The following is a 54,874-nucleotide window of genomic DNA, read 5'->3' on the forward strand; positions in this document are numbered from 1 at the left end:
CCAACCTGAGCATGCCGTTCGACAGCACCGCCGAGATGGCCGCCATGGCGGAGGACATGTTCGAGCCGTTCCCCGCCAACGAGTACCCGAACCTGGCCGAGTTCGTGGCCGAGCACGTGATGCAGCCGGGCTACGACCACGGAGGCGAGTTCACCTACGGTCTCGATCTGATTCTGGACGGGCTCGAGAAGGCACTGGCGGACGCCTGAGCCGGCGCCGAGCCGTCACCGCGAGGCAGGACGGGCGCCGTGGTTCCGGGCATCGGCGAGGACGTGGGCTCGGAAGAGCTCCGACGACGGAGCCAGCCGGCGCTTCGTCGACCAGCCGACGCTGATGATCCGATGCGCCCCTGCATCGGTGAGCGCCAGGTAGCGGATGCTCGGGCGTTCGGCGACGTCGGCGTGGTGAGACGGGACGATCGCGATGCCGAGACCGGCAGCCACCAGCCCGAGCATGGTGGCGATGTCCTCCCCCTCGAAGGCGACGGTCGGCTCGAAACCGGCCGCCCGGCAGAGCGCGTCGGTGATCTTGCGCAGCCGGTAGGCAGGCCGAAGGGTCACGAACTGCTCGGCGGCAGCCTGACTCAGCGCAACGGACGCTCCTTCGGCGAAAGGGTGCGTGCGGTGCGTCGCGAGGCGCAGCGGCTCGGGCATCAGCGGGCGCCAGGTGACGTCCTCGTGCTGTGCAGTGGTCGCGGTGATCAGGAGGTCGGCGTCGCCGGCCAACAGGAGCGGAGCCGCCACCTCGTCGCGGATCTGACGGAGGTCGAACCGGACGTCCGGGTGCGTCGCCCGGAACGAGGCGAGGAGGGCGGGAATCAGCCAGCTTCCGAGGGATCCCTGGAAGGCCACGACGACTGTGCCGGTATCCGGCGAGAGCTCCTCGCTGATCGCCGCCAGACCATCGTCGAGTTCATGCAGCATGGCGTCGACGTGCCGCTTGAAGACGGCGCCCGCCCGGGTCATCCGCAGGGTGCGCCCGGTTCGCTGCAGCAGCGGCGCACCCACGTCCCGCTCGAGCCGTGCCAGCGCCCTTGATACACCCGGCTGGGTGAGCCCCTCGGTCTCGCTCACCTCCGTGACGGTCGTGCCGTCCGCGACCTGTTGGAACCATCGCAACGCATCCGTATCCATTGCATGACTGTAGGTCATGGATGCCATGCAAACCACACATTGGACGCATGGAGTTTCGGTCGCGAGACTGAGTGAACACCGCAGATCCCACATAAGGGGAGTACGAAATGACCAAGATCTCAGCAATCCGCTCCACGCTCCGCGAGTCCATCGCCTCGAGGCGCACGGACCGCGCCGCGAACGCCGCGCTCGAGTCCGCCCTGCGCACCTACCGCTCCGCCGCCGAGCGCGCCGAGCTTGAGGCGATCCTGGGTCGCTACCCGGAGTCAGACACCCACCGCGTGTGGGAGAGCCTCTCCGCCCCCGCCGCAGCCTGGGGGCGCGCCTGATCCAGCGGTGATCAGGGACGCCGTCCCGCCGCTAGCTGCGTGGCCCTTCCCCTGAAGCAGGGTGCCCACGGCTTCAGAGCGGATCAGCGACGACGAGACCGCGCTCGAAGAAGACGATCAGCCGGTCGCCGCCTCGCAGCGGGCTCGGCAGCACGGCGTGCACACGCGCGATGCAGACGAACGGATTCGAGATCGTCTGGCCCCAGAGCGTTGCGAGCACCAGGCAGGCGGCGGCTCCCGCGATGAGCCGATCCGGCATCAGCCACCAACCCGACGTGCAGGTGATCCCTGATCCTGCGCCGCCCGTCCCTCGTCAAGCAGCACCCAGGGCGGCGCGCACGACGCTGACCGCCAGCAGCAGCACAATCGCCGTCCGCGCACGCAGGCCGGCGAACGAGCGGAGGGCGCCCGGACTGGGAAGGGCGTGGCTGGTCGCGGGCGCCAACGCTGCTGCCGCGACGCGGCCCGCCTGCTCCGCGGATCAGACGGTCGCCTTCGCCCATGGGCCGTCTGCGCAGGACCGACCGAAACCGCGAAGGGGATGCCGGCGGCAATGTCCTCACTGATGGGTGGGCGGCAACCGCCTGGTCTTGGGGTGCGACCCGCTGCCTCAGAGGCCCTGCGCGAGCCGGTGGTAGGCCGCGTTCCAGCGGACCCGGTCCTGGAAGCCGGCGAGCGTGGTGTCCTCGTCGATGACGAGCAGCTCGGTGCGGGACATGTCCGCGAAGTGGCGGAAGGCGTCGATTCCCACCGCGGTAGACATCACGGTGTGATGTGCCGCGCCGGCCGTGAGCCAGGCGGCCGCGCTCGTGCGGAAGTCGGGAGCCGGCTTCCAGACCGCGTGGCCGACCGGCAGGTGCGGCATCGGCTCGGGGAGGGCGACGTTCTCGACCACGTTGGCGACGAGGCGGAACCGGTCCCGCATGTCCGACATCGCGACGACGACGGCGGGGCCGGGGTCCGCGGTGAAGACGAGGCGGACCGGGTCCTGCTTGCCGCCGATGCCGAGCGGGTGGATCTCGAGGCTCGGTCGGGAGGTGGTCAGGGACGGGCTCACCTCAAGCATGTGGGCGCCCAGGATGAGCTCGTTGCCGGGCGCCAGGTGATAGGTGTAGTCCTCCATCAGGCTCGCACCGCCGGGAAGGCCCGCGCCCATCACGTTGGCCGCGCGGACGAGGATCGCCGTCTTCCAGTCGCCCTCCGCACCGAAGCCGTACCCCTCGGCCATCAGGCGCTGCACGGCGAGGCCCGGTAGCTGGGCGAGGGAGCCGAGGTCCTCGAAGCTCGTCGTGAAGGCGCCGAAGCCGCCAGCGGTGAGGAAGGAGCGCAGTCCGAGCTCGATGCGTGCACCGTCGCGGAGCGAGGAGTGCCGCTCGCCGCCGCTGCGCAGCTCGGCCACGACGTCGTAGAGGTCCTCGTACTCGGCGACCAGGGAGTCGACCTCGGAGTCGAGCGACGCGTCCACCGCGTCGGCGAGCTCGTTGACGCCCCAGGTGTTCACCTGGACTCCGAAGCGCAGCTCGGCTTCGGTCTTGTCGCCCTCGGTGACGGCGACGTAGCGCATGTTGTCACCGAACCGGGCGAGCTTGAGCGAGCGGGTGGCGGCGAAGCCGGCCGCCGCGCGGGCCCAGGTGTCGACGTCGCCGACCACCCTCGGGTCCGACACGTGGCCGACGACCGTCGCGCGGGGGATGCCGAGCCGTGCCTGGATGTAGCCGAACTCCCGGTCTCCGTGGGCAGCCTGGTTGAGGTTCATGAAGTCGAAGTCGATGCTCGACCAGGGCAGGTCCACGTTGGCCTGCGTGTGCAGGTGCAGCAGCGGCTTCCGCAAGGTGTCGAGGCCGGTGATCCACATCTTCGCCGGCGAAAACGTGTGCATCCAGGCGACGAGCCCGATCACCCGGTCGTCCGCGTTGGCCGCGAGAGCCGCGCGCCGGATCGCGTCGGGGTCAGTCAGGACCGGCTTCCACACGAGGGTCACCGGGAGGGACCCGCCCAGCTCGTCGGCGATTCGTCGGGACTGCTCGGCCACCTGGCGCAGGGTCTCCTCGCCGTACAGGCCCTGGCTTCCGGTGAGGAACCAGACCTGGAAGCTCGACAGGTCAGGGGTGGCGCTCGTCACATCAGGCATTCAATCTTCCTTCCGGTGCTCGGAGCGGGAGGGGGGCCGCGCTCAGAGCGCGGCCACCGCGGCCCGTTCGATCGAGAGCCCCGGCGAGGATGGGCGCCCCTTGCTCTCGATCCGATCCACGATCTTCGCCCAGGCTATGGCCCCAGCCCCTACTGCGCCGTGAACCGCGAAGTTAACCGGCAATTTCCCCCAGTTTGAGGAGATGCTCCCGGGAGATCTTCACAAAGACACCACTGATGTTCCCAAAGACGGCGATTGTGGCACGTCTGTGGACGACTTCTTCCATCTTCGACCAGGGGATGAGGGTGTTCCCCGCCCGCGGGGTCCCGCAGGGCCCACGACACCCGATGTCCCACGAGGTCAAGTCGGGTGGCGATCGGCTGGCTAGCGGGCGCGCGTGGCCGAACAAGCGGCTGAGGACCAAAAAGTGGCCGGCTTCCGATGAGGAAACCGGCCACTTGCCGTGTGCGCCCGGAGGGATTCGAACCCCCAACCTTCTGATCCGTAGTCAGATGCTCTATCCGTTGAGCTACGGGCGCAGGTCAGCCACCGCGGAATCCGCGGCTACAGCGGAGACGGTGGGATTTGAACCCACGGAGGGGTCAAACCCCTCTCCACCTTAGCAGGGTGGTGCACTCGACCGGACTATGCGACGTCTCCAGTGGTCTCAGCAAGCATAGCCGTTCGACGGGTGCGCTCCGGCACTCGGGACGCTGCGCCTACTGATCCTGCAGCGAGCGGCCGACGGTGCAGGTCTCCTGCGCCGAGGTCTGTCCGAGCACGTCCGCGGGCAGCTGCACGACGCCGTCCGGAGAGGTGGTGGCACCGGGTTCCGGCGTCGCCGATGGGTCCGTCCCGGTCGGAGCCGGCGTCTCCTCGGTGCCCGGAGCCGCGACCGAACCCTGGTTCTCGTCGGGGTTCGTCGTGAGGCCGATCGGCTTGTCTGCGAGGACAGCCTGCATCAGCGCGTCGGCCGACGCCTGATTGGTCTCCAGTCCTGAACCGTCGTAGCTGTCCACCGAGGGGTACTGCACGAAGACCATCTTGCCGAGATCGATCGGGGCGAGCGCCTTGGCGATCTGCACCATCGTGTCGATGTTGTTGAGCGAGTTCGAGAAGGTCATGTTGCGCACTGCGGCGCCCGCGAGACCGTAGAGCTTGCTGATATCGGTGAGCGTGTCCGCGCTCTTCACCTTGCGGACCAAGGAGGAGAGGAACACCTGCTGCGAGCTGATGCGGGTGATGTCGCTGCCATTGCCGACGCCGTAGCGGGTGCGCAGGAACTTGAGGGCGTCCATGCCCTTCAGGTCGTGCACGCCCGCGTCGAGGTAGAGCTGCGTGTGGTCGTCCTGGATCGGCTGGGCCACACAGACCGGCACGCCCCCGATCGCATTCGACATCTCGATGACGCCGTCGAAAGAGATCTCGGCCGCGAACGGGATGGTGAGGCCGGTGAGGCTCTCCACGGTGAGCACCACACAGGCGAGGCCTCCGTTGGCGGAGCCGCCGCCGGTGAGGAGCGCCGTGTTGATCTTCTCGGAGGTCATCGCCGACGTGGTGCCCCCGTTGCCGTCCGGACACTCCGGGATCGGGACGTACAGGTCCCGGGGGAAGCTGATCGCGACCGCGTTGGTGTGGTCCTCGGAGACGTGCAACAGGATGTTGACGTCGTTGAGCTCGCTTCCCGGGTCCTCGCCGTAGGAGTACTTGGCGTTGGCGCGGCTGTCGCTGCCCACGAGCAGGAGGTTGACACCGCCGTCGATCGCGCTGATCTCGGGGGTGTTGCCCGACCGATCCTCGCCGGCGAGGTGCACGGTCTTGATCTGCCGGTTGAGATCCCAGGCGGCGATGCCGGTGACGGCGAGGGCGCTGACGGCGATCACCGCCACGGCCACCCCGAAGAACTTGGCGATCGAGGCGAGGAGGCTCGGTTGGCGAAGCCGGCCGTGGCGGGCGATGGAGGTCAGCTTCTGCTGCCTCGCCCTCCGGCTGTTCCCGCTCATCCAGTTCCCTCCGAGACGCCCTCGCCAGGAGGCGCGGTCCGCCGTTGATCCCCGGAGACGGTTGGGTCGGGAGCGGCGATTTCTCGAGGGTACGTGATGATAGCTGGGATACCGGGAGAACCACGGGGTCCGCAGAAAGCACTCAGAGAACCGGCCGCGCCGGCATCAGGTGGGCTGCTCGTCGGGCCTGCTGGACGGCAGAAAGTGGGCCCCAGTGCAGGGACCCACTTCCGTCAAGGCTTCCTCACCAGTAGCGGACATTCTGCGAAGATCCGCAGCCCGCCGTCGTGCAGATGCGGAATTTGAAGCCGTCGTAGGCCAGGCGGTACGAGTCGCTCCAATAGAACACCTTCGTGGTGTTCGAGGAACAGTTGTAGGCGAGGTCGTTCCATCTGCCGTCGAGGGCCGCGATGGCGTAGGGCGCGTACTGGATCTTCACGCAGTAGCTGGTCGCTCTCACCTGGACCCGGCCCCAGGCGGAGCTTCCGCTGTGCCCGTCGATGATCGCCGATCCCGTTCCGCCGCCGTAGCTGGGCACCCCCGTCCATGTGTTCGATGCGGCCTGGGCCGCGGTGGGCGCCAGAAGCAGCATGGCCGCGAGCGCGAGCCCGAAGGCTCCGACCCGATAGATCGGGCCGCGGCGCGATGCGGAGGTGGGGCGGCCGGTGCGGGGAAGGGTGTCGGTGTTGCTCATGGTCGGGATCCTTTTTGTCGTGGATTGCGGTGACATGAGCATCCCGCCGCGTTCCCACCCGGTGTGTCCGCTTCCCGACGGAAGGGGTGTCGCCTTGCCGACGGATCAGAGCGATGCGACCTGGCAGGACCTGTCCTGGACATGGAAGAGGGGCCGCTGCTCCTACCCCTAGGAACCCGGCCCCAGACCTGCCGTACCCAACGGCTGGTCGAATCCAAGCCTGTGCGATCTCACAACCCGAAAGTGAGTTCCTGCACCGGCGTGAGTCCATTCTGACGACTCGCGCCCTCCTCCGCGTCCCCCATAGCGAGTGCCCGTCATTTGGAGGACACGCGACCCGGTCAGCGCTGCGCGGCCGCGACCTCGAGCGCGTTGCCCCAGGGGTCCGCGAAGACGAGGCTCGCCCCGTCGTGACCGGTCTCGATGCCGTGGTGCCGCAGTCGCCCGTCGAGCTCCGCGAGGTCGTCCGGCGTGGGCACATCGAGACGCACGAGCCCCAGGCCCAGGGTGGAGCGGCGCCGGCCGGCGTTGCGGCTGTTCCAGACGTTCATCGCCATGTGGTGGTGGTACCCGCCGGCACTCACGAAGACCGCGGAGCCCGGCATCTCCGCGACGACCTCGAACCCGAGCCGGTCGACATAGAAGGCGCGGGCGACTGCGGTGTCTCCTACTGAGAGGTGCACGTGTCCGACCTTCGCCGGCGCGGCCGTCCCGTCGCTGGCGGTCGACAGGTCGAGGTGCTCCTGCAGGTACCGGTTCGGATCGAGTGCAGCAGCCCCCATCTGCGGAAGCCCGTGCACCCAGCTCCATTCGGTTCGGGCGCGGTCCCAGTAGAGCTCGACGCCGTTGCCCTCCGGATCGTCGAAATAGAACGCCTTGCTGACGAGGTGGTCGGCGGAGCCGGTGAAAGTCCGTGGATAGCGGCTGGCCACGGAGTAGATCGCTGCCGCGAGGTCGCGCTCGCGATCGAAGAGGATCGCCGTGTGGTAGAGCCCTGCCTCGTGCGGCGCGGCGTGCCTCAGCTCGGGCGCGTGCTCGAGGATGACGATCGGCACGCCGAGGCGGCCCAGCACGACCCGGGCGCTCCGCCCGCCGATTCCCGGCTCCTCGTTCAGCACGGTGAGGAGCAGCCCATCCCGGTAGTAGGCGGTGAGCCCGTCGAGGTCGGCGACCCGGAGGGTCACCGCCCCCATGGCGGTGTCGACGGCCAGGAGTTCCGAGTCGGGCCGCACGCTCAGGCGGCGCGGGGTGGCGTCTTCACTAGCCATGGAGTTCTCCTTCGTCGGCGAGCAGGTTAGCGAATCACCGCGAACCCGCTCGTCCAGCTGACCTTCTCCGTCGCTGCGAGCACGAGTTGCGCGAAGCCGAGGGCCTCCAGCTCCCGCGCGCGCTTGAGGGAGCCGGCGTCGAGCGCGTCGACAGCACCTCCTGCGGCGATCGCCTGAGCGAGCGTCTGCTTGGCTTCCGCGTCGTCGCCGGCGATGAGGACCGTCGTGCGGTTCTCGCCCACCTTGCCGCTGGCGAGGGTGGCGGCGAAGTTGGTGTTGAACGCCTTGAGCACCGACGCGCCGGGCAGCGCCGCCGCGAGCTCGGCCGCCGCCGACGAGTCGGGGGCCACGGTCAGGCCGTCGAAGGTGGCGAAGTCCACGGGGTTGGTGATGTCGACCACGATCCTGCCGGTGAGCTCCGCGGGGAACCGAGCGGCAATCGTGGCCAGGGCGCCGTAGGGAACAGCGAGCACCACGATGTCGCCCGTGATGGCCGGCTCCTGGGTGGCGGTGTCGATGTGCTGCACGGAGTGCCCGCCGGCGGCGAAGACTGCGCCGATCGCGCTGCCCATGTTGCCGGTTCCGAAGATCGTGATGGTTGCCATGGTGGCCCTTTCGAAGACGCAACCCATTTTGGTTGTCGCGTCAACTATACATCAGACAGTTGACGCGACAAGTATCTGCGCGTCAGGCGGACGAGCCTGCTTCGTCGATCGCGTGCGCAGAAGCTGCTGGTCCGAAGCCGCGGTTGTTCGGATCGAGCACGGCGGTGATCTTCGCCCCGATTCCGGCGAGCGCCGTCAACTCCTCCCGGGTCAGCCGATCGATCACGAGCCGGCGCACGTGGTCGATGTGGCTGGACGTGGCGCGGACCACCGCCCGGCGCCCTGCGTCGGTGAGGTGCACATTGGTGGCCCGCTTGTCCCCCGGGCACGGGAGCCGCTCCACCACCCCGCGGTCCGCGAGGCGGGAGACCACGTGGGAGAGCCGCGGCAGAGTGGCGTTCGTGCTGGTGGCCAGCTCCTTCGCCTGCATCACTTGGCCCGGCGCGAACCGCAGCAGGCTCAAGACCATGAACTCGAAGTGCGTCAGCTGCGAGTCCTGCTGCAGCTGGGCGTCGAGGGAGGGAGGGAGGAGCTCGAGGATCGTCACGAGCTGGAGCCACGCGTCCGACTCCACCTCGTCCATCCGGGGGACAGTCCAGGCCATGCGCGGAATCTACCGCAGTGCTTGCAGGAACAACCAACAAGCAGGGCCGATGTTCGCTCGAGGTGGTCCGCGGCGAGCCCGCCGTGGGTTAATCATCCCGAGATCAGTCCCCATCCATCCGCGGAAGGAAGCACCGTGCTCAACCAGGTTGCGGAGGGCGTGCTGATCCACGAGAGCGAGTTCTGCCGGAGCAACGCGGTCGTCGTCGACGGCGCGGCCGGGGTGCTGCTCGTCGACGCCGGGATAGTGCGGGATGAGATGGTCTGCCTCGCCGACGACCTGCGCGCCATGGGCCGGAGCGTTGTGGCAGGGTTCTCGACCCATCCGCACTGGGATCACCTCCTCTGGGACGTCGGGTTCGGTCCTGCCCCGCGTTACGCCACGGCCCGCTGTGCGGACACCGTCCGAGCTCGACTGTCCGCCCCGGATTTCCTGGACCGCGTCGCCCAGATGATCCCCGCGGATATCGTCGACCGTGTGCCGCTCGGCCTGCTCGGTGTCCTCACCGGCCTGCCCGAGGGTGAGACGCAGATTCCGTGGGACGGCCCTCGGGTCCGAATCCTCGAACATGACGCCCATGCCCGGGGCCATGCTGCGCTGATGGTCGAGGCTCACGGCGCGCTCATCGCCGGCGACATGCTCTCCGACGTGCTGATCCCGATGCTCGACACGAACGCCGCCGACCCGATCGAGGACTATCTCGCCGCCCTCCGGCTGATCGAGGAGGTAGCGGGCGACGTCGAAGTCCTCATCCCCGGCCATGGTTCCGTCGGTGACGGGGAGGCGACACGGGAGAGGATCGATCGAGATCGCGCCTATGTGCACGCCGTGCGCGACGGCCGGCAGGTCAGCGATTCGCGGATCGGCCCATCGGCCGCCCTCGACTGGGTGGCGGACGTGCATGAACAGCAGCTCGAAACCCTCGCCCGGCAGGGACGGCGCGGCACCGCGGAATAGCCCGGATCAACCACCCTCTTCACTCCGACGAGGCGGCCCGCTCCATTCTCAGCAACACCACCCGAACGGAGAACGCCATGTCGTTCCAGGCATACATCGATGCGGTCGAGAAGAAGACCGGCAAGACCCCCGCTGAACTGCTCGGCGAGGCAGCCGAGCGCGGCTATGGTACCGACGCCAAGGCGGGTGTCGTCCTCGACTGGCTCAGCACGGAATATGGCGTCGGCCGGGGCCACGCCATGGCGTTCTTCGCCTTGATGAAGAACGGCACCGAAATCAGCGACAAGCACGTCGGCAGCGCCGGAGCGCACCGAGACGAATCGACCACGCTGCGCGTCGACGGGCTCGCCAACCGCGGTCGCCAGGCGGCGGACGGGTCCTGAGCGTCGGCTCCGGGGGGCAGCGCCTGCCGCGCCGGAGAGAGCGGCTCTGCAAGCTGAGTCGCATTGCCGGGGCGATCGGCGAGTGAGAGCTGACTCGACATGCCAGCGCACCTCGTGTTTGCTGACGAGCATGCATTCAGGAACTGAGTCCGACGGCGGCGATGCGGACACTCCCGAATCGGAGACCGAAACCGAACTGCGCGCGCTGACCGAGGACGAAGCTCGCGACCTGGATCGAAGACGTCGGGGCGAGGAGACCAAGAGGATATTGGTCGACGCCGATCGGCGCGACGATGAGGCGACGGCCAGGGACTCCCGCTCCGACGAGCGGGAGCGCCTCGCGGACCGTGACGCCTTCATGGACCCCAGCACGCCCTACCCCGGCCAGGCCGAGCGCCGGGCTGCGGCACTCGACCGTTCGCACTCGAAGAGCGACCGGGAATCATCGGCGGAAGATCGTGCTCACCTCACCGAGGACCAGGAAGGCGGCAGGACCGCCTAGAGCGGAGGGCGTGGGATTCGAACCCTGGCGCAAGCCTGCGCCAGGGGCCCACCACGCGAAAGCGGCCTCGTCCTACGACGTCCGCACGTGCGCCACCACCTGCGGCGGTGCCGCACGGTGCGGAGGGCGTGGGATTCGAACCCACGAGACATTTCTGCCCACCAGTTTTCAAGACTGGCTCCATCGGCCGCTCGGACAGCCCTCCCGATGAATCGGGGGCGAGTCTACTGGACCCTCATGGCCCTGTCTCCGGTCAGGAGATCGAGGCCAGAGCCCGCTGCAGGCCGTCCTCGCTGACCGGCGCCGTCACCTCGGACGCGGCGGCGACCACCTCGTGCGGCGCCTGGCCCATGGCCACGCCGCGCCCCAGGGAGGCCGCCCACTCGAGCATCTCGATATCGTTGCGGCCGTCACCCACCGCCACCACATGGGAGCGGGGGGCGCCGAGCGTCTCCCGGACACGCTCCAGAGCGGTGGCCTTGTTCACCCCATCGGGCGCGATGTCGAGCCAGGCGGTCCAGCCCACCGTGTAGCTGACGCGGTGCAGGCCCATCCGCTCGACCACGCCGAGGAACTCCTCCACAGCATGGTCGGGCGAGATCACCACCACGCGCGTCGCCCTCGCGCCGAGGAGTTTCTCGAACGGCACGTGCTCGCTGGAGAGTCCCAGCACACCGGCGGGGAACTCGCCGGTGTAGCGGTAGAAGCCGGTCTCATCCTCGACCGCGTAGCGGGCGTCGGTCAGGTGCGACCGCACTGTGGTGAGCACCGAGCTCGGATCGAAGGTCTCCACGTACTCGCGGCGATAGCCCATCGGGGCGGTGGGGTCCCGGCGGACGGTGATCGCGCCGTTCGAGCACACCACGTATTCGGGCGTGATGCCGAGCTGGTCGAGCACGGGAAGGGTCGAGGCCACCGAGCGCCCGGTGGCGAGCATCACCTCGTGGCCGAGCGAGACGAGGCGCTGCACCTCGTTCCGCACCGGTGCGCTGAGAGCTCCACTCTCGTTCACCACGGTGCCATCGATGTCGAGCGCCACGAGCATCCGGTGCTTCGGCCACGAGGCGCGGGTCATCGGGCGGCTCCCGGGCGGATGACCTCGAGGCCGCCAAGGTAGGGACGCAGCGCCTCCGGGATGAGCACCGAGCCGTCCTCCTGCTGATGCGTCTCGAGGATCGCGACGAGCCAGCGGGTGGTGGCCAGGGTGCCGTTGAGGGTCGCGACCGGCTCGGTGCCGTCCTCGCCGCGATGCCGGATGCCGAGGCGCCGCGCCTGGAAGGTCGTGCAGTTCGAGGTGGAGGTCAGCTCCCGGTATGCGCCCTGGGTGGGCACCCAGGCCTCGACGTCGAACTTGCGGGCGGCGCTCGTGCCCAGGTCGCCGGCCGCGACGTCGATCACCCGGTAGCTCAGGCCGAGGCTCTGCAGCATGCCCTCCTGCCACCCGAGCAGGCGCTGGTGCTCCGCCTCCGCCTGATCGGCGGTCGTGTAGACGTACATCTCGAGCTTGTTGAACTGGTGCACCCGGATGATGCCGCGGGTGTCCTTGCCGTACGAGCCTGCCTCGCGCCGATAGCAGGTGGACCAGCCGGCGTAGCGGATGGGCCCGGCCGAGACGTCGAGGATCTCGTCGGCATGGAGGCCCGCGAGCGGCACCTCGCTCGTGCCGACCAGGTAGAGGTCGTCCGCCTGGAGGTAGTAGATCTCGTCGGCGTGCTCCCCCAGGAAGCCGGTCCCCTCCATGATCTCGGGCTTGACGAGCGTCGGCGGGATGACGGGGGTGAAGCCGGCCGCCAGGGCTCGGTCGAGTCCGAGGTTCATCAGCGCGAGCTCGAGGCGAGCGCCGATCCCCTTCAGGAAGTAGAAGCGCGCGCCGGACACCTTCGCGCCGCGCGCCATGTCGATGGCGTCGAAGCCTTCGGCGAGCGCGAGATGATCCCGCGCCTCGAAGTCGAAGGTCGGCCGCTCGCCCACCTCGCGGAGCACGACGTAGTCGTTCTCCCCGCCGGGCGGGACGCCGTCGAGCACAACGTTGGGAACGGAGCGGATGGTGGTCGTGAAGCGGCGGTCGGCGTCCGTCGACACCTGTTGCGCGCTCTTCACCGCCGCGGCGAGCTGCTGCGCCTGCGCCACCAGAGCAGCCTTCTGGTCCTTCGGCGCGGCGGCGACCTGCTTGCCGAACGCGTTCTGCTCCGCGCGGAGGCGCTCGTATTCGGCGATGGCGGCGCGACGGGCGGTCTCGGCCTCGATCGCGTCCTCCACCACAGCGACGGACGCTCCACGGGACTCCTGCGAGCGGCGCACGATGTCGGGATTCTCACGCAGCAGCTGGGGGTCGATCACGCCGAACAGCCTAACGTCGCCGCCGCAACCCCTCCCCCGGAGCCCGCCTCCACAGGTGCGCCCCGGATAGATTGTGCGCATGACCGACACCCAGACCGTGCAGCAGACGGCCGCCGTCGTCTACAACCCGATCAAGGTGGACCTCGACGCCCTGCGCACCACGGTGGAGGCCGCCGCGAACGACGCAGGTTGGGGTGCCACCCGCTGGTACGAGACCAGCGAGGAGGACCCCGGCGAGGGGATGACCCGCCAGGCGCTCGACGAGGGCGCCGACGTCGTACTCGCCGCGGGCGGCGACGGCACGGTCCGAGCGGTCGCGCAGGGCCTCCGCGACTCCGGCGTGCCCCTCGCCCTGCTGCCATCCGGCACGGGCAACCTGCTTGCGCGCAACCTCAACCTCACGCTCGGCAACCTCGAGGACTCCGTGGCGACCGCCTTCGAGGGCACGAACCGGGAGATCGACCTCGGCATCGTCGAGGTGCGGCGGCCCGACAACACCCGGGACCGGCTCGTCTTCCTGGTGATGGCCGGCATCGGCCTCGACGCCCAGATGATCGAGAACACCGACTCGGAGCTCAAGAGGAAGGTCGGCTGGCTCGCGTACGTTGACGCCATCCGCAAGTCCCTGCGCGGCGACAACAACGTGCGGCTCCGCTTCCAGCTCGACGGCGCTCCGGCCCGGAATCTGCGCGTGCACACCCTGATGATCGGCAACTGCGGCTCGCTGCCGGCGAACATCCTGCTGCTGCCCGAGGCGGCGGTGGACGACGGGCTCTTCGACATCGTCGCCCTGCGCCCCCAGGGGCTGTTCGGCTGGGTGCAGATCTGGGTCAAGATCGTCTGGGAGAACGGGGTGCTGCGCCGCAGCACGGTGGGCCGCAAGCTGCTCACCGGCCTCAGCCGCGAGGTGCGCGCGCTCAGCTACCTGAAGGGCAAGGAGATCATCCTGCGCCCCGAGCATCCGACCATCTTCGAGCTGGACGGGGATACCTTCGGCGAGGCCACCGCGATCAAGGCGTTCGTCGACCCGCTCGCCCTCACCGTGAAGATCCCGCAGGCCGAGGCCGACCGGCTGCCCGCGGCGGAGCGCACCGAGATCGGCGCCACCGCCGCCGAGCAGGCCGAGCTGCCGCCGGAGAAGTCCTCGATCCCCCCGGCCGAGGCGGCACCGGAGGTGCCCATCGGCACTCCGGTCGGGGAGCCTGCCGGCGCCTGACCCGGTCCGGCCTCGACTCTTTCACCGAGCGCGCCTCGCAACGCCGAGCGCGCCCTGGGTACGCACCGCGCTCGGCGTCTCGAGGTGCGCTCGGCGACACGAGGCGCCCCGGTCGGGCCCAGGCGGGACTACTCCGGTTCGCCGGAGAGGATGCCGCGGAGCCAGTCGCGAGCCTCGATGAAGACCTCATCGTCGTAGCGGCTCACGTAGTCCACCGCCACCTTGTCCGCCCGGGCATAGGAGCCGAGGAAGATCACGCGCGGGCTGAAGCGACGCAGGCCGAGCAGCGCGTCGGCCACCCGCTCGTCGTGGATGTGCCCGTCGAGGTCGATGACGAACCGGTAGCGGCCGAGCGCATCCCCGATCGGCCGGGACTGCAGCAGGCTCAGATTGATCCCACGGGTGGAGAACTGCTCGAGCAGCTCCAGCAGCGCGCCCGAGCGGTCCTCGGGAAGCTCCGCGATGACACTCGTCTTGTCCGCCCCGGTGCGCGCCGGCAGCCGGGTGGTGCGGCTCACCAGCACGAAGCGGGTGACGGCGTTCGGGTTGTCGCCGATTCCGGAGGCGAGCACCGACAGCGGATGGTGGTCGACGATCGTCGGCGGCGCGATCGCGGCGTCCGCGAGCTGGCCGTCCTCGAGCAGGTCCGTCGCGGCCCGCACGTTGGAGCTCGACGGCACGTGCTCATGCTCGGGCAGCGTCCGCTCGAGCCACCTCCGGCACTGGGCATAGGCGACCGGATGCGCGGCGACGGTCCGCACGTCGGCCAGCGCGACGCCGGGCCGCGCGACGAGCACGAATGCGACCGGCACCAGGTACTCGCCGAGGATGCGGAGGTTCGGCACGCTGGCCAGCGCGTCCTGGGTTGCTGAGACGCCGCCCTCCACGGAGTTCTCGATGGCGATCATCGCCGCGACGCTGCGGCCGGTGACCACGTCGTCGAGCGCCTCGCCCACGTTGTTCACCGAGCGCCACTGCTTGCCCTGCGCCTCGGGGACCTGAGCCAGCGCCGCCTCCGTGAAGGTGCCGGCCGGGCCGAGGAAGCTGTAGCTCGAGGCGTCGTCAAGGGGCCCGGGCATGAGTAGAGGTTAGCGGCAGGCAAGCACCAGGATGGGGGCATGAGCGATCGCGCGGGCACTGCCGCCCAGGAATCCGACCTCGTCGACATCGACGCCCTGATCGGGGCCTACTTCGACCTGCACCCCGATGTGTCCATCCCGGCCCAGCGGGTCGTCTTCGGCACCTCAGGACATCGGGGCAGCTCCTTCGACGGCGCGTTCAACGAGGACCACATCGCGGCCACGACGCAGGCCATCGTGGACTACCGCACGGCGCAGGGGATCACCGGCCCCCTCTTCATCGGCCGCGACACCCACGCGCTCAGCAGGCCGGCGGAGACGACCGCCCTGCAGGTGCTCGTCGGCAACGGAGTTCGGGTGCTCTCCGACGCGGACGACGGCTACACCCCGACCCCGGCGGTCTCGCACGCGATCCTCACCTACAACCGGGCCGGGCACGACGACGAGGCGGACGGCATCGTCGTCACGCCGAGCCACAACCCGCCTCGTGACGGCGGCTTCAAGTACAACCCGCCGCACGGCGGCCCGGCCGACAGCGACGCCACATCGTGGATCGCCCGCCGCGCCAACGAGATCATCGAGGGCGGTCTGGTCGACGTGAAACGGGCCGAGCCCGGCGCCGTCGAGGGCTACGACTTCCTCGGCACCTACGTCGACGACCTGAAGAACATTATCGACATGGACGCCATCAAGCAGTCCGGCATCCGCATCGGCGCCGACCCGCTGGGCGGCGCCAGCCTCGCCTACTGGGAGGCGATCCGCGACCGCTACGGCCTCGACCTCACCGTGGTGAACCCGGCCATCGACCCCACCTGGCGCTTCATGACGCTGGACTGGGACGGCAAGATCCGCATGGATCCGTCCTCCGCCTCCGCGATGGCCTCCGTGGTCGCGCGCCGGCACGACTACGACATCCTCACCGGCAACGACGCAGACTCCGACCGCCACGGGATCGTCACGCCCGACGCCGGGCTGATGAACCCCAACCACTACCTCGCTGTCGCCATCCAGTACCTCTACTCGAACCGCCCCGGCTGGCGCAGCGATGCGGCGATCGGCAAGACGCTCGTCTCGTCCACGATGATCGACCGGGTCGCGGAGTCCCTCGGCCGGCGCCTCTGGGAGGTGCCGGTCGGCTTCAAGTGGTTCGTGCCGGGACTGGTCGACGGATCCGTCGCCTTCGGCGGCGAGGAGTCAGCCGGGGCGAGCTTCCTCCGCTTCGACGGGAGCGTGTGGACCACCGACAAGGACGGCATCATCCTGGCGCTGCTCGCCAGCGAGATCCTCGCGAAGACCGGCAAGACGCCGAGCGTGCTCTACACGGAGCTGACCGAGCGCTTCGGCTCACCCGCCTACGAGCGGGTCGACGCTGCAGCCACCAAGGACCAGAAGACGGCACTCGGCAAGCTGGACGGCGACGCGATCGCCGCGGACAAGGTCGCCGGCGAGCCGATCGTGGCCAAGCTGAGCGCTGCGCCCGGCAATGGGGCAGCGATCGGCGGCGTCAAGGTGGTCACGGCGAGCGCCTGGTTCGCGGCACGGCCGAGCGGCACCGAGGATGTCTACAAGATCTATGCGGAGTCGTTCAAGGGCGTCGAGCATCTGCGCGAGGTGCAGGCCGAGGCCAGGCGGATCGTCGACGCCGCGCTCTCCTAGACGCCCCTCGCCCCCGGGCACACCGGAGAGCGCGTCAGGAGAGGTGCCAGTAGTAGGCGGTGCCGCCCGGGTGGTCGACCATGATCGCCTCGTCCACGTCGCGGTAGTCCGAGTCGAGGGTGTGCCCCGCGAAGTAGATCTTGACGCCGTCGGCCGTGTGCTCAACGCGGGTCACGATGCCGGTGTGGTCCCGGTCGCCGCTGCCGTCCCAGTCGAACTGGGCGATGTCGCCCGGGACTACCTGGTCCCGCTGGGTGTCGTCGAGGGGGGTCGCGAGGTCCGGCCGGGTCCCGAGATACGCCATCAGGGCGGTGGAGCTGCGCCAGGCGTCGCTCGCCGACCACACTCCGCTCTCCCCGTAGTGCCACGCGTCATCTTGCGTCCAGCCGCGCTCGATCAGCGTCTGGCTGGTGAAGTTGACGCAGTCGTTGTCGCCGAGCGTCTCGTATTCGGCGGTGTTGTAGTCGCTCCAGTGCGCGAGCGCGTAGGTCAGCTGGCGGTCGACCGGCGTGGTCACCTCGTAGCTGAAGTCGGCCTGGTGCAGCTCCTCGCCCTGGGCGTCCTGCACCACGAGCGCCTCGGTGGAGGGGCTGTAGTCGACGGCGGCCGGAACGGTGAAGGTGGCCTTGCTGCCATCCGCCCCGACCTTCACCGGGATGGTCTCGCCGGCGAGGATCACGGACGCGACCTCGTCGAGGGAGGCCCCGGTGATGCTCACCGTCGTGCCGCCCGACACCGGCGCGGTCGCGGGGCTCACGCCGGAGATCGTGACGCGGCCCGCCTCGTCCGCTGCGGCGCTCTCGGGCGCGGAAGCCTCGGCCGTCGAGGAGGAGGACTCACCCGCCGAGCCGGTGGCGCAGCCGCTCAGGCCGGCGACGAGAAGGCCGGTCAGGACCAACGAGGGCACCAGGGGACGCGAAGACACGAGCAACAACCTTAACCGCAGACCCTAGGAGCACGCCCAGAACGCGCGAACGGGGGCGCGTCGGTCAGGGATAGTCGGGCGCGTGGGCGAGCCCGAAGAACTCCTCGAGGGTCGTGACTCCGGTCGCGTGGAGCTCCGCCGTCAGGTCCTCGCCGACGTACCGGTAGTGCCACGGCTCGAAGGCGAAGCCCGTCACCGCCACCTTGTCCGCCGGGTAGCGCAGCAGGAAGCCGAAGCGCCAGGCGTTCTCGGCCAGCCACTGTCCCTCGTCGGTGGCGGCGAAGCAGACGTCCAGCGAGCAGTCGCCGGATGCCGCACCGATATCCACCGCGAGCCCGGTCTGGTGCTCGCTGTTGCCGGGCCGCGCGGTGTTCGCGTCGGCATGCTCCTGACCGAAGTCGGACACATCGCCGTTGTAGACGCCCACCTGGGTGTCATAGGAGCGGTAGGCGCTGTTGGAGGCGAGCTCCAGTCCGGCCTCCTCGCGGGCCGCATCGAACATGCGGACGACGGCATCCGCCGCCTCTCGGCGCAGCAGCGGGTCCCAGGTATGGGCCACCGGCACATCCACCAGGTCGGCGGGCGAGTAGTCCTGGGGATCGAGCGGGCGCTGCTTGTCGACGACGACCCAGATGCTGTCCGGATCGTCGATCGACCGCGCCCCCATGTCGAAGGCGGGAGTCGGCGAGGGTGTCGGGACGAGCGGCGGGGCCGGGGCCGGAACCACGACCGGATTCGCCGCCGAAGCCGAGTCGGCCGTGGGTGGAGGAGCGGCAGGGGGTGCGCTGCAGCCCGCCAGCGCGCCCAGCGCCATGGCAAGGGCCAGGAACGGTGCGATGCGGCGGATCACGCGCACAGACTACGTCGCCGTTCGGCGGGCAGTCGGAAGCACCGCGGACGGCGCGCCCCGACACCTAGACTGCGAACCGGAGCGGAGGCAACGATGACGCACGAGTTCGCTCCCGCCGCGCCGACCCTCGAGCAGGTGGCGGCCCTCGCCGGCGTCTCGCGCTCCACCGTGAGCCGCGTGGTGAACAACTCTCCCCACGTGACGAACGAAGCCGCGAGCGCGGTGCTCGAGGCGATCGAGACTCTCGGCTACGTGCCGAACCGGGCCGCACGCTCTCTCGCGAGCCGCAAGACGCAGGTGATCGCCCTGGTCGTGCCCGAGAGCACCGCCCGGGTGTTCGCCGACCCGTTCTTCGCCTCGGTGGTCCAGGGCGTCGCCCTGCACCTGGCGCAGACGGAGTACACGCTCAACATGGTCATCGCATCCGAGACGAACCCGGACAAGACGCGGCGCTACCTGATGGGCGGCAACGTCGACGGTGCCCTGGTGGTCTCGCACCACCGCGGGGACCACTCCTATGCGCGTCTCAGTCAGACGCTGCCCACCGTGTTCGGCGGCCGGCCGATGAGCGCGGAGGAGCGCGACAGCTACTTCGTGGACACGGACAATGTGGCCGGCGCCGTGGAGGCGACTCGGCACCTGCTCGACCTCGGCTGTCGGTCACTGGCGACGATCGCCGGCCCGCAGGACATGCCGGCAGGCTTCGACCGACTCCTCGGCTGGCGCACCACGCTGATCGGCGCGGGACTCGACTCGTCGCTGGTGGAGGAGGGCGACTTCACCCCGGGCCAGGGTGCGGAGGCGATGCGCCGGCTCCTCGACCGCGGTGTCCCCTTCGACGGCCTGTTCGTGGCCAACGACCAGATGGCGGTCGGAGCCCTGTCGGTGCTCCGGGACTGCGGTATCGCGGTCCCGGACTCGCTCGCGGTGGTGGGCTTCGACGGCGACTACTTCGGTCAGTCCAGCGATCCGCCGCTCTCCACGGTCGCCCAGCCGTCCACGGCGATGGGCGCGAAGATGGCCGAGGTGCTCGTGGACCTGCTCGAGGGCCGGCCGGTCGAGCGGGTCACGATCATGCCCACCGAGCTGATTGTCAGGGGATCCACCCGTCGTTAGCAATGGGTCGCCTTCGCGGCGTGCTCCGCCTACCCTCGAAGGACGACGAACGAGGAGGTGCCTCCATGCCGGAGACCCTGCGGCACGAACCGGCGCTCTCGCGCTACCTGTTGGAGCGCGACGGCGAGGTGATCGGCCTCGCCGACTACCGGGTCAAGGACGACGCGGTGCAGGTGACCCACACCGAGGTGGACCCGTCGCTGCGCGGACAGGGTCTCGGCAGCGTCCTCGTCCGCGGGATGCTCGACGATCTCCGGGAGTCGACCGAGGCACGCGTCGTGCCCATCTGCCCGTTCGTGGACGACTGGATCGGCCTGCACCCGGACTACCAGGACCTGCTGACGCGCTGAGCGCCCGACTGGCTGCGCCCGCCCGCGGCGCGAGCCGGTCACGGGACTCGGGCGAGCCACTCCTTCGTGGCGAACTTGGTGCTCACGAGCTCCTCGGCTCTGGTGTGCTCCTCGGGACTGAGCTCTCCGGGGGTTGCCCCGTAGAGGCCGGTGAAGGTGGCCTTCATCCGGTCGATGATCTCGGCGCGCGGCAGACCGGTCTGGCTGCGCAGGGGGTCCACGCGCTTCGCGGCGCTCGTGGTGCCCTTGTCGCTCAGCTTCTCGCGGCCGATCCGCAGCACCTGGACCATCTTGGCCCCGTCCATGTCGTAGCTCATGGTCACGTGGTGGAGGACCGCGCCGCCGCCGAGCCGCTTCTGGGCGGCGCCGCCGATCTTGCCCTTGGCCGACGTGATGTCGTTGAGCGGCTGGTAGAACGCATCGATCCCGAGCGACTTGAGGGCCACGATCACCCACTCGTCGAGGTAGGCGTAGGACTCCGCGAAGGACATTCCGCGCACCAGATCGCCGGGCGCGTAGAGCGAGTAGGTGACAACCGAGCCCGCCTCCATGAACATCGCGCCGCCGCCGCTGATCCGTCGCACGACCTCCACCCCGTACCGCGCGGCCGCGTCGAGGTCGACCTCGTTGCGCAGGGACTGGAAGCTGCCGATGACCACGGCGGAGCGATCCCACTCCCAGATGCGCAGGGTGGGCGGGCGTCGACCGGCGCCGACCTCCTCGGTGAGCACCTCGTCGAGCGCCAGGTGCGTGGCCGGCGACATCGGTCCCGGGTGCACGATCTTCCAGTCGTAGTCCCGCCAGCTCTTCGCGTTGCCGAGGGAGCGCCGGATCGCGGTCGCGACCGCCTCGGGGGTGAAGCCGAGGAGCACGGCGTCCAGGGGCAGCGCGGAGCGGATCGCGGCGGCGATGTGCGCGGAGTCGGCGTCGACGGGGAGGCCGTTCACCGCATGGTCGATGGCCTCCAGCGCGGAGTCGGGCTCCAGGAAGAAGTCGCCCGCGAGGCGGAAGTTCGCGATGGCGCCGTCGGCCTCGTCGAGGTCCACCACCACCAGCTTGCCGCCGGGGACCTTGTACTCACCGTGCATGCGAGGAGCCTCTCGACCTTGCGCTCAGGACGCGGAGCGCGGCGCACCGACCCGGGCGTCGAGCCAGGCGAGGAGGTCGGCGACCACCTCGAGTCGGTTGATCTCATTGAACACCTCGTGGCGGGCGTCGTCGTACACGATCGCCTCCACATCGGTCAGGCCGGAGCGGCGCACGTAGCTCTCCGCCAGGCGCTCTGCGCTGCGGCCGCCGCCGAGCGGGTCGTCGCTGCCGACCAGGATGAGGAGCGGCAGGTCGGTCGGCAGGTTTCGTGCGGGCCGCCCGAGCAGGCGCAGGGAGTCCGGCACGCCAATGAGCTTCGCCGTGATGGCGGGGAAGTTGAGCGGATCCGCGACGAACGCGGCGGCGACCGCCTCGTCCCGGCTCAGCCATTCGGCGCCGGTGGTGCCGAGGTGGCGGTGCCTCCTGCTGAGGTCGCCGCCGTTCATGTAGCCGAGCGCGCGGTAGGCGGTGCCGGTGAGGACGACCGCGTCGTAGTCGCGCGGATGCGTGTTGAGCAGGATCTGGGCGATGAGCGAACCCCAGGAGTGCCCGATCAGCACCAGCGGCACGCCGGGGTTCCCCGCCCGCAGCATCCCGGAGAGCTGGGAGATGGCGGCGATCGTGGCGCGCAGACCGCCCGGCCCGAGCCGCCCCAGGCGCGTGCGGTCTCCCCCGTGCTGGGTCATGCCGGTCACGCCGTGCCCGCGATGATCGTCGGCGACCACCGAGTAGCCGGCCGCGTTCAGCTCCTGCGCGAGCGTCCCATACCGGAGGGCGTGCTCCCCGATGCCGTGCAGCAGCTGGACGACCGCGCGCGGCTCCTCGACGAGCCACTCGTGATAGGTGATGGCGACGCCGTAGTCGTCGGTGTACTCAGGCACGCTGGATTGTCTCACTCGGCGACGTCCCGTCGCGGTGGAGGCGCCTGTGCCGCAGACGTCGGAGGGGTCACGCCTCGCGCGTGATCTCCACCTTCACGAAGAGCTTCGACCGGAACGGGCCCGCATACACGCCGCGCAGGGGCGCGACGTCCCGGTAGTCGCGGCCGCGGCCCACCAGCACGTGGCGGTCGCCGATCGGAATCAGGTTGGTCGGATCCCAGCCGTGCCACTGCCCGCAGAACCACTCCACCCAGGCGTGCGACTCTCCCGTCACCGTCTCGCCGATGGCCGCGTCGGCCTTGGGGTGCAGGTAGCCGGACACGTAGCGCGCCGGGATGCCGGCCGCGCGGATCGCGCCCAGGGCGATGTGCGTGATGTCCTGGCACACGCCGCGGCGGTCCGCCCACGCCTCGCGAGCGGTCGAGCCGACGCCGGTGACTCCCTGCATGTACTCGACGCTCTCGCCCACCATCCGGCAGATCGCCGCCGCCGCCGAGCAGGGGTCGGACGAGTCGGCGGCGATGCTCGTCGCGAGCTGGAGCACGTCGTCGGCGGGATCCGTCAGCGGCGTCTGTCCCGCCTGCTCCACGTACTCCACCTCGCGGCGGACAGCGTCGGGAAGCTCCTCCCAGGACAGCCCGACCCCGCCGTGGTGGCGGTCACGCACCTCGACGAGGCTCGTGGCGGTCAGCGACAGCTCCCGGTGCGGGGTGAGGATCTCGAAGGAGCTCACCCGGGTGCCCCAGTAGTCGACGTAGCCGTGCTGCGACGAGATGGGCGAGATGTCGAGGTGCGACGACAGCACGAACTGCCCCTCGGCGCTCGAGGGCAGCATCCGCGCCTCGTTGTAGGACGTCGTCACCTCGCCCTCGTAGTGGTAGCCCGTCTCGTGCCGGACTCGCAGTCGCTTCATCAGGTCTCCCCCGTCCACGATGGGGCGGCGTTCGTCGGGAAGTAGCGCTGCCGGATCGCCTCGGATGCCACGCTCGTCACGTCCTGCACCGCGTCCATCTGGCGGGGCAGGTCGTCGAGGATCTCGGTGACCGGGCGGTACTCGAGCTGGCTCCGGATCTGGCCGAGCAGGCGCTGGGCCTGGTCCGTCACCCCCACGCGGCCGCTGCGCGGCTCCAGCTGGCGCAGGCACTCCTCGGCCCGGCTCACCGAGAAGAGGATCGAGCGCGGGAACAGGCGGTCGAGAAGCAGGAACTCCGCCGCGTTCCGAGCCGACGGGACGCCGCGATAGGTGCGGAGGTAGGCCTCGTAGGCGCCGCAGGAGCGGAGGATCGTGGTCCAGCTCGGCCCGCTCGCCTCGGTGAGGGACCGGGTGGCGAGCAGGCGGGCCGTCATGTCCGCGCGCTCGATGCTGCGGCCGAGGGTGAAGAACTGCCAGGCCTCGTCGCGGCTGGTGGACGACTCGATGATGCCCACGGCGAGCGCGGCACGTTCCCGGATCCAGCCGAAGAACTCGTGCACCTTCTCACTCGACACGCGCCGGGGCATCCGCGCTCGGGTCGTGTTGAGGCACTCCCACAGCTCGGTGGACACGATCTCGCGCGCCCGGCGGGCGTTCTCCCGCGCCGCCCCGAGGGAGTAGGCGATCGAGGCGGGGTGCGTGCGGTCCACCGCGAGGATCGCGAGCACATCCTCCCGGGTGAGCGCCCGGTCGTCGTCCACGGAGCTGCCCATCACCGAGAGCAGGGCGCGGCAGGCCAGGTTCTCCTCGATCCACGGGTCCTCGAGCAGCAGCTGCAGGTGCACGTCGAGGATGCGGGCGGTCCCGTCGCTCCGCTCGATGTAGCGCCCGATCCAGAAGAGGCTCTCGGCGATCCGGCTCAGCACGGCTCCCCCTCCTGCTCCTGGCCAGGTGCCCGTTCCGGCGCGGAGTGACCGCAAGGAGGGGCACTTGGCGCCGCAACGGGCACCTGGGCGCGGGACTGCTGCTGCTGCTGGTCCTGCTCGCCGTGGTCGTGAGGCTTGTCCTGCGGGGAGTGGTCGGGGGCGTGCTCGCGGATCACCGGGATCGAGGTGGTCGGCGAAGCCTGGCCTGCCACGAGGCCCTGGATGCTGCGCCTGCCCCCGCCGTTCGGGATCGGGTCACGACCGACCACCCAGGTGTCCTTCGACCCACCGCCCTGGCTGGAGTTGACGACGAGCTGCCCCTCGGGCAGAGCCACCCGGGTGAGACCCCCCGGCAGAACCCACACGTCTCGGCCGTCGTTCACCGCGAAGGGGCGCAGGTCGGCATGGCGGGGGCGGATCCCGTCCTCCACGAGCGTCGGGATGGTGGACAGCTGCACGACCGGCTGAGCGATCCAGCCACGTGGGTCGCGGATCAGGCGGCGACGCAGCTCCTCGAGCTCCGCCGCGGACGCCGCGGGCCCCACGACCAGTCCCTTGCCACCGGAGCTGTCGACCGGCTTCACGACGAGCTCGTCGAGCCGGTCGAGCACCTCCTCGAGCGCCCCCGGATCCTCCAGCCGCCAGGTGCTCACGTTGGGGATGATGGCGTCCTCCCCCAGGTAGTAGCGGATGAGGTCGGGGAGATAGGTGTAGACGAGCTTGTCGTCGGCGACGCCGTTGCCGACCGCGTTGGCGATCGTCACGTTGCCGAGTCGGGCGGCGAGCATGAGGCCGGGTGAGCCCAGCATCGAGTCGGCACGGAACTGCAGCGGATCGAGGAACTCGTCGTCGACCCTCCGGTAGATCACGTCGACCCGGGTGGGGCCTTCGGTGGTGCGCATCCACACCTTGCCGCCCGAGCAGAAGAGGTCGCGGCCCTCCACGAGCTCGATGCCCATCAGGCGGGCGAGCAGCGTGTGCTCGAAGTAGGCCGAGTTGTAGACGCCGGGGGTGAGCACCACCACGTTCGGGTCCTCGACGCCTGCCGGCGCGCTGGCTCGCAGTGCCTGCAGCAGGCGGTTCGGGTAGTCCCCCACCGGGCGCACGCGCATCGACACGAAGAGCTCGGGCAGGGTCTGGGCCATCACCCGCCGATTGGAGATGACGTAGCTCACCCCGCTCGGCACGCGCACGTTGTCCTCGAGCACGCGCCACGCGCCGGCCTCGTCGCGGATCAGGTCGATGCCCGACACGTGGATGCGCACGCCGTTGGCCGACTCGATGCCGGCCGCCTGGCGGTGGTAGTTCGAGGAGGAGGTGATGAGCGATGCGGGGATCACCCCGTCGCGCACGGCGCGCTGGGGGCCGTACACGTCGGAGAGGAAGGCCTCGAGTGCGAGGACCCGCTGCTTGACCCCTGCCTCGAGCTGCGTCCATTCGGCCTGGTCGATGACGCGGGGCACCGCGTCCAGGGGGAACGGGCGCTCCTCCCCCGCGAAGTCGAAGGTGACGCCCTGCGCGAGGTAGCTGGAGGCGAGGGCCTCGGTGCGGCCGCGGAGCTCCTCCTGGGTCATCCGGGCGAGCGCCGAGTGGATCTCCCGATACGGGGTGCGCGCCGTTCCCGAGCCGGGTCGCGTCGGAGGCGTCGAGAACATCTCGTCCCAGGCGGGGCGGGAGGGATCGGGACGCCGGGTGGCGCTCCGGCGCGCGTAGCCCTCGAACAGGTCGCCCATGCCGGAAGCCTACTCAGGCGCACGTTGCCGCATTGTTTCGGGCGGGCACGGTTGCAGGCGGTGACCGAGAGAAGCTAGGCGGAGGCCGGAGGGTGCGATATCGTCTGTGGTCTGACCACATGGATGCGGAGCGAGATGCCGGACAGCGAGCGCCGTGCGTGGGAGCTGGTGCTCGCACGCATCGAGGCCGACCTCGTGTCCGGACGGCTGGTGCCCGGCGACCACCTTCCCCCCGAGCGCGCCCTCGCGACCGAGCTGGGCGTCGGCCGCTCCTCGGTGCGGGAGGCGGTGCGGGTGCTCGAGGTGCTCGGCCTCGTCCGCACCCAGACCGGATCCGGGCCAACTGCCGGCGCCGTGGTGGTCTCGCTGCCGAGTGGCGGGATGTCGGTGCTGCTGCGACTGCAGGTGGCGGCGAAGGGATTCGCGGTGAACGACGTCGTGCGCACCCGCCTCATCCTCGAGCAGTCCGTCGCGACGGAACTCGCCGGCGCCGCGGATCCCCCCTTGGCAACCGCGGACGCCCTGCTCGACGGCATGGACGTCGCCGCGGACTCCGCCGAGTTCCTCGCCCTCGACACCCGCTTCCACACCGCGCTCGCCGAGGCGACGGGCAACTCCGTGGTGGCTGCGGTCATGGCCGGGCTGCGCGACGCGGTCGAGCGCTACGTCGTCGCGGGCAGCGCCACCCTGCCCGACTGGCCGGCGACCTCCTCGCGACTGCGCTCCGAGCACCGTGCGCTCGTCGCCGCCATCCGCGTCCACGACCGTGACGCGGCCGCCCGCATCGTGACCGACCACATCACCGGCTACTACGCCGAGACCCAGCTGTCCGAGATCCCCACCCGCTAGGAGACCCCATGGTGCAACGACGATTCCCCAAGCCGCGCGACCTCGCGCCCCTGATGAAGTTCAAGAAGCCGACGCTGAACGCGAAGAAGCGCCGGCTCGCCGAGGCCTACACGATCTACGACCTGCGGCAGATCGCCAAGCGGCGCACCCCCAAGGCGCCGTTCGACTACACGGACGGCTCCGCCGAGCAGGAGCTGTCGATCGCCCGTGCCCGCCAGGCGTTCGAGGACGTGGAGTTCCACCCCGCGATCCTCCGCGACGTCTCGCAGGTCGACACCGGCTGGGACGTGCTGGGCAAGCGGGTGGCGCTCCCCTTCGGCATCGCGCCGACCGGCTTCACCCGGATGATGCAGACCGAGGGCGAGATCGCCGGGGCAACCGCGGCCGCCGCGGCCGGCATCCCCTTCTCCCTCTCCACCATGGGCACGAGCTCCATCGAGGACGTGGCCAAGGCGGGCGGGCCGAACGGCCGCAACTGGTTCCAGCTGTACATGTGGAAGGACCGCGAGCGCTCGATGGCTCTCGTCGACCGGGCGGCCAAGGCGGGATTCGACACGCTGCTCGTGACGGTCGACGTGCCCGTCGCCGGCGCCCGTCTCCGCGACTCCCGGAACGGCATGACCATCCCCCCGACGCTGACGCCGAGGACCGTGCTCAACGCCCTGCCCCGGCCCGCGTGGTGGATCAACTTCCTCACCACCGAGCCGCTCGCCTTCGCCTCGATCGACCGGTGGTCGGGCACCGTGGCCCAGCTGCTCGACACCATGTTCGACCCGACCGTCACCTTCGAGGACCTCGCCTGGATCAAGGACCAGTGGCCGGGCAAGCTCGTCGTCAAGGGCGTGCAGAACCTGGACGACGCGAAGCGGCTCACATCGATGGGCGTCGACGGGATCCTGCTCTCCAACCATGGCGGGCGTCAGCTCGACCGCGCGCCGATCCCCTTCCACCTGCTGCCCGAGGTGGTTCGCGAGGTGGGCAAGGACACCGAGGTGCACCTCGACACGGGCATCATGTCGGGTTCCGACATCGTCGCGTCGATCGCGCTGGGCGCCCGCTTCACGCTGGTCGGGCGCGCCTACCTCTACGGGCTGATGGCGGGCGGAGAGGCCGGAGTGACCCGGGCAATTGAGATCCTCGGCAGCCAGGTGGCCCGGACCATGCGCCTGCTCGGCGTCAACAGCCTGGAGGAGCTCACTCCCTCGCACGTGACACAGCTCGAGCGGCTCGTCCCCCGGGCGCGCACCTGACCGGGACCGGCGCAAGGATCGAGCGCCAAACTGTCCACGGCGCAATGATCCGGCGTAAAGTACCGCGCATGGACAACATCGACTACCGCATCCTGGACCTGCTGCGCCTGAACGCGCGCTCGGGCTACGGCGACATCGGTGGCGTCGTGGGCCTCTCGGCGTCCGCGGTCAAGCGGCGGGTCGACCGGCTCGTCGCCGACAACGTCATTCGGGCGTTCACCATCCAGGTCGACCCGGACGTGGACGGGCAGAGCACCGAGGCCTACGTGGAGCTGTTCTGCCGCGGGACCGTCGCGCCGGCCGAGCTCAAGCGGATCCTGTCCGGAGTGCCCGAGGTCGTCGACGCGGGCACCGTCACCGGCAGCGCCGACGCGATCGTGCACATGCGAAGTCGCGACATCCCCAGCCTGGAGCTCGCGCTGGAGCGGGTGCGGGTCGCGCCCAACGTGGACCACACCCGCAGCGCGATCGTCCTGTCCCGCCTCATCCACCGCCGGGCGGACTGACGATGACGCCGCACCTGGCGGTCGATCCCACCGACCCCACTCCGCCCTACGAGCAGCTTCGCCGCCAGCTGCTGCAGCAGATCACCTCCGGCGAACTGCCCGCGCTCACCCGGCTGCCGCCCGTGCGCACGCTCGCCGAGTCACTCGGCCTCGCCCCCGGCACCGTGGCCCGCGCCTACCGGGAGCTGGAGCAGGACGGGCTCCTCCAGACGCGAGGGCGGCTGGGCACGGTCGTGGCGCCGTCTCCCGATCCGGTGGCAGGCCCGGCGGCGGTGGCCGCGGCCGCCTTCGCCGACCGCATCCGCTCGCTGGGCGTCGACGACGACGAGGCCCTCCGCCTGGTCCGGGGGGCCCTCGCGGCCCGGCCGCTCCTCTAGAGCAGGCCGCCGGCGAAGGCGCTGGGCGCACCGAACCGGTGCGCCGTGATCGACACCGACTGCTCGCGGAGGAACGGGAGCAGCTCGATCCTGCCGGCCGTCGTCACCTCGCCGGAGTAGATGGCGAGGTCCGGATCCCCGCCCACGAGCCGCGCGAGCGCCGACGCGTGCCCGCCGACCAGCCGGAGGCGCGGCACGCCCAGGCCTCCCGCCGCTCGTGCGCGGAACTCCTCGTCCGTCTCGATGCGCACGTCGAGTCCGGAGCGCTCCAGTCGGGCGAGCACGACAGCGGACACCGGCAGCGCGCTGCTCACCCGCGCTGCCGCGCCCGTCCTCACGGCGGCGGCGAGGAGGCGGAGCAGCTCCGCCAGCGGAGCGCCCTCCGCCAGCCGGATCAGCAGCTCGGCCGGGCGGTAGCGGAACAGGTTCCGCTCGACCTCGAGTCCGGCGGTGTCCCGCACCACCCCGAACTCGCCCTGCCACGCCTCCTCGTCGCTGCGGGCTGCGGCGCGCACGAACTCGAAGCCCTCGTAGGGCAGGTCGGGCATCGCCGCCTCGAGCAGCTGGGCGACGCGACGCGAGATGCCGCTCAGGTCGAGGCTCGCACCCGGGCTGACGGGCTCGGGCTGCCATGAGCCCAGGGTGAGGACGTAGTTGGGTCCTCCTGCCTTCGCGCCTGCGCCCACTGAGGACCGCTTCCAGCCGCCGAACGGCTGCCGCTGCACGATCGCCCCGGTGATCCCGCGGTTGACGTAGAGGTTGCCGGCCTGCACCGCGTCGAGCCAGGTCGCCACCTCGTCGGCGTCCAGCGAGTGCAGGCCCGCGGTCAGCCCGAATTCGACGGCGTTCTGGAGCTCGATCGCTTCGTCGAGGGTCCGGGCATGCATCACCCCGAGCACGGGGCCGAAGTACTCCGTGAGGTGGAATGCGGACTCCGGTTTCACCCCGGCTCGGATCCCCGGCGTCCAGAACCGGCCCTCCTCGTCGAGGCGGCGCGGCTGGACGAGCCAGGACTCGCCCTCCCCGAGTTCGGTGAGGGCGGCGAGGAGCTTGCCTGACGCGGGCTCGATGAGCGGCCCCATCTGCGTGCTCGCCTGGGTCGCCTCCCCCACCCGAAGCGACGTCGTCGCGTCGACCAGCTGGGTCAGAAAGCGGCGGGACCGGGCCACCGATCCGACGAGGATCACGAGGCTCGCCGCCGAGCACTTCTGACCGGCGTGCCCGAAGGCCGACGTGACGACATCGGCGGCGGCCAGGTCGAGGTCTGCGCTGGGCGTGACGATCATCGCGTTCTTGCCGCTGGTCTCGCCGAGCAGCGGGAGGTCGGGCCGCCACGAGCGGAACAGGGCTGCGGTCTCCCACGAGCCGGTGAGGAGGACCCGGTCGACGAGCGGGTTCTCGAGCAGGCGCCGGCCGAGCGCGGCCTCCTCCAGGTCGACGAAGGCGAGGAGCTCGCGGGGAACGCCCGCCTGCCAGAGCGCCTCGGCCAGCACGGCGCCGACCCGCCGTGCCTGCGGCGCTGGCTTGAAGATCACTCCGCTGCCCGCCGCGAGCGCGGCCAGCACCGACCCCGCGGGAATGGAGACCGGGAAGTTCCAGGGCGGTGCGACCACGGTGACCCGGGGCGAGGAGAATCGCGCGCCCCGGATGCCGTCCAGCTCGCGGGCCCGATCGGCGTAGTAGGCGGCGAAGTCGACGGCCTCGCTGATCTCCGGATCGCCCTCGGCCAGCGTCTTCCCCGTCTCGGCGGCGGCGATCTCCAGGAGGTCGGCGCGGAACTCGGCGAGCGTTGCGGCGGCCCGATCGAGCACGTCGGCGCGCTCTGCTCCGCTCTTCTCGGCCCAGGAGTCCGCAGAGCGCGCGACCGTGTCGACGATGCGGTCGAGGATCCCCGGGTCGTCCACCCGGCACGCGCGGAGCACGACCGTGCCGAGGTCCGTGCTCCTCGCCCGGTCCAGGATGTCCCCCAGCCAGGCGCGATTTGCGGGAAGCGACGGGTCGGTGTCCGGCTCGTTCGCGAAGGGCTCGCCCGTTCGCGGCACCCGGCGCTCCTCGGCCCGGTCCTGAGTCCGATTAGGGCGGAGGGGTGCGGCATCCAGCGCGGCGAGAGAACGGGAGAAACGCTCGCGCTCGCGTTCGAAGGCCGCCGGGTCATCCGCCAGGTCGAACGCCGAGGAGAGGAAGTTCTCCTCGCTCCCGTTCTCCTCCAGGCGCCGCACCAGGTAGGAGATCGCCACATCGAACTCGCGCGGAAACACCACCGGGGTGTAGAGGAGCAGGCCGCCCACGTCCTCGCGCACCGCCTGCGCCTGCGCGCCGGCCATGCCGAGGAGCATCTCGAAGTCCACCCGGTCCGCCACTCCCCGGTCTTCGGCGAGCAGCCAGGCGAAGGCGATGTCGAACAGGTTGTGGCCGGCGACGCCGAGCCGGACCGCGTCGGTGCGCGCGGGGGTCATCGCCCAGTCGAGCACTCTCTTGTAGTTGGTGTCGGTGGCCTGCTTGGTGGGCAGGGTCGCGAGCGGCCAGCCGTGCAGGGCCGCGTCCACCCGCTCCATCAGAAGGTTCGCGCCTTTGACGACGCGTACCTTGATCGGCGCTCCCCCTCGAGTGCGGCGCTCCGCGGACCAGGCCTGCAGACCCTGCATCGCGCTGAGTGCGTCCGGCAGGTACGCCTGCAGCACGATCCCGGCCTCCAGCCCCAACAGCTCCTCGCGGTCGAGGAGCGCGGTGAAGACCGCGAGGGTGAGATCGAGGTCCCGGTACTCCTCCATGTCCAGGTTGAGGAATTTGGGGGTCGTCGACGCCGCGGCGTAGCGGTAGAGGGGGAGCAGGCGCCGCACCACCCGCTCGACGGTCTCGTCGAATGCCCACATGGAGAGGTTGGCGGCGATGGCGGAGACCTTGATCGACACGTAGTCGACGTCGTCGCGCTCGAGCAGCCGGCGGGCCCCCTCCAGCCGTCGGTCCGCCTCCTGCTCTCCCAGCACGGCCTCGCCGAGCAGGTTGATGTTGAGGCGGACGCCCGGCGATCGCAGCCGGACGATCCGCGGGCCGAGCCGCGCGGGGGTCGCGTCGAGCACCAGGTGACCCACCATCCGGCGGAGCACGACGCGCGCGATCGGCACGACGACCTCCGGGAGGAGCGGGCCGAGCAGGGCGCCCGCGATGATCGCCGCGCGCTGAGGCCACGGCAGGAAGCGGGGAATCCCCGGAAGCAGCCGTCGCAGGTTGCGGGCGGCGACGCGCAGGTCCTCCGGCCGCACGACGCCGTCCACGAAGCCGAGCGTGAACGCCAGCCCCGACGGGTCGCGCAGCAGCCCGGCGAGCCGCGCCGCGGCGGGGTCCACCCGGCCTGCCGAGCCCCGGCGCAGCCAGGTCCGGACGAGGGCGACCGAGCGCTCCTCGAGGCTTCCGCCCTCCGCTCCGCGGGGCTCGGCGTCGGGCATGCAGGAAGCATATTCCGCTCGGGGCACGGGCCGGCGTGCCCGGCCGGGCGGGTCAGGTCGTGAGCGCAACCGGCGTCATGCGGGAGTTCCCGGCTGCCGTCTCCGAGCGCGGCGGGCCATCGCCCGGACCTCCATCCGACGAGCCCGGCGCCCGGAATCCGAGCGGAGCGGCGGCCTAGACTTCCGGAGAAATGGCAGAGCCGTCCAGAATCCTTCGGGTGATCCTCGACACCGATCTCGCCATGGGCGCGCCCGGCTCGGACATCGACGACGGGTTCGCACTCGCGCTGGCGATCGCCGATCCCTCGATCGACCTCGAGCTCGTCACGACCGTCAACGGGAACACCGACGTGGAGAGCGCGACCCTGCTGACCCTGGAGCTGCTCGCCCGGCTCGGCAGGGAGGACATCCCGGTCGTGCGCGGTGCGGCCGCGCCGCTGCTGCGCCCCGACCTCGCCCGCTCGGCCTCCGAGCAGGTGCGCAGCCGGTACGGCTCGCGGGCTCCCGTCCCTGGCCACGCCGCGGTCGAGATCGTGCGCCGCGTGATGGCCTCGCCGGGGGAGATCACGCTCGTGGCGATCGGCCCCCTCACCAACCTCGCCGCCGCGCTCGCGCTCGAGCCGCGGCTGGCGACCGCGGTGCGCGAGATCGTCGTGATGGGCGGTGTCTTCCTCGCCCACACCAACCACCAGGTCATGCCCGGCGAGTTCAACATCTGGGTCGACCCCGAGGCCGCCTCCGCCGTCCTGCACTCCGGGGCCCCGCTGCGGTTCGTGGGCCTCGACGTCACCCTCCAGGTGCGGATGAGCCGGGAGGACGGTCAGCGCCTCGTCGACTCGGGCCGCCCCTTCGCGCGGTTCGCGGGAGAGTGCACCCTGGCCTGGATCGATCACCTGCGCGACACCAACCCGGGAGATCCGGCCGCCGCCGGCTCCTGCGCCATGCACGACCCGCTCGCACTGGCCGCCGTCTCGCAGCCCGGCCTGCTCACCTGGCGCGACGCCCACGTCGGGGTCGTCACCGGCCCGAGCATCGCGCGCGGCGTCACCGTGGCCGACCTGCTCACCTCCGCCTCCCCTCCCGAGCCGAACTGCCGCATCGCGGTCGGCGTCGATGTGGCCGCGTTCACCGAGCTGTTCGTGGCGAGGATCTCTCAGCTCTGACCGCCCGTCGGCGTCGGCGTTCCCCCCGGCTGCCCCCCGATGCCGGAGGAAACACCCCCAGAACGGGGCACGGCGCAAAGGTCCACCCAGTATTCTCGCGATATGGCACCGGGGATCTCGTCGGAAGACGTCGCGGGACTGCGCGACGCGGTGACCGGCGCCGTCTTCCTCCGGGACGACGAGGGACTGGCCGACGAGGCCGCCTGCTTCAACACCGCGATCGTGCACGACCCCGATGTGGTGGTGGGGGCGCGGACCACCGCCGACGTCGTGGAGGCGGTCCGCTTCGCCGGGATCCACTCGCTGCCTGTCTTCGTGCAGGCGACCGGCCACGGGGCCTTCGCCCCCATCACGGTGGGTCTTCTCATCACGACCGGCCGGATGACCGGTGTCAGCATCGACCGCAAGACCTCCGTCGCGTCGATCGGCGCAGGCACCCGGTGGGGGGAGGTCGTCGAGGCGGCCTCGCGCTACGGGCTGGCTCCCATCACCGGTTCCTCCACCAATGTGGGCGCGATCGGCTACACCCTCGGCGGCGGCCTCGGCCCCCTCTCCCGCACCTACGGCTTCACCGCCGACTGGGTGCGCGGCTTCACCCTCGTCACCGCTGACGGCCGGGTGGTGCGCGCGACCGCCGAGGAGAACGAGGATCTGTTCTGGGCGCTCCGGGGCGGCAAGGGCGGCCTCGGTGTGGTGGTCGAGATGGAGCTCGAACTCGTGCCGCTCACCCACGTCTACGGCGGCGGGCTCTTCTTCGACACCGCGCACATCGAGCGGGCGATGCGGGCCTGGGTGGACTGGGTGCACACGGTTCCGGACACCGTCACCTCCTCCGTCGCCCTCGTCCGGTTCCCGCCGATCGAGGAAGTGCCCGAGGCACTGCGCGGCAAGTTCGTGCTGCACCTGCGGTACGCCTTCGTCGGCGACGACGAGGAGGGCGAACGACTCCTCGGCCCGCTGCGCGCGGCGGCCCCCACCTTCCTCGACCTCGTGGGCGAGATGCCGACGTCCGATATCGGCTCCATCCACAACGACGCGGACCAGCCGGGACCGGCCTGGGACCGCGGCATGCAGCTCGAAGACATCGACCAGGACTTCGTCACCGAGTTCCTCGCCCGCGCCGGCGCCCGCGCGGACGTGCCGTTCATCGCGATCGAGATCCGGCACATCGGCGGCGCCGCAAGCGAGGAGCAGCACGGCGGAACCGCAGTCGGCGGCCGCCAGGCGCCGTTCACCCTGGTGATGATCGGGGTGCCGGTCCCCGAGCTGTTCGAGACGGCCATGCCGCAGAAGTCCGACTACATCGTGGCCGGCATCCTGCCGTGGATCGCGACCGAGACCAACATCAACTTCCTCGGCCACGTGGCGTCCACCCAGCAGTTCGCCAGCGCGTGGCCGAGCGACGCGTTCGACCGGCTCGCCGAGACCCGCACGGCCTGGGACCCGGACAAGCTCTTCGCCTACGGCCCGTAGGCCGGTCCCGGTCCCGGTCCCAACGGTATCGCCGCGGGTCAGTGGCCGCGGTGGTCCTGGATGGTCAGCTTCGGCCCGAAGCGGGGCTTGCGGAAGCCGCTCGCGAGGATGAGCCGCACCACCCGCTGCCGGTGTCCCCGCCACGGCTCGAGCAGTTCGAGCATGCCGTCGTCGTCCACGGGCGTGCCGGCCAGCGCCCATCCGACGATGTCGTGGATGTGGAAGTCGCCGACGCTCACTGCGTCGGGATCGCCGTGGGCCCGCTGAGCCGCCTCGGCGGCCGTCCAGACTCCGACGCCGCGGACGGTGCGGAGGCGCTTGCGGACTTCGTCGCCGCCCCGACCGAGCGAGAGCGTCCGCTCGAGACCGGGGGCGACCCGCACCACCTCCTGGCAGGTCGCCGCACGCTGGGGACCGATTCCCGCGCGATGCCACTCCCAGGACGGAATGCGGCGCCACATTTCGGGCGAGGGGAACACACGCATGCCCTCAGGCGCAGGGCCGGGCGCCTCTCCACCGTGCTTCCGGACGAGCACCCGCCAGCCGGCGTGCGCCTCGAGGGTCGTGACCTTCTGCTCGATGACCGCCGCCAGCAGCATCTCCACGACGAGCCCGACCCGGGCGAGGCGGAGCCCCGGCAGGCGGTGCGCGGCGTCCTTGACGAGCGGGTGGGCCGACGGATCGAAGCCGTCCCGGTCGTCGCCCGCGCCGAGCAGCTCGGGCACCCCGGCGATGGCCCACTCCGCTCCGGGACCCCAGGCCCGGGCGGCGATCCCTCCGCCCCGCTGCTGTGCGAGATGCAGAGTCGCCGCTCCGTGAGGGGTGAGCAGCGTGCGCCAGGCACCCGGCGGCCCGAAGCGGCCCTCACGGTCCCAGCGGAAGGTGGGGTCGCCCGTTCCGCGGCCCAGCTGGCTCAGCACGAGCCGGAGGTCGACCTTCTCCGCCGGCGCCCAGGTGGTGCCGACGGGCGTCTCCGGCCCTGCTGCCGCAGCGGAGCCGGCGAGCGCGGGGAGACCGGAGCGGGGAGGTGCGATCGTCATTCCGCTCCCCCCAAAGCCACCCGATCATCGTACGTGCGCGGGCCGACCGCGGCCGGGATACCGTAGCCCCAATCCCCTCCGGAAGGTGCCCCATGTCCTACCGCGCTCTCGTCGTTCCCGAGAAGGGTGCTCGCGCCCAGCTGCGCGACCTCGAGGAGCCGTGCGTCGTCCCGGAGGGCGCCCGCGTGCAGATCGAGGTCAGTCACTCCTCCGTCAACTACAAGGACGCGATCGCTCTCACGGGTGGCCCCGGCATCCTCCGCTCCGCCCCTCTTGTCCCGGGCATCGATGCGGTCGGCACGGTCCTCGAAGGCTCCGCCGAGTGGTCCCCCGGCCGGCGCGTCCTCGTCAACGGGGCCGGCCTCGGCGAGCGCACCGACGGGGGCCTCGCGGAATCCGTCGTCGTGCCCGCCGCGGCGCTGCTGGCACTCCCGGCCGCCTTCTCGGGCCGGGAAGCGGCGGCGATCGGCACGGCCGGATTCACGGCAGCCCTCGCCCTGCTCGCCCTGCTGCGCCACGGGATCTCCCCGGATTCGGGCGAGGTGCTCGTCACCGGCGCGGGCGGCGGGGTCGGCTCCTTCGCGGTCGCGCTGCTCGCCTCGGCGGGCTGCCGCGTCGTCGCGTCGACGGGCCGCGCGGAGGAGCGGGGTCCCGCGCTGCGCGAGCTCGGCGCCGCGGAGGTGGTGGACCGCACGCAGCTCGCCGAGGGCGGCAAGCCTCTGCAGAGCACACGCTGGGCCGCGGTCGTCGACTCCGTCGGCGGGGTGCCGCTCGCGAACGCGCTGGCGCAGACCCGGTACGGCGGCGTGGTCGCGGCCTGCGGCCTCGCCGCGAGTGCCGACCTTCCCACGACCGTGATGCCGTTCATCCTGCGTGCGGTGACGCTCACCGGGATCAACTCGGTCGATGCGCCGACGCTCGCCCGGCAGCAGGCCTGGGAGCTCCTGGCTCGCACGCTCGACAGCGCGACGATCGAGGCTATCGCCCCTCGCACGGTGGGACTCGGCGAGGCGCCCGGGGTGGCGACGGACGTGCTGGCGGGCCGGATCGCGGGCCGCGTCGTGGTGGATGTCCGCGGCTGAACTCAGGCCGGGGGCGTCCCAACGGCCGCGGCGTGCGCCGCCGACGGGAGCGCCGACAGGATCCGCTCGACCGCCGCGTCGTCGTGTGCGGCCGTGACGAACCAGGCCTCGAACACGCTGGGCGGAAGGGAGACCCCGGCGTCGAGCATCGCGTGGAAGAACGGCGGATAGCGGAACGCCTCCTGGCGCTTCACCTCGGCGTAGGACTGCGCCGGCCCGCCGAACACGAAGCTGAACAGGTTCCCTGCCCGCTGCACCGAGTGCACGACCCCGGCCGCGGACAGCGCCTCGGATACCGCGGCGGACAGCTGCGCGGCCACCGCGTCGAGCCGGCCGTAGACCGCGTCGTCGGCAAGGCGCAGCGTGGTGAGGCCCGCGGCCACCGCCACCGGATTCCCCGACAGGGTGCCCGCCTGGTACACCGGCCCGAGTGGGGCCAGATGCTCCATCACGTCGGCCCGGCCGCCCAGCGCGGCGAGGGGCATCCCCCCGCCCACGACCTTGCCGAAGGTGAACAGGTCCGGCGTGTAGCCGTCGGCCCCGCCGTCGTTCTCGAGGCCCCACCAGCCCGCCCGGCCGACCCGGAAGCCGGTGAGCACCTCGTCGAGGATGACGAGCGCGCCGTGCTCGTGGGCCAGCCGGTGCACGGCCGCGTTGAAGCCGGGCAGCGGCGGGACGACCCCCATGTTGGCGGCGGCGGCCTCGGTGATGACGGCGGCGATGCGGTCGCCGTAGCGCCCGAACGCCTCGGTCAGCGCGCCGAGGTCGTTGTACGGCAGCACCAGGGTGAGGGCGGCGACGTCGGCCGGCACTCCCGCCGAACCGGGGAGCGACAGGGTGGCGACGCCCGAGCCGGACTCGGCGAGGAGCGCGTCCGAATGGCCATGGTAGTGCCCGGCGAATTTCACCAGCAGGTCGCGGCCGGTGAAGCCGCGCGCGAGGCGGATCGCCGTCATGGTCGCCTCGGTCCCGGTGGACACCAGTCGCACCCGCTCGACGGGAGAGACCGATCCCGCGCGGACGCGCGCGATGACCAGCTCGGCGAGCTCGGTCTCCGACGGCGTGGACGCACCGAAGGAGAGCCCGCGGGCGGCTGCCTGCTGCACAGCGGCGACGACCTCGGGATGCGCGTGGCCGAGGATCGCCGGACCCCAGGAGGCGACCAGGTCCACATATTCGGTGCCCTCGCTGTCGGTCACGTACGGGCCGGAGGCGCCGACGAGGAAGCGGGGGGTCCCGCCCACGGAGCCGAACGCGCGGACCGGCGAGTTCACGCCCCCCGGGATCGATCGCTGGGCGCGGGCGAAGAGGTCGGAGTTCACCCGTCCTCCCGGATCCAGCGCGCGGCCTCCACCGCCCAGTAGCTGAGGACCGCCTCCGCCCCCGCGCGGCGGATGGCCACCAGGGACTCCAGGACCGCACGCCGGCGGTCGATCCAGCCGTTCGCGGCGGCGGCCTCGAGCATCGCGTACTCGCCGGACACCTGGTATGCCCAGACGGGAATGGAGCTGGCCGCGGCGACGTCGGCGAGCACATCCAGGTAGCTGGAGGCCGGCTTCACCATGACGACGTCGGCGCCCTGCTCCTCGTCGAGAGCGGCCTCGCGCACGCCCTCCCGGCGGTTGGCGGGGTCGAGCTGGTAGGTGCGGCGGTCGCCGGCGAGCTGCGAGTCGACGGCCTCGCGGAATGGGCCGTAGTAGGCCGACGCGTACTTGCCCGCGTAGCCGAGGATCGCGGTGCCGGCGAAGCCGCTGCTGTCGAGCGCGTCGCGGACCGCGGCCACCTGGTTGTCCATCATCCCCGAGAGCCCGAGCAGCTGTGATCCGCTCGCAGCCTGGATCACGCCCATGTCGCGATAGCGCTCGAGGGTGGCGTCGTTGTCCACCGAGCCGTCGGGAGCGAGCACCCCGCAGTGGCCGTGATCGGTGAACTCGTCGAGGCACAGGTCGGTCTGCACGACCAGGGCCTCGCCCACCTCGTCCGCGACCGCGCGGGTCGCCACGTTCAGGATGCCGTCCGGATCGGTCGCGCGCGTGCCCGTCGAGTCGCGCTCGAGCGGAACGCCGAAGAGCATCACGCCGCCGATGCCGGCCTCGGCCGCCTCGACGGCCGCGCGGCGCAGGCTGTCCAGGCTGTGCTGGACCACTCCGGGCATGGACGCGATCGGCACCGACTCCGAGACGCCCTCGCGGACGAACATCGGCAGCACGAGCTCGGCGGGGTGCAGGCGCGTCTGTGCGACGAGCCGGCGCATCGCCGGGCTGGCGCGGAGGCGACGGGGACGGGTCGCGGTCATGACTCCTGCCTCTCAGCGACGTCGACGAGCGACTGGATGAGCGACTCGGCGGTCCGCTCGGTCGCGACGAGGTCCACGCGCAGCCCGGCGGCACGCGCGTCCGCGGCGGTGCGCGGGCCGATGCAGGCGACCAGGGTGGCCTCCGGGATGGGTCCCAGCTGGAGCTGCACCTGCTCGGCGACACTGCCCGAGGTCACGAGGATCGCGTGCACGCGGCCCACGCCGATGTCCTCGCGGATGGCCTCGTCGACGGGCACGCCGACGGTGCGGTACGCGATCACCGAGTCCACGAGGTGTCCGATCGCGCGGAGCCCGTCGGTGAGCACGGGCTTCGCGATGTCGGAGCGCAGCGCGAGGATGCGCTGCGGCGCCGAAGCCGCGGTGACCTCGGTCCACTCGGCGAGCAGGCCGCGTGCCGAGTTGTCCGCGTTGGGCACGAAGTCCACGCGGTAGCCCGCCGCGATCAGAGCCGCCGCCGTCGTCTCGCCGACCGCCGCGATGCGGGTGCGGTCCGGAACCTCCACTCGGTGGGAGGCCAGCACGTCGACCGTCGTTGCGCTCGTCACGGACATCCAGTCGAAGACGCCGTCCTCGAGATCCTGAAGTGCGCGATCGAGGGCGGGAGCGTCGGCGGTGCCGGCGAAGTTGATGAGCGGGGCAACGATCGGCGAAGCGCCCCTGGCGCGCAGGTCGGCTGCCACTCCGTGGCCCCATGGACCGCCGCGCGGGACGAGCACCCGCCAGCCCGCGAGCGGCTTCTTCGCTGTCACGCTCTGCCCCCGAGCGGGGCGAGCTCTGCCGCACCGGCGTCGAGCAGCTCGTCGACCAGCCGCCGACCGGCCGCCAGTGGGTCCAGGTCACCGGCGGCCGCGCTCTGCTCCACCTGCCGCTGCACGGAAGCGGTGCCGTCCGGCCGGTAGACGGCGGCCCAGACGGCGAGCACGCCCTGGGAGAAGGAGCTCGAGGCGGCGACCGGTGCGGTGCAGCCGGCCTCCAGGCCGCGGAGCACCTCGCGCTCGGCGGCGACGGTCAGTTCCGCCCCGGGATCGGCGAGCACGCGGGCGGCGCGCGCGACCTCACTGTTCGCGAGGTCCGCCGCCCGCACCTCCAGGGCGAGTGCCCCCTGGCCGGGAGCGGTCGGCCAGCTCCGGAGGTCCAGAGTGTCGGTCACGGCGTCCGCTCTGCCGAGGCGCTTCACCCCTGCCGCGGCGAGCAGCACTGCGTCGAGCCGGCCCTCCGACACGAAGCGCAGCCGTGTGTCCACGTTGCCGCGGATGTCGACGACCTCGAGGTCAGGCCGGGCGGCGAGCAGCTGGGCGATCCGCCGGGGCGATCCGGTGCCCACCCGCGCGCCGGACGGGAGCCGGTCCAGCGTGAGGCCGTCGCGCGCGCAGAGCACGTCGCGCGCATCGGCGCGGACCGGAACCGAGGCGAGCGCGAGCCCGTCGGCCGGCGCCGTCGGCAGATCCTTGAGCGAGTGCACCACGAGGTCGCAGTCCCCCGCGAGCAGCGCCCGCCGGAGGGTTCCCGCGAAGACGCCCCGCCCGCCGATGACCGCCAGCGAGTCGTCCCGGATGTCGCCCTCGCTGGCGATGGAGATCAGTCGCACGTCGGTTCCGGCCGCCGTCTCGAGGGCGTCCGCGACGGCTCCGGCCTGGGCCAGCGCCAGGGCGCTTCCCCTGGTGCCGATGCGAAGGGTCATGGTGCCAGCCCGGCCACCGCGGGACGGAATCCGAGGCGCGCGTTCTCGCAGCAGCCCGGACGGCACACGTCGTACCAGGGTCCCAGCGCGGTCAGCGCGGGTCGCTGGTCCGCCGGGACGCCGTCGCGGCGCTCCAGCACGAGGTCGACGAGTCCCGACACGTAGGCGGCGTGCACCCCGGGAGTCGGCACGCGGATCGCGACCACGCCATGCTCCTCGGCCGTCTCCCTCGCCTCGGTGTCGAGGTCCCACTTGACCTCCATGTGGTCGCTCACGAAGCCGAGCGGCACGATGACGACCCCCTTGATGCCGGCTGCCGCGAGCTCCGCGATGCGATCGTTCACGTCCGGCTCCAGCCAGGGCTGGCTCGGGGGTCCGCTGCGCGACTGGTAGACGAGGTCCCATGGGACGTCGCGGCCCGACTCGGCCAGGACGACCTCGGCCACGGCGAGGTGCTGGGCCGCGTAGGCGCCGCCCTCGCCGAAGCCGCGGAAGTCAGGCCCCGACCTGTTCGCGTCGCCGGTGGGGATCGAATGCGTCGAGAAGAGGATGTGCGCCTCGGTGTCGAGGTCGATGCCGAGGCGCTCCAGTTCGGCGAGCCCGTCCCGCAGGCCCTCGATGAAGGGCTGCACGAATCCCGGGTGGTCGAAGAATTGGCGCACCTTGTCGATCTGGACCACGCCGTCGAGTCCCGTGTCGGTCAGCGCCTGGGCGAAGTCCTCCCGGTACTGGCGGCAGCTCGAGTAGGAGCTGTACGCGCTCGTCGCCACGGCGATCAGCTTCGTATGACCGGCCTCGTGAGCCCCGCGCAGCGCATCGCCGAGGTACGGATCCCAGTTGCGGTTGCCCCAGAGCACCGGCAGGTCGATTCCGCGCCGAGCGAGCTCCGCCTCGAGCGCCGCCTTGAGCTCGCGGTTCTGGTCATTGATGGGGCTGACCCCGCCGAAGGCACGGTAGTGATGGGCCACCTCTTCGAGCCGCTCGTCGGGGATCCCGCGACCCCGCGTCACGTTGCGGAGGAAGGGCAGCACGTCGTCCTGGCCCTCGGGCCCGCCGAAGCTGGCCAGCAGGATGGCGTCGTAGTCGGTGGGCTGGGAGACGTGCTCGGGGCCCTCAGCCGCGGCCGCCGTGGCTGCCCGGACGAGCTCGCTCACGAGAGCACCTCGGGGAGCTCGGTCGCCTCGATGCGGCGCCCGGTGAAGAAGGGCACCTCCTCGCGCACATGCAGGCGTGCGTCCGTGGCGCGGAGGTCCCGCATCATGTCGACGAGGTCGACGAGCACGTCCGACTCCATCGGCAGGATCCATTCGTAGTCGCCCAGCGCGAAGGCGGCCACCGTGTTGGCGACGACCGACTTGTAGGCGGCGCCCTTGCGGCCGTGCTCCGCGAGCATGCGCTTGCGGTCGTCGTCCTCGAGCACGTACCAGTCGAACGAGCGCACGAACGGGTACACGGTCAACCAGTCCCGGGCACGCTCGCCCCGGAGGAACCCGGGCACGTGGCTGCGGTTGAACTCCGCATCCCGATGCACGCCCAGGGCGTTCCAGGTGGGCAGCAGGGACGAGAAGAGCGTTGTCCTGCGCAGACGCCGGAGCGCCTTCTGCAGCCCCTCGGCCTTCGGCCCGACGAGCCAGACCATCACGTCCGCGTCCGCCCGGATCGAGGAAACATCGTAGAAGCCGCGCACCGTGATGCCCTCGTTGGAGAGCTCGCCGACCAATTCCAGAACCTCGCCGACATCGCCCGCCGGGGCGGGCAGCGAGGGGTTTCGTCGGAGCACGGCCCACAGCGCAAAAGCGGTGGACGTCATGGGTCCCATTGTCCACCCGGCATCGAGAGGGTCAAAACGAGCATCGCTCAGCGACGCACGAGCCTCCACGCGAGAAGTCCTCCCGCGGCGAGCACGACGGCCCCGGCCGTGGCGTACACCACGATCGGGTTCTCCTTGTTGATCCTGGCGAAAGCCTCGCGGGCACGGTCCGCGTACTGCTTGGCCTGCTTGGGGACGTTGAGGCGGTCCTCGATCGCGTCGAGCGTCTGCGCGAGCTTCTCGCGGGTGGACTCGATGTCCGACCGCAGCTCACCGAGCGCCCGCTCCTTGTGGCTCAGGTTCGAGTCGTCAGCGGTCATACTTCCCCATTCCCTTGAAGGCTCGGACGTCGTTCTTCACGCTCTCGATGGAGTCCTCGGGCGTGGGCGGAACGCCCTTCTTGACCCGCTTCATGCCGAGCAGCACCAGCACCACGACGATCACGAGCAGCACGAACGCCACCATCAGTGCCGCGAGCCACCCCGGGAACACCACAGCGAGGCCGAGGATCGCTGCGGTGAGCAGCACGGCGAAGAGGAAGAACCCGAAGAACGCCGCTCCGGCGAAGAAGCCGACCCCGATCCCGAGCTCGGTCAGCTTGCCGGTGACTTCCTTCTTGATCTGCTCGATCTCGTCGCGGATCAGCTGCCCGACGAGGCCGGGCACGTCCGCGATGAGCTGCAGCAGCGACTTGCGGTCGGTCTGCGGCTCGACGCGCACGGACGGCATGCCGTCTCCTATTCGGCGGGGGGCAGGGTGCCCGTGCCGCTGGTCGACGAGGACCCCTTGCCGGAGCGCTTGCCGACTTGGCTGACCTGGTTGACGACCTTCTTCGCGGTGTTGCTGACGACGGCCGGAACGTCCGACGCGTGGTCGTCGACGAAGCCCTGCACCTGCCCGACGCCGCGCTGCACGGCCGGGGTGTTCCAGAACCGCTCGGCGCTGGCCTTGATCTGCTCGTAGCGCTTGCGCCCGGCGCGCGTTCCCAGGACATATCCGGTGGCCGCGCCGGCGAGGAAAACCAACTTGCCCTTCATGGTCGCTCCGATCTGTTGGACGAGATGACCAGCGTAGCCGCATCACCGGAAGGGCCACCGGGGAGGTTGACAAGGGGCGAGGCCAGCCGGTCTGCCGCCTCCGCCGGCCCGCCGGCGGCGTCCTCAGTCGCCGCGGCCGGCCCGGTCGGCGTCCGCGATCACGGAGGCGAGGCCCGTGCCTGCCAGCCAGGCGCCCGTGAGGTCGAGTCCCTCGAGGCCGAGGGCCGCCGCACGCACGGCTTCGATCCGGGCCCGGACGCCGAGCAGGGCGCGCTGGCTCTCCTGCCGCCACTCGGTGATCGCCCAGTCGACCAGGTTGAGCTCGGTGCGACGCACGTCGAGGAGTCGCGCCGCGTCGGACAGCGCCAGGTCCCCCGCATCGATGGGGCGGGAACCGAATCCCGCAACGGTGCGGTAGCTCAGCCGCACCACGTGCCGTCCCGGCGGCAGGAGCGCGGCCAGCCACGGCCACTTGGCCGAACTGTGGGTGAGGGCGCGCGCCGCGACGGAGTCGACGCCGCGGGCGACGAGCACGCCGGAACCGCGGGGGAAGGAGTCGAGCGAGGGAGCGTCGAGCACGAGCGACACGACGGTGGTGCCGTGCGGCTCGGGCCAGCCCGCCAACGGCGCCGCCGGAAGCAGCGGCGCGAGCAGGGCGCGGGCGCTCGCGCCGTCGGAGGCGACGACCACCCGATCGGCCTCGAGCGCCTCGGCGGCGGTCTGCACGCGCCACTTCTCACCGACGCGCTCGACAGCGGTGACCGGCGAACCGGTCCGCGTGCCGACTCCGAAGCGGCCGAGCTCCCGCTCGAGCGCGGCCACCAGCGTGACCATGCCGCCGGGAAGCCCGACCACGGCGGAGCCCGCCGGTGCGGCGGCGCGCAGGGCGAGGACCGCGGAGGACAGCGATCCGGTGCGGGTCAGCTCCCCGTTCAGTAGCGGCACGAGCGACTCCACGTCCGCCTCATCCGGGTTCACCGCGTACACGTTCCCGACCACCGGTGCCACGAGCTCCTCGAGCACACGTGCGCCCATCCGCCTGCGCACCAGCGCGCCGAGGTTCCGCTCCCGTCCCACGGTGAGTTCGGGCAGCAGCCGATCCGCCCAGGCTCGCATCGCCGCTCGCGTGCCGATCACGGCGCGCACATCGGCCGCGAGCGGGAAGGCGGGGATGCCGAGCACTCCTGCCGCGGGCAGCGGGTACGCGCCCCGGGCGTTCTGCAGCCAGGCCCCGGAAGGCGCGGGCGGCACGGGCGTCAGGCCGAGCGCGGACAGCAGGGCGAGCGCGGTCCCGCCGCGCGCCGCGAGGCTCTCGGCTCCGGTGTCGACCGGCACGCCCGCGAGCTCGATCCCGGCGACGGCTCCGCCGAGGCGCTCGGCTCCCTCGAGCAGGACGACATCCGCTCCGGCGAGGGCCGCGGATCGCGCGGCGACCAGTCCGGCGATCCCACCGCCCACGACGAGGACCGAGGTCATGGCTGGGCGGGCAGCCCGTGCACGAAGGCGGTCAGCCGGGTGAGGACGTCCGGGTCGGTGTCGGCGGGCACCCCGTGCCCCAGGTTGAGCACGTGTGCCGGCGCGGAGCGTCCTCGCTCGATCACGTCGCGGACGTGCGCCTCGAGCACCGGCCACGGAGCGCTGAGCAGGGCGGGATCGATGTTGCCCTGCAGCGGGACCGGACCGAGTCGCGCGGCCGCCTGGTCGAGCGGGATGCGCCAGTCGACGCCCACCACGTCGACGCCGACGTCGCGCAGGTCGGGCAGGATCTCCCCCGTCCCCACGCCGAAGTGCACGAGCGGCACCTCGAGGTCCCGGACGGCGTCGAGGGCTCGCGCCGACGCCCAGGCGACGCATCGCCGGTAGTCACTCCGGGACAGGGAACCCGCCCAGGAGTCGAAGAGCTGACCTGCGCTCGCCCCCGCGAGCAGCTGAGCCCGGAGGAACGCGCCCGTGACGTCCGCCGTCCACTCCATCAGAGCCGTCCAGGCCTCGGGGTCGGCATGCATCATCGAGCGGGCACGCAGGTGGTCCTTGGAGGGCCCGCCCTCGACCAGGTAGGCAGCGAGGGTGAAGGGTGCACCGCCGAAGCCGATGAGCGGAGTTCCCCCGAGCTGGGACACGGTGCGCGCGACACCCTCCGTGATGGGCTTGAGCGCCTCCGGGGTCAGCACGTGCTCCCGGAGGCGGGTGACGTCCTCCGCGGTGCGCACCGGCGCATCGAGCACGGGACCCCGGCCCGGCACGATCTCGACGTCGACCCCGGCGAGCCGCAGGGGGATCACGATGTCGCTGAAGAAGATGGCGGCGTCCACCCCGTGCCGGCGCACCGGCTGGAGCGTGATCTCGCTCGCCAGCTCCGGGTCCAGGCAGGAGTCGAGCATCGGGACGCCCTCGCGGAGCGCCCGGTACTCCGGGAGCGAGCGTCCGGCCTGCCGCATGAACCACACCGGTGGCGTCGGCTGCCGCTCCCCGCGATACGCGCGGATGAGGGGAGCGCGACCGGTGCGGCCGTCGATCAGCGGATGGTCGGGGGGCAGCGGCACACCATCCAGTGTTCCACGGCCCGCCGGGTCCGTTCGGCGGAGGGTCAGCGCGCGGGCGAGAAGAGCCGCTCGCTCGCGATCCGCGCGCCCGCCGCCAGCGACTCGAGCTTCGCCCAGGCGATCTGCGGGTGGATGCGTCCGCCCAGTCCGCAGTCCGTGGAGGCGATCACGTTCGGGGCGCCGACGACCGACGCGAACCGCTCGATGCGCTCCGCGACGAGTTCCGGGTGCTCGACGACATTGGTGGCGTGACCGACGATCCCGGGGAGGATCAGCTTGCCCTCCGGCAGGGTCACGTCCTCCCACACCCGCCACTCGTGCTCGTGCCGGGCGTTCGCGGCCTCGAAGGAGTACGCGCCCGCATCGATTTCGAGCAGGAGCCCCACGATGTCCCGCAGGCCGATGTCCGTCGTGTGCGGGCCGTGCCAGCTTCCCCAGCACAGGTGGAAGCGGATGCGGTCCTCGGGCAGCCCGCGCAGCGCGTGGTTGAGCGCCTCGACGCGGATGCGGGTGAACGCCTGGTAGTCCTCGACGCTCGGCTCGGGGTTGATCTGATCCCAGTTCTCGGCGATGGAGGGGTCGTCGATCTGCAGGATCAGGCCGCCGTCGATCACGGCCTGGTACTCCTCCCGCAGCACGTCGGCCCACGCCCAGATGTGCTCCTCCTCGGTGGCGTAGAAGTCGTTGGCGATGCGGGCGCCGCTGCCGGGGGAGAGCGAGGTGAGAAAGCCGTCCTCGACGCCGGCGCGATCCAGGGCGGCGCGCAGGTTCGCGACATCGGAGCGGATCGCCTCGTGCCCGATGTAGCGCAGCGGTCCGGTCGTGGACGGGAATGCGGTCGCCGTCGTGCCCGTGGAGATGCCGCTCGTCGGATCGCTGTAGGCCTCGCGGAAGATCGTCCAGTCCCGCCGATCGGGGAAGGTGGTGAGCCGGACCCTGCCCGGCTCGGACCGCACCGGCTCCGCGCTGAAGGGGTCCTGCCCGGTGAGTGAGAGGCCGGCGACGCGCTGGAAGGAGTAGGACCACCAGGCGCCGTAGTCCACCGCGCTCGACATGGCCTTGCCGTATTCGCCGTCGCCCGGGACCGTGATTCCCGCTGCCGTCTGCCGCGCGACGAGGTCGCTGACCGCGTCGGCGAGGAGCGCATCGAACGCAGGGGTGCGCCGGAGGGTGAAGCCGTCGTCCTCGAGCTCCCGCGCCTCGTTGGCGGCGATCAGCTCAGGCGTCCGCGGAAGGGAGCCGGCGTGGGACGTCTGGATGCGGTCGCTGCTGTTGCGCATGGGTGCCTCGCTTGAAGTCGGGGGCCCGGAATCCTTCCGATCCGGGGCAGCGCTGCCGGGACGGCGCGAGGCTTCGCGTTCGCTGCCCCTCCAGCGTCGCACCGAGGGCCCTCTCTCGCTTCCCTCGCGTCACGAGCCGTAACGGTCATCCGGCCATTCCCCTCGATCTGCGCCAAGGAGGACGAGGGCCAGTGCACAGCCCCGAAGAAATAGACTCGTTCCGTGCTCCTCTGTCTGTCCGCGAGTCATCGCACCGCGGCCTTCGAACTCCTGGAGCGTCTCTCGACCGGCGCAGCCACCCTCGGGCAGGCTCTGATCCCCGCTGACGGATCGGTCGAAGGCGCTGTCGTGCTCGCGACCTGCAACCGCTTCGAGGCCTACCTCGACGTCCGTGGGCCGGCCGACGAGGTCCGGGACGCCGCCGCGGGGCGCGCCATCGACATCGTCTCGGGCATCACGGGAGTGAGCCCGGCGGAACTCTCCGGCGCGGTCGCCGTGCATGCCGACGCCGCTGCGGCGGAGCACCTCTTCGCCGTGTCCAGCGGCCTCGAGTCCGTGGTGGTGGGCGAGGGTGAGATCTCCGGCCAGGTCCGTCGCGCCCTCGAGTCCGCGCGCCGTTCCGGCACCACCTCTCCTGATCTCGAACGCGTCTTCCAGCGGGCCTCGACCGCATCCCGCGAGGTGCAGAACCGCACCGGGCTGGGCGGCGCCGGACGCTCGATCGTGCGCCTCGCCCTCGACCTCGCCTCCTCCCGCATCGCCGACTGGCAGGCGCAGAATGTGCTGCTCGTCGGCACCGGCGCCTACGCGGGCGCATGCCTCGCCGCCCTGCGGGACCGCGGCGTCACCGAGGTCGGAGTCTTCTCCCCGTCGGGTCGCGCCTCCCGCTTCGCGGCCCGCGAAGGGGTGCGGCCGGTCGAGGCCGATCAACTGGCCGACGCGCTGGACGCCGCCACCGTCGTGGTCACCTGCAGCACCGCGCCCGCCGTTGTGCTCACCGCCGAGATGCTCGCCGCCTCGCTGGAGCGGTCCGCTGGCAAGCGCGTGTTCGTGATGGACCTCGGGCTCCCCCGGAACGTCGACCCCGCGGTCGCCCGCGTGCCCGGGGCCGAGCTGCTCGACCTCGAGACCATCCGGCTGCATGCGCCGCTCGCCGAGCTCAACGCTCCCGACGACGCCCGTGACCTCGTGGGCCGCGCCGCCGCCGCCTTCACCGCGGAGAGCACCGAGCACCAGGTGAAGTCGGCCGTCGTCGCCTACCGCACGCACGTCTTCGACGTCCTCGAGGCGGAGCTCGAGCGGCTGCAGGCGCGGGGCGAGAGCAGCCCGGAGACCGAGCGCGCGCTGCGTCATCTGGTGAGCGTGCTCGTGCACCGGCCGACTCAGCGGGCGAAGGAGCTCGCGCGGGCGGGGCAGGGCGAGCGGGTCGTCGACGCCCTCAACACCCTCTTCGACCTCGGCGTGACACTCGACGCAGAGCACGGGCGCGCATCCGAGGACGCGGTCGGCTGATCGCCGCGGCGCCGCCGCCGGCGCTCAGTGCACGTACTCCAGCAGGTCGGTGCCGATCGTGCGCATGGCTCCGATCGCCTCGAGCCGGTCGTCGATGCGTCGATCCTGGAAGACGAGGGTCACGGCGTAGGCGACGCTCGCCCTCGGTCCGCGGAGCACGCCGGCCTCGGCTCGCACCCCCTGGTCCGTTCCCGTCTTGTTGAAGAGGGTGAGGTTGTGATCCGGTCGGCTGTGCGCCAGTGGGTCCAGCCCGAACGCCGCCGCGACCAGCGACAGGTCCATGCCGAGCATCAGCCAGTCCACCACCCGGTAGCTCGTCGCGGGATCGATCAGCTCGCCCCGCGCGAGGGCGCCGAAGAGCCAGGTGAGCTCCTCGGCCGAGCCGACGGACAGCTGAGGAGCGTCGTCGGGTCCCCGCCTGTCGCGCACCCGGTCGAGCAGGGCCGTCCGGCGGATGCCGATCTCCTCGGCGCGCAGCCGGACGGAGTCGAGTCCGACCCGGCGCAGCAGCACGTTGGTCGCCAGGTTGTCGCTCGTCGAGGCCACCAGAGCCGCGAGGTCGGCGAGCGGGAACGACGGGGCCGAGAGGTGCTGCCAGATTCCCGAGTCGGCGGCGTAGTCCACCGGCTCGCGGTCGAGGATGTCATAGCGGGAGCTCGTGCCGTTGCCGATCCGGGCGGATACCTCGAGCAGCAGCAGGACCTTGCCGATGCTCGCCGTGGGGAGCACGAGCGAGTCGTCGACCGAGAGCAGCACCTTGCCGGTCGAGAGGTCCACCGCTCGAGCCGACACCTGCGCCCCGCCGAGGGCGAGGTCGGCGAGCGCGCCGAAGCCCGCGACGAAATTCTCGGTGCGGTCGAGTCCCCTGTGCCGTCCGTTGATCGCGTCCCCGCGACCCTCGCGCCTCGTGCTGTCGGCGGTGGGCATCACCAGATGGTGACCCGCTGGGCGGGGGGAAGCCAGAGGCCGTCCGTCTCGGTGACTCCGAAGGCCTCGTAGAAGGGCTCCAGATTGCGGACGATCTGATTGCACCGGAACTCGTTGGGCGAGTGCGGGTCGATGGCCAGCAGACGCCGCACCTCCTCGTCGCGTCCCTTCATCTGCCAGGCCTGAGCCCAGGAGAGGAAGAAGCGCTCAGCGCCGGTGAGCCCGTCGATCAGGGGCGGCTCCTCGCCGCCGAGGGAGAGCAAGTAGGCCTTCCAGGCGATGCCCAGACCACCGAGGTCGCCGATGTTCTCGCCGATCGTGAGCGCGCCGTTCACGTGCGAGTCGGGCACCTGTTGCGGGGCGAGCGCGTCGTACTGCTCGATGAGCGACGCGGTCCGGGTCTCGAAGGCCGCCCGGTCCTCCTCGGTCCACCAGTCGGTGAGTCGGCCGTCGCCGTCGAAGCGCGAGCCCTGGTCATCGAAGCCATGGCCGATCTCGTGCCCGATGACGCCACCGATGGCGCCGTAGTTGGCGGCCGCGTCCCGGTCGGGCGTGAAGAACGGGTACTGCAGGATCGCGGCCGGGAACACGATCTCGTTGAACCCCGGGTTGTAGTACGCGTTGATCGTCTGCGGGGTCATGAACCACTCGTCGCGGTCCAGCGGCCTGCCGATCTTGGCGAGCTCGCGTGCGAACTCGAACTCGGCGGCACGGCGCACGTTCCCCAGGAGGTCGGTGGGATCGACGACGAGGTCCGAGTAGTCACGCCATCTGACGGGGTAGCCGATCTTCGGCGTGAACTTGTCGAGCTTCTCCAGTGCGCGCTGCCGGGTCTCCGCACTCATCCAGTCGAGCCCCTGGATGGAGGTCCGGTACGCCTCCACGAGGTGATCGACCAGGTCGTCCATGGCCTCCTTCGCGGCCGGCGGGAAGTGCCTCTCCACGTAGATGCGGCCGACGGCCTCGCCGAGCGCGCCCTCCACGAGCGAGACGCCCCGCTTCCACCGCGCCCGCAGCTCCGGAGTGCCGGTCAGCGTGCGGCCGTAGAAGCCGAAGTTCTCGTCCACGAAGGCGCTGGAGAGGTAGGGGGCGGCGCTGTGCAGGAGCTGCCAGCAGAGCCAATCCCGCCAGGACTCGAGCCGGTCCTCGACGAGGAGCCGCCCGAGACCCTCGAGGAAGCTGGGCTCGCGCACGACGACCTCGTCGAGCGCGGACTCGGGAACGTCGAGTCCTTCACGCCACACTGCGATGCCTGCCGCGGCGCCCCCGTCGACCAGCTCCTCGACCGCCGCCCACGACTTGAGGTTGTAGGTGGCCTGGCTGTCCCGGGTGCGCACGTTGTCCCAGTGCTCCGCGGCGAGCGCCGTCTCCAGCGCGACGACCCGGTCGGCGCGGGCCTCGGCGTCGTCGAAGCCGCCGAGCTCCAGCATCCGGGCGATGTGCGAGCGGTACGCGGCGCGGACCTCGGCGAACTTCTCCTCCCGGTAGTAGCTCTCGTTGGGAAGTCCGAGGCCGGACTGCTCGACGAAGACGAGGTAGCGCTCGGGGTTGCCCGGATCGTTGTCGACGAAGAGCTGCACGAACCCGGGGGCGCCGGACCGCTCGAGACGCCCGACCGTCGCCAGCAGCGAGGGGATCGAGTCCACCGCGCGGGCAGCATCCAGGAGGCCCTCGATCGGGCGCGCTCCCAGCTCCTCGATCCGCTCCTCGTCCATGAAGCTGGAGTAGAGGTCGCCGACCCTGCCCTGCTCCGTGCCGGACTCCGAGCCCTGGGCCTCCAGGATGATGTCGCGGACGGCCTTCTCGGCCTCCTCGGCCAGGACGTAGAAGGAGCCGTACCTCGCGCGGTCCGCGGGAATCTCGGTGCGCTCGATCCATCGCCCGTTCGCATGGCGGAAGAGGTCGTCCTGCGGCCGGATGGCGGGGTCGAGCTCGTCGAGCGCGATGCCCGACGTGAAGGGGATCGGGGCACTGTTGCTCATGATTCGACAGCCTATTCGCCGGGCCCGGGACCTCGCGTCCCCGGTCGGTCACCAGGACAGCTCTCGCGCGGGGCGGTGGTCGGCGCGTCGGTCTCTCCTCTCGTAGCGTTGGGGCATGAGCGCTCCCGCCCTGACCCGCCGCCAGGTGACCGGATGGCGCAACGCCGTGTTCGTCACCTTCGCCCTCTCGGGCTTCGCGATCGCCACCTGGCTGTCCCGGGTGCCCGCTGTACGGGATGAGCTGGGCGTGTCCACGTCGACTCTCGGACTCGTGCTCTTCGGCATCGCGGTGGGGTCGATCATCGGGCTGGTGCTCTCGAGCCATGTGATCGCCAAGGCCGGCACCGCGCGTGGGGTGCTGTTCGGCCTCGGCGTCGGCGTGCTCGGTCTTCCCGTTGCGGCCTTCGGCTCGCAGCTCGGTCAGCCGGTGCTGTGCTTCGCCGGGCTGCTCGTGTTCGGCGCGGGCAGCGGGCTCTGCGATGTCGCGATGAACGTGTCGGGGGCCGCGAACGAACGCGTCATCGGGCGCGCGATCATGCCGCTCTTCCATGCGATGTTCAGTGCCGGCACGGTGCTGGGCGTCGGCATCGGCGCCCTCGCCGAGGCCTGGGGGGTGCCGGTGCTCGTGCATGTGAGCGCGGCGACTGCGGTGCTGCTCGTCGCGGTGGTCGTGACGCTGCGCTGGTATCAGCCGGAGCACTCGGAGTCCTCAGGAACGAGCGCGCACGAGGCGCGGACGGAGGGCTGGCGCACCCGCCTGGCGGTGTGGCGGGAGCCGCGCACCCTCCTGATCGGACTCATCGTGCTCGGGATGGCGTTCACGGAGGGATCCGCCAACGACTGGCTGCCCCTCGCCATGGTCGACGGGCATGGGCTCGACAACGCAACAGGGGCGGTCGTGCTCGGCGTGTTCCTCGTCTCGATGACCATCGGGCGGGTGCTGGGCGTCTTCGTGCTCGACCGCTTCGGGCGGGTGCCTGTCCTGCGGGCCTCGGCGGGCCTGGCCGCCATCGGCCTCGGCGTGATCATCTTCGTGCCCTCCCCCGAGCTCGCCGTCGTCGGTGCCGTGCTGTGGGGTCTCGGCGCCTCGCTGGGCTTCCCCGTCGGCATGTCCGCGGCCGCCGACGAGCCCCGCCGGGCCGCCGCGCGGGTGAGCGCCGTCGCGACCATCGGGTACGTCGCGTTCCTCGTCGGCCCGCCCCTCATCGGCTTCCTCGCCGACCAGGTGGGACTCCTCCTGGCGCTCGGCGTGGTCCTCGTCCTCGTCGCCCTGGCGGGCCTCGTCTCGCATTCCGCACGGGAGCTGCCGGCCGCGGACGGCGCGCCCGTCGACTCCGAGCCGGGCGGCGCAGCGGCCGTCCGCGGTTAGGCTCGACGAATGCGCTTGGTGGTCGCTCGATGCTCCGTCGACTACGCCGGGCGGCTCAGCGCACACCTGCCGCTCGCCCCCCGCGTGCTCATGGTGAAGGCCGACGGAAGCGTGCTCGTGCACTCGGACGGCGGCTCGTACAAGCCGCTCAACTGGATGAGCCCGCCCTGCTCCCTGGTGGTCAGCGAGCCGGACGAGGACCAGCTCGCCGCCGGCGTCACCGAACTGTGGACCGTCACCAACGCGAAGACCAGCGACCTGCTCGTCGTGTCGGTGCACGAGGTGCTCTCCGACAGCAGCCACGACCTGGGCATCGACCCGGGCCTCGTGAAGGACGGCGTCGAGGCGGATCTGCAGAAGCTCCTCGCGGAGCAGATCGAGCTGCTCGGCGACGGCCACACGCTCGTCCGGCGGGAATACATGACCGCCATCGGACCGGTCGACATCCTCGCCCGCGACCCTGAGGGCCGCAGTGTCGCGGTCGAGCTGAAGCGCCGGGGGGACATCGACGGCGTCGAGCAGCTGACCCGCTACCTGGAGCTGATGAACCGGGACCCGCACCTGGCGCCCGTCACCGGGGTCTTCGCCGCTCAGGAGATCAAGCCGCAGGCGCGCACGCTCGCGCAGGACCGGGGTATCCGCTGCCTCCTGCTCGACTACGACTCGATGCGCGGCATGGACGACTCCCACCACCGCCTGTTCTGACCCGGCCAGACCCCGTGTTCTGGGAGTCGGAGCGATCAGGCGCGCCACGTAGGCTGTTTGCATGAACACGCCGGTCCAGTGGAGCTGTGTGCTGTTCGACCTCGACGGCACCATCGCCGACTCGGCGGCGGGCATCACCTCGACACTCGCGCACACCCTCGAGACGATGGGCAAGCCCGTCCCGCCGCCCGCCGAGCTCCTCGCCTTCGTCGGCCCTCCCATCATGGACGGCTTCGCCGCACTGGGGCTGAACCAGTCGGAGAGCCAGAGGGCCCTCCGTCTGTACCGCGCTCGGTACGCCGAGCGCGGGGCCTTCGACAGCGCCATGTTCCCCGGCATCGAGGAGACCGTGCGGACCCTGCACGACACGGGTGTTCCCATCGCCCTCGCGACCTCCAAGCCGGAGCTGCAGGCCACGCGGATGCTCGAGCACTACGGGCTCGCGGACCTCTTCACCTTCATCGGCGGCGCGAGCGAGGACGAGACCCGCAGCGAGAAGGCGGACGTGATCGCCTATGTGCTCGACAACCTCCGTGCCGAGCGGGTCGACCTGAGCAGCCCGGTGATGGTCGGCGACCGCGTCCACGACGTGGAGGGCGCGCTCGCCAACGACCTGCCGGTGATCTTCGTCCAGTGGGGCTACGGCGCCGAGGTGGAGCAGGCGGGAAGCATCGCGGCGGTCGCGAGCCCGTCCGAGCTGCTGATGCTCCTGCTGCCCGAACTCGCCGCCTGAGAGGACAAGCCATGGTGAAGGCCCTGTACGCCGAGTTCGTCGCGAAGGTGGGCGCCGATGAGGAGCTCGCCCGCCGGGTCGCGGAACTGACCGACGCGGTCCGGCAGGA

General features: G+C 71.1%; 54 protein-coding genes, 3 tRNA genes and 1 pseudogene (1 of these 58 cut by a window edge). 21 read left to right on the top strand and 37 right to left on the bottom strand.

All coding sequences use genetic code 11. The annotated features are described in order from the left end of the window. Nucleotides 1–209, top strand: a pseudogene (locus tag JWR33_RS04660) (TetR/AcrR family transcriptional regulator); the annotation flags it as partial. Nucleotides 210–224: 15 nt separating this feature from the next. On the opposite strand, the gene JWR33_RS04665 reads toward JWR33_RS04660, so the two are convergent. Continuing rightward, entirely contained in the window at nucleotides 225–1,133 is a 909-nt protein-coding gene (locus JWR33_RS04665) for a LysR family transcriptional regulator (protein WP_297409860.1), read from the bottom strand. A 107-nt stretch (nucleotides 1,134–1,240) separates the two neighbouring features. On the opposite strand from JWR33_RS04665, the gene JWR33_RS04670 reads away from it, so the two are divergent. Next, nucleotides 1,241–1,462 (top strand): hypothetical protein, encoded by a 222-nt coding sequence (locus JWR33_RS04670; protein ID WP_297409861.1) that lies wholly within the window; start codon nucleotides 1,241–1,243, stop codon nucleotides 1,460–1,462. 73 nt (nucleotides 1,463–1,535) lie between these two features. On the opposite strand, the gene JWR33_RS04675 is transcribed toward JWR33_RS04670, so the two are convergent. From JWR33_RS04675 to JWR33_RS04715, 9 genes are all read right to left on the bottom strand, one after another. Continuing rightward, the gene (locus JWR33_RS04675) at nucleotides 1,536–1,721 is read right to left on the bottom strand and encodes a hypothetical protein (protein WP_297409864.1); all 186 of its coding nucleotides are present in this window, start codon (nucleotides 1,719–1,721) and stop codon (nucleotides 1,536–1,538) included. A 351-nt stretch (nucleotides 1,722–2,072) separates the two neighbouring features. Further along, a complete protein-coding gene (gene araA / locus JWR33_RS04680; RefSeq protein WP_297409866.1) occupies nucleotides 2,073–3,593 on the bottom strand; it encodes an L-arabinose isomerase in 1,521 nt (506 codons plus the stop codon). A 466-nt stretch (nucleotides 3,594–4,059) separates the two neighbouring features. Then, a tRNA-Arg gene (locus tag JWR33_RS04685) sits at nucleotides 4,060–4,132 on the bottom strand. Between the two features lie 31 nt (nucleotides 4,133–4,163). After that, nucleotides 4,164–4,253: transfer RNA gene (locus JWR33_RS04690), tRNA-Ser, on the bottom strand. A gap of 59 nt (nucleotides 4,254–4,312) precedes the next feature. Next, nucleotides 4,313–5,596, bottom strand: a complete 1,284-nt coding sequence (locus tag JWR33_RS04695) for an LCP family protein (RefSeq protein WP_297409867.1) — start codon at nucleotides 5,594–5,596, stop codon at nucleotides 4,313–4,315. A 244-nt stretch (nucleotides 5,597–5,840) separates the two neighbouring features. Beyond that, the gene (locus tag JWR33_RS04700; RefSeq protein WP_297409868.1) at nucleotides 5,841–6,290 is read right to left on the bottom strand and encodes a hypothetical protein; all 450 of its coding nucleotides are present in this window, start codon (nucleotides 6,288–6,290) and stop codon (nucleotides 5,841–5,843) included. 341 nt (nucleotides 6,291–6,631) lie between these two features. Next, complete coding sequence (locus tag JWR33_RS04705) at nucleotides 6,632–7,558, bottom strand: VOC family protein (protein WP_297409870.1); 927 nt, start codon at nucleotides 7,556–7,558, stop codon at nucleotides 6,632–6,634. Between the two features lie 26 nt (nucleotides 7,559–7,584). After that, nucleotides 7,585–8,163 (bottom strand): NAD(P)-binding domain-containing protein, encoded by a 579-nt coding sequence (locus JWR33_RS04710; RefSeq protein ID WP_297409872.1) that lies wholly within the window; start codon nucleotides 8,161–8,163, stop codon nucleotides 7,585–7,587. 82 nt (nucleotides 8,164–8,245) lie between these two features. Continuing rightward, on the bottom strand, nucleotides 8,246–8,767 hold the full coding sequence (locus JWR33_RS04715) for a MarR family transcriptional regulator (protein WP_297409874.1): 522 nt from the start codon (nucleotides 8,765–8,767) through the stop codon (nucleotides 8,246–8,248). Nucleotides 8,768–8,902: 135 nt separating this feature from the next. Here JWR33_RS04715 and JWR33_RS04720 point away from each other — a divergent pair, with 135 nt between their 5' ends. The 3 genes from JWR33_RS04720 (at nucleotide 8,903) to JWR33_RS04730 (ending at nucleotide 10,609) form a co-directional block, all read left to right on the top strand. After that, nucleotides 8,903–9,724, top strand: coding sequence for an MBL fold metallo-hydrolase (locus tag JWR33_RS04720; protein ID WP_297409876.1), 822 nt, complete (start codon nucleotides 8,903–8,905; stop codon nucleotides 9,722–9,724). Between the two features lie 77 nt (nucleotides 9,725–9,801). Next, nucleotides 9,802–10,107 (top strand): DUF4287 domain-containing protein, encoded by a 306-nt coding sequence (locus JWR33_RS04725; RefSeq protein ID WP_297409878.1) that lies wholly within the window; start codon nucleotides 9,802–9,804, stop codon nucleotides 10,105–10,107. A gap of 130 nt (nucleotides 10,108–10,237) precedes the next feature. Beyond that, on the top strand, nucleotides 10,238–10,609 hold the full coding sequence (locus JWR33_RS04730; RefSeq protein WP_297409880.1) for a hypothetical protein: 372 nt from the start codon (nucleotides 10,238–10,240) through the stop codon (nucleotides 10,607–10,609). 120 nt (nucleotides 10,610–10,729) lie between these two features. Here the strand turns inward: JWR33_RS04730 and JWR33_RS04735 are convergent. From JWR33_RS04735 to serS, 3 genes are all read right to left on the bottom strand, one after another. Continuing rightward, a tRNA-Ser gene (locus JWR33_RS04735) sits at nucleotides 10,730–10,814 on the bottom strand. A 48-nt stretch (nucleotides 10,815–10,862) separates the two neighbouring features. Further along, nucleotides 10,863–11,684 carry an HAD family hydrolase gene (locus JWR33_RS04740; protein ID WP_297409882.1) on the bottom strand — a complete coding sequence of 274 codons (822 nt, stop codon included), beginning with the start codon at nucleotides 11,682–11,684 and terminating at the stop codon, nucleotides 10,863–10,865. Beyond that, entirely contained in the window at nucleotides 11,681–12,949 is a 1,269-nt protein-coding gene (gene serS, locus JWR33_RS04745) for a serine--tRNA ligase (RefSeq protein ID WP_297409884.1), read from the bottom strand. Before serS ends, JWR33_RS04740 begins: the two co-directional genes overlap by 4 nt. A 79-nt stretch (nucleotides 12,950–13,028) precedes the next feature. Here serS and JWR33_RS04750 point away from each other — a divergent pair, with 79 nt between their 5' ends. Further along, nucleotides 13,029–14,165 carry a diacylglycerol kinase family protein gene (locus tag JWR33_RS04750; RefSeq protein WP_297409886.1) on the top strand — a complete coding sequence of 379 codons (1,137 nt, stop codon included), beginning with the start codon at nucleotides 13,029–13,031 and terminating at the stop codon, nucleotides 14,163–14,165. A 128-nt stretch (nucleotides 14,166–14,293) separates the two neighbouring features. On the opposite strand, the gene pheA is transcribed toward JWR33_RS04750, so the two are convergent. Next, a complete protein-coding gene (pheA, locus tag JWR33_RS04755) occupies nucleotides 14,294–15,244 on the bottom strand; it encodes a prephenate dehydratase (protein WP_297409888.1) in 951 nt (316 codons plus the stop codon). Between the two features lie 39 nt (nucleotides 15,245–15,283). Here pheA and pgm point away from each other — a divergent pair, with 39 nt between their 5' ends. Beyond that, complete coding sequence (pgm, locus tag JWR33_RS04760) at nucleotides 15,284–16,900, top strand: phosphoglucomutase (alpha-D-glucose-1,6-bisphosphate-dependent) (RefSeq protein ID WP_297409889.1); 1,617 nt, start codon at nucleotides 15,284–15,286, stop codon at nucleotides 16,898–16,900. Between the two features lie 34 nt (nucleotides 16,901–16,934). Here the strand turns inward: pgm and JWR33_RS04765 are convergent, their stop codons facing one another. Then, entirely contained in the window at nucleotides 16,935–17,807 is an 873-nt protein-coding gene (locus JWR33_RS04765; RefSeq protein WP_297409891.1) for an amidase domain-containing protein, read from the bottom strand. An 82-nt stretch (nucleotides 17,808–17,889) separates the two neighbouring features. Next, the gene (locus JWR33_RS04770; RefSeq protein WP_297409892.1) at nucleotides 17,890–18,675 is read right to left on the bottom strand and encodes a M15 family metallopeptidase; all 786 of its coding nucleotides are present in this window, start codon (nucleotides 18,673–18,675) and stop codon (nucleotides 17,890–17,892) included. Between the two features lie 93 nt (nucleotides 18,676–18,768). Here JWR33_RS04770 and JWR33_RS04775 point away from each other — a divergent pair, with 93 nt between their 5' ends. Next, on the top strand, nucleotides 18,769–19,791 hold the full coding sequence (locus JWR33_RS04775; RefSeq protein ID WP_297409894.1) for a LacI family DNA-binding transcriptional regulator: 1,023 nt from the start codon (nucleotides 18,769–18,771) through the stop codon (nucleotides 19,789–19,791). Nucleotides 19,792–19,856: 65 nt separating this feature from the next. After that, nucleotides 19,857–20,141, top strand: coding sequence for a GNAT family N-acetyltransferase (locus JWR33_RS04780; protein ID WP_297409896.1), 285 nt, complete (start codon nucleotides 19,857–19,859; stop codon nucleotides 20,139–20,141). 38 nt (nucleotides 20,142–20,179) lie between these two features. Here the strand turns inward: JWR33_RS04780 and JWR33_RS04785 are convergent, their stop codons facing one another. The 5 genes from JWR33_RS04785 to JWR33_RS04805 form a co-directional block, all read right to left on the bottom strand. After that, entirely contained in the window at nucleotides 20,180–21,229 is a 1,050-nt protein-coding gene (locus tag JWR33_RS04785; RefSeq protein WP_297409898.1) for a biotin/lipoate A/B protein ligase family protein, read from the bottom strand. 24 nt (nucleotides 21,230–21,253) lie between these two features. Beyond that, entirely contained in the window at nucleotides 21,254–22,111 is an 858-nt protein-coding gene (locus tag JWR33_RS04790) for an alpha/beta hydrolase (RefSeq protein WP_297409899.1), read from the bottom strand. A 67-nt stretch (nucleotides 22,112–22,178) separates the two neighbouring features. Next, nucleotides 22,179–23,024 (bottom strand): transglutaminase family protein, encoded by an 846-nt coding sequence (locus JWR33_RS04795; RefSeq protein ID WP_297409901.1) that lies wholly within the window; start codon nucleotides 23,022–23,024, stop codon nucleotides 22,179–22,181. Further along, nucleotides 23,024–23,950: an alpha-E domain-containing protein gene (locus JWR33_RS04800; protein WP_297409903.1), complete on the bottom strand. Its 927-nt coding sequence runs from the start codon at nucleotides 23,948–23,950 to the stop codon at nucleotides 23,024–23,026. Before JWR33_RS04800 ends, JWR33_RS04795 begins: the two co-directional genes overlap by 1 nt. Then, the gene (locus tag JWR33_RS04805; RefSeq protein ID WP_297409905.1) at nucleotides 23,944–25,683 is read right to left on the bottom strand and encodes a circularly permuted type 2 ATP-grasp protein; all 1,740 of its coding nucleotides are present in this window, start codon (nucleotides 25,681–25,683) and stop codon (nucleotides 23,944–23,946) included. Before JWR33_RS04805 ends, JWR33_RS04800 begins: the two co-directional genes overlap by 7 nt. A gap of 135 nt (nucleotides 25,684–25,818) precedes the next feature. On the opposite strand from JWR33_RS04805, the gene JWR33_RS04810 reads away from it, so the two are divergent. The 4 genes from JWR33_RS04810 to JWR33_RS04825 all read left to right on the top strand — a co-directional run bounded on the left by JWR33_RS04810 (nucleotide 25,819) and on the right by JWR33_RS04825 (nucleotide 28,665). After that, nucleotides 25,819–26,532 carry an FCD domain-containing protein gene (locus tag JWR33_RS04810; RefSeq protein ID WP_297409907.1) on the top strand — a complete coding sequence of 238 codons (714 nt, stop codon included), beginning with the start codon at nucleotides 25,819–25,821 and terminating at the stop codon, nucleotides 26,530–26,532. 8 nt (nucleotides 26,533–26,540) lie between these two features. After that, the gene (locus JWR33_RS04815) at nucleotides 26,541–27,782 is read left to right on the top strand and encodes an alpha-hydroxy acid oxidase (RefSeq protein ID WP_297409909.1); all 1,242 of its coding nucleotides are present in this window, start codon (nucleotides 26,541–26,543) and stop codon (nucleotides 27,780–27,782) included. 68 nt (nucleotides 27,783–27,850) lie between these two features. Then, the gene (locus JWR33_RS04820) at nucleotides 27,851–28,288 is read left to right on the top strand and encodes an Lrp/AsnC family transcriptional regulator (RefSeq protein WP_297409910.1); all 438 of its coding nucleotides are present in this window, start codon (nucleotides 27,851–27,853) and stop codon (nucleotides 28,286–28,288) included. A 2-nt stretch (nucleotides 28,289–28,290) separates the two neighbouring features. Next, entirely contained in the window at nucleotides 28,291–28,665 is a 375-nt protein-coding gene (locus JWR33_RS04825) for a GntR family transcriptional regulator (protein WP_297409911.1), read from the top strand. On the opposite strand, the gene JWR33_RS04830 is transcribed toward JWR33_RS04825, so the two are convergent. Next, nucleotides 28,662–32,111, bottom strand: a complete 3,450-nt coding sequence (locus JWR33_RS04830; protein ID WP_297409913.1) for a bifunctional proline dehydrogenase/L-glutamate gamma-semialdehyde dehydrogenase — start codon at nucleotides 32,109–32,111, stop codon at nucleotides 28,662–28,664. The genes JWR33_RS04825 and JWR33_RS04830 overlap by 4 nt on opposite strands. Nucleotides 32,112–32,302: 191 nt before the next feature. Here JWR33_RS04830 and JWR33_RS04835 point away from each other — a divergent pair, with 191 nt between their 5' ends. Continuing rightward, a complete protein-coding gene (locus JWR33_RS04835; protein ID WP_297409915.1) occupies nucleotides 32,303–33,274 on the top strand; it encodes a nucleoside hydrolase in 972 nt (323 codons plus the stop codon). Between the two features lie 102 nt (nucleotides 33,275–33,376). Continuing rightward, nucleotides 33,377–34,747: an FAD-binding oxidoreductase gene (locus JWR33_RS04840; protein ID WP_297409916.1), complete on the top strand. Its 1,371-nt coding sequence runs from the start codon at nucleotides 33,377–33,379 to the stop codon at nucleotides 34,745–34,747. A 38-nt stretch (nucleotides 34,748–34,785) separates the two neighbouring features. Here JWR33_RS04840 and JWR33_RS04845 read toward each other — a convergent pair whose 3' ends face one another. Beyond that, nucleotides 34,786–35,787 (bottom strand): DNA-3-methyladenine glycosylase 2 family protein, encoded by a 1,002-nt coding sequence (locus JWR33_RS04845; RefSeq protein WP_297409917.1) that lies wholly within the window; start codon nucleotides 35,785–35,787, stop codon nucleotides 34,786–34,788. A gap of 92 nt (nucleotides 35,788–35,879) precedes the next feature. On the opposite strand from JWR33_RS04845, the gene JWR33_RS04850 reads away from it, so the two are divergent. Then, the gene (locus JWR33_RS04850) at nucleotides 35,880–36,869 is read left to right on the top strand and encodes an acryloyl-CoA reductase (protein WP_297409919.1); all 990 of its coding nucleotides are present in this window, start codon (nucleotides 35,880–35,882) and stop codon (nucleotides 36,867–36,869) included. Nucleotides 36,870–36,871: 2 nt separating this feature from the next. On the opposite strand, the gene hemL is transcribed toward JWR33_RS04850, so the two are convergent. From hemL to JWR33_RS04910, 12 genes are all read right to left on the bottom strand, one after another. Continuing rightward, nucleotides 36,872–38,191 (bottom strand): glutamate-1-semialdehyde 2,1-aminomutase, encoded by a 1,320-nt coding sequence (gene hemL, locus JWR33_RS04855; protein WP_297409921.1) that lies wholly within the window; start codon nucleotides 38,189–38,191, stop codon nucleotides 36,872–36,874. Beyond that, entirely contained in the window at nucleotides 38,188–39,165 is a 978-nt protein-coding gene (gene hemB / locus JWR33_RS04860) for a porphobilinogen synthase (protein WP_297409923.1), read from the bottom strand. The genes hemL and hemB overlap by 4 nt, the downstream gene beginning before the upstream one ends. Further along, the gene (locus JWR33_RS04865) at nucleotides 39,162–39,935 is read right to left on the bottom strand and encodes a uroporphyrinogen-III synthase (protein WP_297409925.1); all 774 of its coding nucleotides are present in this window, start codon (nucleotides 39,933–39,935) and stop codon (nucleotides 39,162–39,164) included. The genes hemB and JWR33_RS04865 overlap by 4 nt, the downstream gene beginning before the upstream one ends. Next, a complete protein-coding gene (gene hemC, locus JWR33_RS04870; RefSeq protein WP_297409927.1) occupies nucleotides 39,932–40,867 on the bottom strand; it encodes a hydroxymethylbilane synthase in 936 nt (311 codons plus the stop codon). The genes JWR33_RS04865 and hemC overlap by 4 nt, the downstream gene beginning before the upstream one ends. Further along, nucleotides 40,864–42,021: a ferrochelatase gene (locus tag JWR33_RS04875; protein WP_297409929.1), complete on the bottom strand. Its 1,158-nt coding sequence runs from the start codon at nucleotides 42,019–42,021 to the stop codon at nucleotides 40,864–40,866. The genes hemC and JWR33_RS04875 overlap by 4 nt, the downstream gene beginning before the upstream one ends. Beyond that, nucleotides 42,018–42,686 (bottom strand): hydrogen peroxide-dependent heme synthase, encoded by a 669-nt coding sequence (gene hemQ, locus JWR33_RS04880; protein WP_297409931.1) that lies wholly within the window; start codon nucleotides 42,684–42,686, stop codon nucleotides 42,018–42,020. Before hemQ ends, JWR33_RS04875 begins: the two co-directional genes overlap by 4 nt. 38 nt (nucleotides 42,687–42,724) lie before the next feature. Beyond that, on the bottom strand, nucleotides 42,725–42,997 hold the full coding sequence (locus JWR33_RS04885) for a DUF3618 domain-containing protein (RefSeq protein ID WP_297409933.1): 273 nt from the start codon (nucleotides 42,995–42,997) through the stop codon (nucleotides 42,725–42,727). After that, a complete protein-coding gene (locus JWR33_RS04890) occupies nucleotides 42,987–43,406 on the bottom strand; it encodes a phage holin family protein (RefSeq protein ID WP_297409934.1) in 420 nt (139 codons plus the stop codon). Before JWR33_RS04890 ends, JWR33_RS04885 begins: the two co-directional genes overlap by 11 nt. 8 nt (nucleotides 43,407–43,414) lie before the next feature. Next, nucleotides 43,415–43,714 (bottom strand): YtxH domain-containing protein, encoded by a 300-nt coding sequence (locus JWR33_RS04895; protein ID WP_297409935.1) that lies wholly within the window; start codon nucleotides 43,712–43,714, stop codon nucleotides 43,415–43,417. 123 nt (nucleotides 43,715–43,837) lie between these two features. Beyond that, nucleotides 43,838–45,190, bottom strand: a complete 1,353-nt coding sequence (locus JWR33_RS04900) for an FAD-dependent oxidoreductase (RefSeq protein ID WP_297409936.1) — start codon at nucleotides 45,188–45,190, stop codon at nucleotides 43,838–43,840. Then, nucleotides 45,187–46,257, bottom strand: a complete 1,071-nt coding sequence (hemE, locus tag JWR33_RS04905; protein WP_297409937.1) for a uroporphyrinogen decarboxylase — start codon at nucleotides 46,255–46,257, stop codon at nucleotides 45,187–45,189. Before hemE ends, JWR33_RS04900 begins: the two co-directional genes overlap by 4 nt. Before the next feature lie 44 nt (nucleotides 46,258–46,301). Further along, nucleotides 46,302–47,537 (bottom strand): cobalamin-independent methionine synthase II family protein, encoded by a 1,236-nt coding sequence (locus JWR33_RS04910; protein ID WP_297409939.1) that lies wholly within the window; start codon nucleotides 47,535–47,537, stop codon nucleotides 46,302–46,304. Nucleotides 47,538–47,759: 222 nt separating this feature from the next. On the opposite strand from JWR33_RS04910, the gene JWR33_RS04915 reads away from it, so the two are divergent. After that, nucleotides 47,760–49,049, top strand: coding sequence for a glutamyl-tRNA reductase (locus tag JWR33_RS04915; protein WP_297409940.1), 1,290 nt, complete (start codon nucleotides 47,760–47,762; stop codon nucleotides 49,047–49,049). Nucleotides 49,050–49,073: 24 nt separating this feature from the next. Here JWR33_RS04915 and JWR33_RS04920 read toward each other — a convergent pair whose 3' ends face one another. Further along, nucleotides 49,074–49,976: a serine hydrolase gene (locus tag JWR33_RS04920; protein WP_297409941.1), complete on the bottom strand. Its 903-nt coding sequence runs from the start codon at nucleotides 49,974–49,976 to the stop codon at nucleotides 49,074–49,076. Further along, the gene (locus JWR33_RS04925; protein WP_297409942.1) at nucleotides 49,976–51,958 is read right to left on the bottom strand and encodes a M13-type metalloendopeptidase; all 1,983 of its coding nucleotides are present in this window, start codon (nucleotides 51,956–51,958) and stop codon (nucleotides 49,976–49,978) included. Before JWR33_RS04925 ends, JWR33_RS04920 begins: the two co-directional genes overlap by 1 nt. Nucleotides 51,959–52,073: 115 nt before the next feature. Here JWR33_RS04925 and JWR33_RS04930 point away from each other — a divergent pair, with 115 nt between their 5' ends. From JWR33_RS04930 to JWR33_RS04945, 4 genes are all read left to right on the top strand, one after another. Then, entirely contained in the window at nucleotides 52,074–53,327 is a 1,254-nt protein-coding gene (locus tag JWR33_RS04930; protein WP_297409943.1) for an MFS transporter, read from the top strand. Nucleotides 53,328–53,336: 9 nt separating this feature from the next. Beyond that, a complete protein-coding gene (nucS, locus tag JWR33_RS04935) occupies nucleotides 53,337–54,032 on the top strand; it encodes an endonuclease NucS (protein WP_297409945.1) in 696 nt (231 codons plus the stop codon). 61 nt (nucleotides 54,033–54,093) lie between these two features. Continuing rightward, nucleotides 54,094–54,765 (top strand): HAD hydrolase-like protein, encoded by a 672-nt coding sequence (locus JWR33_RS04940; RefSeq protein WP_297409947.1) that lies wholly within the window; start codon nucleotides 54,094–54,096, stop codon nucleotides 54,763–54,765. Nucleotides 54,766–54,776: 11 nt separating this feature from the next. After that, nucleotides 54,777–54,874 carry the 5' portion of a putative quinol monooxygenase gene (locus JWR33_RS04945; protein ID WP_297409949.1) on the top strand. It continues 196 nt past the right edge of the window, so the window shows 98 of its 294 coding nt (coding positions 1–98); its start codon is at nucleotides 54,777–54,779; its stop codon lies off the right edge, out of view.

Source organism: Naasia sp. (assembly GCF_025465545.1).
GTDB lineage: Bacteria > Actinomycetota > Actinomycetes > Actinomycetales > Microbacteriaceae > Naasia.

Bases quoted from the DNA above. Each gene is read 5' to 3' on its own strand.
- JWR33_RS04795 (WP_297409901.1), bottom strand. From the start codon at position 23,024: ATGAAGCGACTGCGAGTCCGGCACGAGACGGGCTACCACTACGAGGGC.
- JWR33_RS04665 (WP_297409860.1), bottom strand. From the start codon at position 1,133: ATGGATACGGATGCGTTGCGATGGTTCCAACAGGTCGCGGACGGCACG.
- JWR33_RS04820 (WP_297409910.1), top strand. From the start codon at position 27,851: ATGGACAACATCGACTACCGCATCCTGGACCTGCTGCGCCTGAACGCG.
- JWR33_RS04725 (WP_297409878.1), top strand. From the start codon at position 9,802: ATGTCGTTCCAGGCATACATCGATGCGGTCGAGAAGAAGACCGGCAAG.
- JWR33_RS04695 (WP_297409867.1), bottom strand. From the start codon at position 5,596: ATGAGCGGGAACAGCCGGAGGGCGAGGCAGCAGAAGCTGACCTCCATC.
- JWR33_RS04835 (WP_297409915.1), top strand. From the start codon at position 32,303: ATGGCAGAGCCGTCCAGAATCCTTCGGGTGATCCTCGACACCGATCTC.
- JWR33_RS04830 (WP_297409913.1), bottom strand. From the start codon at position 32,111: ATGCCCGACGCCGAGCCCCGCGGAGCGGAGGGCGGAAGCCTCGAGGAG.
- pheA (WP_297409888.1), bottom strand. From the start codon at position 15,244: ATGCCCGGGCCCCTTGACGACGCCTCGAGCTACAGCTTCCTCGGCCCG.
- JWR33_RS04850 (WP_297409919.1), top strand. From the start codon at position 35,880: ATGTCCTACCGCGCTCTCGTCGTTCCCGAGAAGGGTGCTCGCGCCCAG.
- JWR33_RS04845 (WP_297409917.1), bottom strand. From the start codon at position 35,787: ATGACGATCGCACCTCCCCGCTCCGGTCTCCCCGCGCTCGCCGGCTCC.
- JWR33_RS04730 (WP_297409880.1), top strand. From the start codon at position 10,238: ATGCATTCAGGAACTGAGTCCGACGGCGGCGATGCGGACACTCCCGAA.
- JWR33_RS04840 (WP_297409916.1), top strand. From the start codon at position 33,377: ATGGCACCGGGGATCTCGTCGGAAGACGTCGCGGGACTGCGCGACGCG.
- JWR33_RS04710 (WP_297409872.1), bottom strand. From the start codon at position 8,163: ATGGCAACCATCACGATCTTCGGAACCGGCAACATGGGCAGCGCGATC.
- JWR33_RS04925 (WP_297409942.1), bottom strand. From the start codon at position 51,958: ATGAGCAACAGTGCCCCGATCCCCTTCACGTCGGGCATCGCGCTCGAC.
- JWR33_RS04930 (WP_297409943.1), top strand. From the start codon at position 52,074: ATGAGCGCTCCCGCCCTGACCCGCCGCCAGGTGACCGGATGGCGCAAC.
- araA (WP_297409866.1), bottom strand. From the start codon at position 3,593: ATGCCTGATGTGACGAGCGCCACCCCTGACCTGTCGAGCTTCCAGGTC.
- JWR33_RS04740 (WP_297409882.1), bottom strand. From the start codon at position 11,684: ATGACCCGCGCCTCGTGGCCGAAGCACCGGATGCTCGTGGCGCTCGAC.
- JWR33_RS04815 (WP_297409909.1), top strand. From the start codon at position 26,541: ATGGTGCAACGACGATTCCCCAAGCCGCGCGACCTCGCGCCCCTGATG.
- JWR33_RS04705 (WP_297409870.1), bottom strand. From the start codon at position 7,558: ATGGCTAGTGAAGACGCCACCCCGCGCCGCCTGAGCGTGCGGCCCGAC.
- JWR33_RS04675 (WP_297409864.1), bottom strand. From the start codon at position 1,721: ATGCCGGATCGGCTCATCGCGGGAGCCGCCGCCTGCCTGGTGCTCGCA.
- nucS (WP_297409945.1), top strand. From the start codon at position 53,337: ATGCGCTTGGTGGTCGCTCGATGCTCCGTCGACTACGCCGGGCGGCTC.
- pgm (WP_297409889.1), top strand. From the start codon at position 15,284: ATGAGCGATCGCGCGGGCACTGCCGCCCAGGAATCCGACCTCGTCGAC.
- JWR33_RS04780 (WP_297409896.1), top strand. From the start codon at position 19,857: ATGCCGGAGACCCTGCGGCACGAACCGGCGCTCTCGCGCTACCTGTTG.
- JWR33_RS04920 (WP_297409941.1), bottom strand. From the start codon at position 49,976: ATGCCCACCGCCGACAGCACGAGGCGCGAGGGTCGCGGGGACGCGATC.
- JWR33_RS04900 (WP_297409936.1), bottom strand. From the start codon at position 45,190: ATGACCTCGGTCCTCGTCGTGGGCGGTGGGATCGCCGGACTGGTCGCC.
- JWR33_RS04890 (WP_297409934.1), bottom strand. From the start codon at position 43,406: ATGCCGTCCGTGCGCGTCGAGCCGCAGACCGACCGCAAGTCGCTGCTG.
- JWR33_RS04940 (WP_297409947.1), top strand. From the start codon at position 54,094: ATGAACACGCCGGTCCAGTGGAGCTGTGTGCTGTTCGACCTCGACGGC.
- JWR33_RS04910 (WP_297409939.1), bottom strand. From the start codon at position 47,537: ATGCGCAACAGCAGCGACCGCATCCAGACGTCCCACGCCGGCTCCCTT.
- hemQ (WP_297409931.1), bottom strand. From the start codon at position 42,686: ATGGGACCCATGACGTCCACCGCTTTTGCGCTGTGGGCCGTGCTCCGA.
- JWR33_RS04825 (WP_297409911.1), top strand. From the start codon at position 28,291: ATGACGCCGCACCTGGCGGTCGATCCCACCGACCCCACTCCGCCCTAC.
- hemB (WP_297409923.1), bottom strand. From the start codon at position 39,165: ATGACCGCGACCCGTCCCCGTCGCCTCCGCGCCAGCCCGGCGATGCGC.
- JWR33_RS04785 (WP_297409898.1), bottom strand. From the start codon at position 21,229: ATGCACGGTGAGTACAAGGTCCCCGGCGGCAAGCTGGTGGTGGTGGAC.
- hemC (WP_297409927.1), bottom strand. From the start codon at position 40,867: ATGACCCTTCGCATCGGCACCAGGGGAAGCGCCCTGGCGCTGGCCCAG.
- JWR33_RS04670 (WP_297409861.1), top strand. From the start codon at position 1,241: ATGACCAAGATCTCAGCAATCCGCTCCACGCTCCGCGAGTCCATCGCC.
- JWR33_RS04715 (WP_297409874.1), bottom strand. From the start codon at position 8,767: ATGGCCTGGACTGTCCCCCGGATGGACGAGGTGGAGTCGGACGCGTGG.
- JWR33_RS04895 (WP_297409935.1), bottom strand. From the start codon at position 43,714: ATGAAGGGCAAGTTGGTTTTCCTCGCCGGCGCGGCCACCGGATATGTC.
- JWR33_RS04885 (WP_297409933.1), bottom strand. From the start codon at position 42,997: ATGACCGCTGACGACTCGAACCTGAGCCACAAGGAGCGGGCGCTCGGT.
- JWR33_RS04700 (WP_297409868.1), bottom strand. From the start codon at position 6,290: ATGAGCAACACCGACACCCTTCCCCGCACCGGCCGCCCCACCTCCGCA.
- JWR33_RS04810 (WP_297409907.1), top strand. From the start codon at position 25,819: ATGCCGGACAGCGAGCGCCGTGCGTGGGAGCTGGTGCTCGCACGCATC.
- JWR33_RS04775 (WP_297409894.1), top strand. From the start codon at position 18,769: ATGACGCACGAGTTCGCTCCCGCCGCGCCGACCCTCGAGCAGGTGGCG.
- JWR33_RS04805 (WP_297409905.1), bottom strand. From the start codon at position 25,683: ATGGGCGACCTGTTCGAGGGCTACGCGCGCCGGAGCGCCACCCGGCGT.
- JWR33_RS04750 (WP_297409886.1), top strand. From the start codon at position 13,029: ATGACCGACACCCAGACCGTGCAGCAGACGGCCGCCGTCGTCTACAAC.